The 55773-nt window shown below is 63.0% G+C and carries 56 protein-coding genes (1 of these 56 cut by a window edge); 22 read left to right on the top strand and 34 right to left on the bottom strand.

Features of this window, described 5'->3' with window-relative positions; genetic code table 11:
- Window positions 1–861, top strand: the 3' portion of a protein-coding gene (puuE, locus tag ACO06J_RS02765) for an allantoinase PuuE (protein WP_421759170.1). The gene continues 558 nt to the left of window position 1, outside the view; only the last 861 of its 1419 coding nucleotides appear in the window; the start codon falls outside the window, past its left edge; the stop codon is at window positions 859–861.
- A gap of 283 nt (window positions 862–1144) precedes the next feature.
- Here the strand turns inward: puuE and ACO06J_RS02760 are convergent, their stop codons facing one another.
- A complete protein-coding gene (locus tag ACO06J_RS02760) occupies window positions 1145–2428 on the bottom strand; it encodes a glycoside hydrolase family 27 protein (protein ID WP_421759169.1) in 1284 nt (427 codons plus the stop codon).
- A 150-nt stretch (window positions 2429–2578) separates the two neighbouring features.
- Here ACO06J_RS02760 and ACO06J_RS02755 point away from each other — a divergent pair, with 150 nt between their 5' ends.
- The 3 genes from ACO06J_RS02755 to ACO06J_RS02745 are packed head-to-tail and all read left to right on the top strand — an operon-like array spanning window position 2579 to window position 3921.
- Window positions 2579–2932: an ArsR/SmtB family transcription factor gene (locus ACO06J_RS02755; RefSeq protein ID WP_421759168.1), complete on the top strand. Its 354-nt coding sequence runs from the start codon at window positions 2579–2581 to the stop codon at window positions 2930–2932.
- A gap of 10 nt (window positions 2933–2942) precedes the next feature.
- A complete protein-coding gene (locus ACO06J_RS02750; protein WP_421759167.1) occupies window positions 2943–3437 on the top strand; it encodes an SRPBCC family protein in 495 nt (164 codons plus the stop codon).
- A 16-nt stretch (window positions 3438–3453) separates the two neighbouring features.
- A complete protein-coding gene (locus tag ACO06J_RS02745) occupies window positions 3454–3921 on the top strand; it encodes a VOC family protein (RefSeq protein WP_421759166.1) in 468 nt (155 codons plus the stop codon).
- A gap of 28 nt (window positions 3922–3949) precedes the next feature.
- Here the strand turns inward: ACO06J_RS02745 and ACO06J_RS02740 are convergent, their stop codons facing one another.
- Window positions 3950–4408 carry an SRPBCC family protein gene (locus tag ACO06J_RS02740; protein ID WP_421759165.1) on the bottom strand — a complete coding sequence of 153 codons (459 nt, stop codon included), beginning with the start codon at window positions 4406–4408 and terminating at the stop codon, window positions 3950–3952.
- Window positions 4409–4468: 60 nt separating this feature from the next.
- Between ACO06J_RS02740 and ACO06J_RS02735 the strand changes: the two genes are divergently transcribed.
- Window positions 4469–4792 (top strand): ArsR/SmtB family transcription factor, encoded by a 324-nt coding sequence (locus ACO06J_RS02735; protein WP_421759164.1) that lies wholly within the window; start codon window positions 4469–4471, stop codon window positions 4790–4792.
- A gap of 12 nt (window positions 4793–4804) precedes the next feature.
- On the opposite strand, the gene ACO06J_RS02730 is transcribed toward ACO06J_RS02735, so the two are convergent.
- Both ACO06J_RS02730 and ACO06J_RS02725 read right to left on the bottom strand, forming a co-directional pair.
- Window positions 4805–4957: a hypothetical protein gene (locus ACO06J_RS02730; protein WP_421759163.1), complete on the bottom strand. Its 153-nt coding sequence runs from the start codon at window positions 4955–4957 to the stop codon at window positions 4805–4807.
- Window positions 4958–5030: 73 nt separating this feature from the next.
- Window positions 5031–5228: a hypothetical protein gene (locus ACO06J_RS02725; RefSeq protein ID WP_421759162.1), complete on the bottom strand. Its 198-nt coding sequence runs from the start codon at window positions 5226–5228 to the stop codon at window positions 5031–5033.
- Between the two features lie 478 nt (window positions 5229–5706).
- Between ACO06J_RS02725 and ACO06J_RS02720 the strand changes: the two genes are divergently transcribed.
- From ACO06J_RS02720 to ACO06J_RS02705, 4 genes are all read left to right on the top strand, one after another.
- Complete coding sequence (locus tag ACO06J_RS02720; RefSeq protein WP_421759161.1) at window positions 5707–6525, top strand: bifunctional allantoicase/(S)-ureidoglycine aminohydrolase; 819 nt, start codon at window positions 5707–5709, stop codon at window positions 6523–6525.
- Between the two features lie 3 nt (window positions 6526–6528).
- The gene (locus ACO06J_RS02715; RefSeq protein WP_421759160.1) at window positions 6529–7029 is read left to right on the top strand and encodes an ureidoglycolate lyase; all 501 of its coding nucleotides are present in this window, start codon (window positions 6529–6531) and stop codon (window positions 7027–7029) included.
- Window positions 7030–7232: 203 nt separating this feature from the next.
- Window positions 7233–8018 carry an META domain-containing protein gene (locus tag ACO06J_RS02710; RefSeq protein WP_421759159.1) on the top strand — a complete coding sequence of 262 codons (786 nt, stop codon included), beginning with the start codon at window positions 7233–7235 and terminating at the stop codon, window positions 8016–8018.
- A 245-nt stretch (window positions 8019–8263) separates the two neighbouring features.
- Window positions 8264–8887 carry a nucleoside deaminase gene (locus ACO06J_RS02705; RefSeq protein WP_421759158.1) on the top strand — a complete coding sequence of 208 codons (624 nt, stop codon included), beginning with the start codon at window positions 8264–8266 and terminating at the stop codon, window positions 8885–8887.
- Between the two features lie 103 nt (window positions 8888–8990).
- On the opposite strand, the gene ACO06J_RS02700 is transcribed toward ACO06J_RS02705, so the two are convergent.
- Window positions 8991–9140, bottom strand: coding sequence for a hypothetical protein (locus tag ACO06J_RS02700; RefSeq protein ID WP_421759157.1), 150 nt, complete (start codon window positions 9138–9140; stop codon window positions 8991–8993).
- Between the two features lie 333 nt (window positions 9141–9473).
- On the opposite strand from ACO06J_RS02700, the gene ACO06J_RS02695 reads away from it, so the two are divergent.
- Complete coding sequence (locus ACO06J_RS02695) at window positions 9474–10325, top strand: intradiol ring-cleavage dioxygenase (protein WP_421759156.1); 852 nt, start codon at window positions 9474–9476, stop codon at window positions 10323–10325.
- 160 nt (window positions 10326–10485) lie between these two features.
- On the opposite strand, the gene ACO06J_RS02690 is transcribed toward ACO06J_RS02695, so the two are convergent.
- The 4 genes from ACO06J_RS02690 to ACO06J_RS02675 form a co-directional block, all read right to left on the bottom strand.
- A complete protein-coding gene (locus ACO06J_RS02690) occupies window positions 10486–11961 on the bottom strand; it encodes a DEAD/DEAH box helicase (protein WP_421759155.1) in 1476 nt (491 codons plus the stop codon).
- Window positions 11962–12288: 327 nt separating this feature from the next.
- Window positions 12289–13086 carry a molybdopterin-dependent oxidoreductase gene (locus ACO06J_RS02685; RefSeq protein ID WP_421759154.1) on the bottom strand — a complete coding sequence of 266 codons (798 nt, stop codon included), beginning with the start codon at window positions 13084–13086 and terminating at the stop codon, window positions 12289–12291.
- A complete protein-coding gene (locus ACO06J_RS02680; protein ID WP_421759153.1) occupies window positions 13079–13960 on the bottom strand; it encodes a cytochrome b/b6 domain-containing protein in 882 nt (293 codons plus the stop codon). The genes ACO06J_RS02685 and ACO06J_RS02680 overlap by 8 nt, the downstream gene beginning before the upstream one ends.
- Window positions 13961–14050: 90 nt before the next feature.
- Window positions 14051–14431 (bottom strand): pentapeptide MXKDX repeat protein, encoded by a 381-nt coding sequence (locus tag ACO06J_RS02675; RefSeq protein WP_421759152.1) that lies wholly within the window; start codon window positions 14429–14431, stop codon window positions 14051–14053.
- 154 nt (window positions 14432–14585) lie between these two features.
- On the opposite strand from ACO06J_RS02675, the gene ACO06J_RS02670 reads away from it, so the two are divergent.
- Both ACO06J_RS02670 and ACO06J_RS02665 read left to right on the top strand, forming a co-directional pair.
- Window positions 14586–15149, top strand: a complete 564-nt coding sequence (locus ACO06J_RS02670) for a sigma-70 family RNA polymerase sigma factor (RefSeq protein ID WP_421759151.1) — start codon at window positions 14586–14588, stop codon at window positions 15147–15149.
- Window positions 15139–15777, top strand: a complete 639-nt coding sequence (locus ACO06J_RS02665; protein WP_421759150.1) for an NrsF family protein — start codon at window positions 15139–15141, stop codon at window positions 15775–15777. Before ACO06J_RS02670 ends, ACO06J_RS02665 begins: the two co-directional genes overlap by 11 nt.
- 155 nt (window positions 15778–15932) lie before the next feature.
- On the opposite strand, the gene ACO06J_RS02660 is transcribed toward ACO06J_RS02665, so the two are convergent.
- The 11 genes from ACO06J_RS02660 to ACO06J_RS02610 form a co-directional block, all read right to left on the bottom strand.
- A complete protein-coding gene (locus ACO06J_RS02660) occupies window positions 15933–16586 on the bottom strand; it encodes a ThuA domain-containing protein (protein WP_421759149.1) in 654 nt (217 codons plus the stop codon).
- A gap of 74 nt (window positions 16587–16660) precedes the next feature.
- Window positions 16661–17101, bottom strand: coding sequence for a GtrA family protein (locus ACO06J_RS02655; RefSeq protein WP_421759148.1), 441 nt, complete (start codon window positions 17099–17101; stop codon window positions 16661–16663).
- A gap of 384 nt (window positions 17102–17485) precedes the next feature.
- Window positions 17486–18004 carry a GNAT family N-acetyltransferase gene (locus ACO06J_RS02650; protein WP_421759147.1) on the bottom strand — a complete coding sequence of 173 codons (519 nt, stop codon included), beginning with the start codon at window positions 18002–18004 and terminating at the stop codon, window positions 17486–17488.
- A gap of 4 nt (window positions 18005–18008) precedes the next feature.
- Window positions 18009–18260, bottom strand: coding sequence for a GlsB/YeaQ/YmgE family stress response membrane protein (locus ACO06J_RS02645; protein ID WP_421759146.1), 252 nt, complete (start codon window positions 18258–18260; stop codon window positions 18009–18011).
- A 69-nt stretch (window positions 18261–18329) separates the two neighbouring features.
- Window positions 18330–19376 carry a Gfo/Idh/MocA family protein gene (locus ACO06J_RS02640; RefSeq protein ID WP_421759145.1) on the bottom strand — a complete coding sequence of 349 codons (1047 nt, stop codon included), beginning with the start codon at window positions 19374–19376 and terminating at the stop codon, window positions 18330–18332.
- A 44-nt stretch (window positions 19377–19420) separates the two neighbouring features.
- The gene (locus tag ACO06J_RS02635; RefSeq protein ID WP_421759144.1) at window positions 19421–20455 is read right to left on the bottom strand and encodes a Gfo/Idh/MocA family protein; all 1035 of its coding nucleotides are present in this window, start codon (window positions 20453–20455) and stop codon (window positions 19421–19423) included.
- Window positions 20456–20597: 142 nt separating this feature from the next.
- Window positions 20598–21368 (bottom strand): ThuA domain-containing protein, encoded by a 771-nt coding sequence (locus ACO06J_RS02630; protein ID WP_421759143.1) that lies wholly within the window; start codon window positions 21366–21368, stop codon window positions 20598–20600.
- A 133-nt stretch (window positions 21369–21501) separates the two neighbouring features.
- Window positions 21502–22512 (bottom strand): ABC transporter ATP-binding protein, encoded by a 1011-nt coding sequence (locus ACO06J_RS02625; protein WP_421759142.1) that lies wholly within the window; start codon window positions 22510–22512, stop codon window positions 21502–21504.
- A gap of 13 nt (window positions 22513–22525) precedes the next feature.
- Window positions 22526–23698, bottom strand: coding sequence for a carbohydrate ABC transporter permease (locus ACO06J_RS02620; protein WP_421762435.1), 1173 nt, complete (start codon window positions 23696–23698; stop codon window positions 22526–22528).
- Between the two features lie 8 nt (window positions 23699–23706).
- Window positions 23707–24720 carry a carbohydrate ABC transporter permease gene (locus ACO06J_RS02615; RefSeq protein ID WP_421759141.1) on the bottom strand — a complete coding sequence of 338 codons (1014 nt, stop codon included), beginning with the start codon at window positions 24718–24720 and terminating at the stop codon, window positions 23707–23709.
- Window positions 24721–24863: 143 nt separating this feature from the next.
- Window positions 24864–26231, bottom strand: coding sequence for an ABC transporter substrate-binding protein (locus ACO06J_RS02610; RefSeq protein WP_421759140.1), 1368 nt, complete (start codon window positions 26229–26231; stop codon window positions 24864–24866).
- Window positions 26232–26681: 450 nt separating this feature from the next.
- Between ACO06J_RS02610 and ACO06J_RS02605 the strand changes: the two genes are divergently transcribed.
- Window positions 26682–27701: a substrate-binding domain-containing protein gene (locus ACO06J_RS02605; RefSeq protein ID WP_421759139.1), complete on the top strand. Its 1020-nt coding sequence runs from the start codon at window positions 26682–26684 to the stop codon at window positions 27699–27701.
- A 125-nt stretch (window positions 27702–27826) separates the two neighbouring features.
- On the opposite strand, the gene ACO06J_RS02600 is transcribed toward ACO06J_RS02605, so the two are convergent.
- From ACO06J_RS02600 to ACO06J_RS02585, 4 genes are all read right to left on the bottom strand, one after another.
- Entirely contained in the window at window positions 27827–28918 is a 1092-nt protein-coding gene (locus tag ACO06J_RS02600; RefSeq protein ID WP_421759138.1) for a DUF1513 domain-containing protein, read from the bottom strand.
- A gap of 2 nt (window positions 28919–28920) precedes the next feature.
- The gene (locus ACO06J_RS02595) at window positions 28921–29991 is read right to left on the bottom strand and encodes an imelysin family protein (protein WP_421759137.1); all 1071 of its coding nucleotides are present in this window, start codon (window positions 29989–29991) and stop codon (window positions 28921–28923) included.
- Entirely contained in the window at window positions 29991–31505 is a 1515-nt protein-coding gene (locus ACO06J_RS02590; RefSeq protein ID WP_421759136.1) for a di-heme oxidoredictase family protein, read from the bottom strand. The genes ACO06J_RS02595 and ACO06J_RS02590 overlap by 1 nt, the downstream gene beginning before the upstream one ends.
- A 99-nt stretch (window positions 31506–31604) precedes the next feature.
- Complete coding sequence (locus ACO06J_RS02585; protein ID WP_421759135.1) at window positions 31605–32861, bottom strand: imelysin family protein; 1257 nt, start codon at window positions 32859–32861, stop codon at window positions 31605–31607.
- Window positions 32862–33244: 383 nt separating this feature from the next.
- Here ACO06J_RS02585 and ACO06J_RS02580 point away from each other — a divergent pair, with 383 nt between their 5' ends.
- Genes ACO06J_RS02580 through sseA form a run of 6 tightly spaced genes read left to right on the top strand, consistent with a single transcriptional unit; the run spans window position 33245 to window position 39528 of the window.
- Entirely contained in the window at window positions 33245–34354 is a 1110-nt protein-coding gene (locus tag ACO06J_RS02580; RefSeq protein WP_421759134.1) for an ABC transporter substrate-binding protein, read from the top strand.
- Window positions 34344–35273, top strand: coding sequence for an ABC transporter permease (locus ACO06J_RS02575; RefSeq protein ID WP_421759133.1), 930 nt, complete (start codon window positions 34344–34346; stop codon window positions 35271–35273). Before ACO06J_RS02580 ends, ACO06J_RS02575 begins: the two co-directional genes overlap by 11 nt.
- Window positions 35270–36055, top strand: a complete 786-nt coding sequence (locus ACO06J_RS02570) for an ABC transporter permease (RefSeq protein ID WP_421759132.1) — start codon at window positions 35270–35272, stop codon at window positions 36053–36055. The genes ACO06J_RS02575 and ACO06J_RS02570 overlap by 4 nt, the downstream gene beginning before the upstream one ends.
- 9 nt (window positions 36056–36064) lie before the next feature.
- A complete protein-coding gene (locus ACO06J_RS02565; protein WP_421759131.1) occupies window positions 36065–37135 on the top strand; it encodes an ABC transporter ATP-binding protein in 1071 nt (356 codons plus the stop codon).
- Window positions 37135–38643: an alkaline phosphatase family protein gene (locus tag ACO06J_RS02560; protein ID WP_421759130.1), complete on the top strand. Its 1509-nt coding sequence runs from the start codon at window positions 37135–37137 to the stop codon at window positions 38641–38643. Before ACO06J_RS02565 ends, ACO06J_RS02560 begins: the two co-directional genes overlap by 1 nt.
- A gap of 48 nt (window positions 38644–38691) precedes the next feature.
- On the top strand, window positions 38692–39528 hold the full coding sequence (sseA, locus tag ACO06J_RS02555) for a 3-mercaptopyruvate sulfurtransferase (RefSeq protein WP_421759129.1): 837 nt from the start codon (window positions 38692–38694) through the stop codon (window positions 39526–39528).
- A 4-nt stretch (window positions 39529–39532) separates the two neighbouring features.
- Here the strand turns inward: sseA and mmsB are convergent, their stop codons facing one another.
- The 3 genes from mmsB to chvE form a co-directional block, all read right to left on the bottom strand.
- Window positions 39533–40798, bottom strand: a complete 1266-nt coding sequence (gene mmsB / locus ACO06J_RS02550; RefSeq protein WP_421759128.1) for a multiple monosaccharide ABC transporter permease — start codon at window positions 40796–40798, stop codon at window positions 39533–39535.
- Window positions 40795–42327: a multiple monosaccharide ABC transporter ATP-binding protein gene (gene mmsA, locus ACO06J_RS02545; protein WP_421759127.1), complete on the bottom strand. Its 1533-nt coding sequence runs from the start codon at window positions 42325–42327 to the stop codon at window positions 40795–40797. Before mmsA ends, mmsB begins: the two co-directional genes overlap by 4 nt.
- Window positions 42328–42440: 113 nt before the next feature.
- On the bottom strand, window positions 42441–43487 hold the full coding sequence (gene chvE / locus ACO06J_RS02540; RefSeq protein WP_421759126.1) for a multiple monosaccharide ABC transporter substrate-binding protein: 1047 nt from the start codon (window positions 43485–43487) through the stop codon (window positions 42441–42443).
- A 427-nt stretch (window positions 43488–43914) separates the two neighbouring features.
- Between chvE and ACO06J_RS02535 the strand changes: the two genes are divergently transcribed.
- A complete protein-coding gene (locus ACO06J_RS02535) occupies window positions 43915–44685 on the top strand; it encodes a FadR/GntR family transcriptional regulator (protein WP_421759125.1) in 771 nt (256 codons plus the stop codon).
- Between the two features lie 6 nt (window positions 44686–44691).
- Here the strand turns inward: ACO06J_RS02535 and ACO06J_RS02530 are convergent, their stop codons facing one another.
- From ACO06J_RS02530 to ACO06J_RS02505, 6 genes are all read right to left on the bottom strand, one after another.
- Complete coding sequence (locus ACO06J_RS02530; protein WP_421759124.1) at window positions 44692–46119, bottom strand: gamma-aminobutyraldehyde dehydrogenase; 1428 nt, start codon at window positions 46117–46119, stop codon at window positions 44692–44694.
- A gap of 30 nt (window positions 46120–46149) precedes the next feature.
- Entirely contained in the window at window positions 46150–46965 is an 816-nt protein-coding gene (locus ACO06J_RS02525) for an ABC transporter permease (protein WP_421759123.1), read from the bottom strand.
- The gene (locus tag ACO06J_RS02520; protein ID WP_421762434.1) at window positions 46955–47899 is read right to left on the bottom strand and encodes an ABC transporter permease; all 945 of its coding nucleotides are present in this window, start codon (window positions 47897–47899) and stop codon (window positions 46955–46957) included. The genes ACO06J_RS02525 and ACO06J_RS02520 overlap by 11 nt, the downstream gene beginning before the upstream one ends.
- Before the next feature lie 5 nt (window positions 47900–47904).
- A complete protein-coding gene (locus ACO06J_RS02515) occupies window positions 47905–48909 on the bottom strand; it encodes an ABC transporter ATP-binding protein (protein WP_421759122.1) in 1005 nt (334 codons plus the stop codon).
- A 60-nt stretch (window positions 48910–48969) separates the two neighbouring features.
- Complete coding sequence (locus tag ACO06J_RS02510) at window positions 48970–50124, bottom strand: ABC transporter substrate-binding protein (protein WP_421759121.1); 1155 nt, start codon at window positions 50122–50124, stop codon at window positions 48970–48972.
- A 118-nt stretch (window positions 50125–50242) separates the two neighbouring features.
- A complete protein-coding gene (locus ACO06J_RS02505) occupies window positions 50243–51160 on the bottom strand; it encodes a LysR substrate-binding domain-containing protein (RefSeq protein WP_421759120.1) in 918 nt (305 codons plus the stop codon).
- A gap of 130 nt (window positions 51161–51290) precedes the next feature.
- Between ACO06J_RS02505 and ACO06J_RS02500 the strand changes: the two genes are divergently transcribed.
- Complete coding sequence (locus tag ACO06J_RS02500; RefSeq protein ID WP_421759119.1) at window positions 51291–51542, top strand: hypothetical protein; 252 nt, start codon at window positions 51291–51293, stop codon at window positions 51540–51542.
- Window position 51543: 1 nt separating this feature from the next.
- On the opposite strand, the gene ACO06J_RS02495 is transcribed toward ACO06J_RS02500, so the two are convergent.
- Window positions 51544–52086 (bottom strand): hypothetical protein, encoded by a 543-nt coding sequence (locus ACO06J_RS02495; protein ID WP_421759118.1) that lies wholly within the window; start codon window positions 52084–52086, stop codon window positions 51544–51546.
- Window positions 52087–52206: 120 nt separating this feature from the next.
- Here ACO06J_RS02495 and ACO06J_RS02490 point away from each other — a divergent pair, with 120 nt between their 5' ends.
- Window positions 52207–55545, top strand: a complete 3339-nt coding sequence (locus ACO06J_RS02490; RefSeq protein WP_421759117.1) for a DUF2126 domain-containing protein — start codon at window positions 52207–52209, stop codon at window positions 55543–55545.
- The last annotated feature ends 228 nt before the right edge of the window (window positions 55546–55773 follow it).

Genomic DNA, 55773 nt, shown 5'->3' with positions numbered 1-55773 from the left:
TATGACGACGACCTGCCCTACTACCGCGAGCACATGGGCGCGCCGCAGCTCATCATCCCCTATTCGCTCGCCTCAAACGACATGCGCTTCACCACCGCCTCGGGTTTCCCCAATGGCGAGGCCTATTTCCAGCTGCTCAAGGATTGGTTCGACACTCTCTATGAAGAGGGCGAGGAAGGCTCGCCCAAGATGATGTCGCTGGGCCTCCACTGCCGCCTCGTCGGCATGCCCGGCCGCTTTGCCGGCCTCAAGCGCTTCGTCGACTATATCCAGAGCAAGGAAAAGGTCTGGATCGCCACCCGCCTCGATATCGCTGAGCACTGGCTGAAGACCCACCCCTACGAAAAGCCCGAGGTCCAGCCCTCGACCCTGCCGCTCGATGACTTCACCGCCCTCTACGGCAATATCTTCGAGCATTCCGAATGGGTTGCCGAGCGCGCCTTCAAGCGCGAGTTGAGCCCCGCGCACGACACCGCCACCGGCCTCCATGCCGTGATGTGCCAGGTCTTCCGCTCCGCCAGCGACGCCGAGCGCCTCGCCGTCCTCAACGCCCACCCCGACCTTGCCGGCAAACTCGCCGCCGCCAAGCGCCTCACCGAATCCTCAAGCGCCGAGCAGGCCTCCGCCGGTCTTGACGCCCTCACCGATGCCGAACGCACCGCCTTCACCGAAATGAACGAGGCCTACGTCAAGAAGTTCGGCTTCCCCTTCATCATCGCCGTCCGCGACCACACCAAAGCCGGCATCCTCGCCGCCTTCAAAACCCGCCTCGCCAACGACCGCCCCACCGAATTCACCACCGCCTGCAAACAGGTCGAACGCATCGCCGAATTGAGGCTCAAGCATATCCTTCCGGGGTAAAGCTGCTAAGCGCGAGCCTGGCAGTCGTCGCCTTCTCCCCTTGTGGGACTTCGAGCCGTCCCGCAGGGCAAAAGGCGCCAGTGGCGCTTTTTGAGGAGAGAAGGCCATGAGAGCTATGCTCGAATGGCTGGTGGCGCGCAGCGCCGGATGAGGGGTCCGCAACACCACAGTGTTGCGCGATCGGAGCGAAGCGACGAGCGGTTGGAGTGCGCGGAGAGAACCCCTCATCCGCCCTTCGGGCACCTTCTCCCACAAGGGGAGAAGGCAAGACCGCTGGTAGGGCCTAAACCCTCACCCGATACAACCCCGACCCATGCGCCGACAGCCGCACCGCCAACGCCTCCCCCACTGCCCCCAGCTCCGCCCCACTCCACAAATCCGTCACCGCCTTGACCCCCGCAATCCCGAGCGCCGCCCAGCGCACGCGCAGGTCCTTCACCTTGCCAGTCGTGTTGAACACCGCGACATACCGATCCCCGCTTCCCTCGTCCCGTGCCGTCCACACCCGCGTCCCGTCTTCGAAAAAATGTGGCCGGTTGTCCGTGCTCGCCTGGTTCACCGCCAGCACCGCGCGGTTCGTCAGCAGCGCCAGCGTCTTGTCGTCGAGATGCCGCAGGTCGCCGCCCATGATCAGCGGCGAACGCGCAATCGCCCACAGCGTCATCACCATCTGCTGCTCGTCTGGGGTAAACCGCGTTTCGCGCTGGCCCAGCGCGAGCCGCCCCAGCGGCAGCATGTCCGCATCCGGCCACGCCCCCGAACTCCGGTAGGGGTTCCAGTTCTCGAGCCGCGTGAACTGCGCCTCGAGCAACGGCCACTCGTCCCAGAAATCGTCGCTGATCCGCCACATCTGCGCATGCTGCGCCACATGCGCCGCCCGCACCACCGGCGTCTCGCCCGGCGACAGCGACAGCATCATTGGCCGCCCGGTCTTGCCGATCGCCGCATGCACCGCCTCGATCTCGGCCGCATGCGCGTCGTAGGGCCGGCTCATGTCGTCCATCTTGATGAAGTCGACACCCCAGCTCGCATAGAGCGCGAAGATGCTGTCGTAATAGGCCTGCGCTCCCGGCCGGCTCATCTCCACGCCGTACATATCGGGGTTCCACGAGCAGACGCTGGAAATGTCCGCGATGTCCCGCGCCCCAACCGCTGTCCCCAGCACCGGCAGGTTCTTTTCCACCGCCAGCCGCGGAATGCCGCGCATGATGTGGATGCCGAACTTCAGCCCCAGCCCATGCACCTTTTCCGCAATCGCGGAAAACCCGACGCCATTGGCCGCTGATGGAAACCGGTTTAGCGCCGGCGTCACCCGTCCATGGCCATCCAGCGTCGGCACCGGCGTCTTGTTGTACTCGTAGCTACTCGCCGCCGGCTCGTACCACTGGATATCGATGGTGAAGACGTCATAGCCGAATGGCAGCAGCTTTTCGGCCATGATGGCCGCCGTCTCCAGCGCCTGCGCCTCGTTGATCGTCGTCGCAAAACTGTTCCAGCTGTTCCACCCCATCGGCGGCGTCGGCGCCAGCACTGCATCCCGAGCTACACTTCCTTTAGTCGTCGGCACCGCAATCTCCCCGCGTTTGTCTCCTCTCCACTACACGCCCTGCGCCCATCCGGCACCTCAACTTCCGCCTATCAGCGCCTGCGAAGAAAGCGCTTGCCGTCGCCGTAGCATTTATATAACGTATTAGTTATAGAACATACGAGTTATGAAATGCAGGCAACATCCCAGCTCGACCTCACCTTCGCCGCCCTCGCCGATCCGACGCGCCGCGCCATCCTCGCCCGGCTTGCCGAGGGCGAAGCGACTGTCAACGAACTGGTCGAGCCCTTCAACATCAGCCAGCCCGCCATCTCCCGACACTTGAAAGTGCTCGAAGCCGCCGGCCTTGTCTCGCGCGGCAAGGACGCGCAGCGCCGGCCCGTCCGCATCGAAGCGCAACCCATGGCCGAGGCGGTAAGTTGGCTCGAAGCCTATCGCAAGTTCTGGGAGCAGAGTTTCGGGCGCCTCGATTCCCTTCTCGCCGAAATCCAGAGCATTACCCCGAAATCCGGCACCAGGAACTGAAGGAGCCCAGATGCCCAAGCCCCTGACAATCACCTTGCCCTCGGAACGCGAGATCGTCGTCACCCGCGAGTTCGACGCCCCGCGCGATCTGGTGTTCGACTGCTGGACCATCCCCGCCCTGATCCGGCGCTGGCTTGGCCCCTCGGACTGGACCATGACCACCTGCGAGTTCGATGCCCGCGTCGGCGGCAAGTGGCGCTTCGTCAGCCGCGGCCCCGATGGCTTCGAAATGGCGCATGGCGGCACCATCACCGAATTCACTCGCCCCGAGTGGATCAAGTCGACCGAACTCTACGACATGGATTGGACCGGCGGCGAAACCATCAACACCAACCGCTTCACCGAACTCGCGCCCGGCCTCACGCTGTCCACGCTCACAGTGCTCTATTCCAGCAAGAAGGCACGAGACGGCGCCCGCGCCACCCCGATGGCCGAAGGCATGGAAATGGGCTTCCAACAGCTCGACGCCCTGCTCGCCACCACACCCGTAACCACAAGAAACTGAACCGAGGAGACCTCAAATGCCCAAGATCATGCCCTGCCTGTGGATCGACGACCGCATCGAAGAAATGGTCAATTTCTACGTCAAGACCTTCAAGGACGCGGAAATCCGCAGCACCACGCCCAACCCGGCCGGCGGCACGCTGGTCATGACCTTCCGCCTCCACGATCAGGAATACATGGCGCTCAACGGCGGCCCGGGCCCGATGTTCAAGTTCAACGAGTCCGTCTCGTTCTCCGTCGACTGCAAGGATCAGGCCGAGATCGACTACTACTGGGACGCACTGACGGCCGATGGCGGCGAGGAATCGATGTGCGGCTGGCTCAAGGACAAATATGGCCTCAGCTGGCAGATCGTCCCTTATAACGCCATGAGCGTCATGTGGGACCCCGCCAACCCCGAAGGCTCTGCCCGCGCCCAGCAAGCCATGTTCAAGATGCGCAAGCTGGTTATCGCCGACCTCGAAGCGGCCGCCCGGGGCAGCTGATCCAGACCCGCGACCGGTCTCCGCGCGGCTACTTGTAAAAGCCCGCGCGGAGGTTGATGCCGTGCTCGAGATAGACCTTCATCGCACACAGCATCCCGGTCCAGCCTTCGTTATTGCCGAACGAGGCCTTCAGCCCCTCCTCTGTCGGCAACCAGCCTTCCTCAAGAATGGTCACTAGCGTGCGTCCATCCTCGAGCTGCTCGAATGTCATGGTGACCGTCGTGTCGCCGCTTGGGTCACTGGCCGTCCCCGGAGCGGCGCCCCAGTGCAGGACGATGCGCTGGTCCTCGATCACCTCTGCGACACGCACCGGAAAGGCGCCCGGAAAGTCCGCAAAGTCCCAGGTGACCACTGCTCCCGGCGCGATCCGGCCTTTCGCCCCGCCGGTGGTGAAAAAGCCTGAAAGCTTGGCCGGATCAGCCACTGCCTCGAACACCTCGTGCACCGGCTTTGCGATCCTGCCGGAAACGCGAACGCGAAACTCCATGCTGTCCTCCGTGGGCCTAAACCCCTTGCCTGCCGCCAATTTATGTTACACAGTTATAACATGTCAACCGAAGACCAGAACGATCGACTTTTTAAGGCCTTGGGGCATCGCCTGCGCCGACAGATTCTCGATCTGTTGAAAGGGGAGCCACGCACCACAGGCGCCCTCTGTGCAGCGTTCCCTGAAGTTGACCGTTGCACCGTGATGCAGCATCTTGGCGTGCTGGAAGAGGCGGGTCTGCTGATCGCCAAGCGGGTCGGGCGCGAGCGCTGGAACCACCTCAACGTCTTGCCGATCTGGGATATTCACGAGCGCTGGATTGGCGCCTATGCCGCATACGCGGCGGACCGCCTGGGCAAACTCAAGCTGGAACTGGATGCCTGAACGGCCGGCAGCTCAGTCCCCGCCACCACCGCCGCCGTCTCCGCCACCGTCGCCATCACCATCGGGCAGAAACCCGCCATCGCCGCCATCGCCCCCCGATGTGCTGCGCTTCCAGCCGTCGAACAGCACGTACCAAACGGCGCCAACGGCTCCGAGCGCCAGCACAGGCCACGCAACACTCAAAAATCGGAAAACCGGTTCACGAAACGACGCCTGGAAGTCCGTGAGCCACTGCATCTCAGCGCAGGGGTCGGCTACCGCTCTGGTCTTCCGGCGGCTCCCCATCTTCCCAGGCGATCGAGGTATCGGTGGATTCGCGCACAACATGCGGCGTGCGCAGCAGGTTCAGCCATTTGCGCAACGTGCGGCCGGCCTCCTCGAACTGTGTGGGATCGAGAAGCGGGCGGCTGTGCTGCTGGTGCGAACGCGTGCTCATGAGGCCAAGCTTGCGCCTCAATTCTAAACTTTTTCTGACCGTCTCGCAGACTGTTAGCTCCACCTATCCCCGCCGCTTGCGGAGGGGTTATGATGCCTCACCTTTCCGATGCGAGGTGCCGACGGGGCATCGCGGAGAGGGATCGGGCTGGGGGCGAGCCGTTGCTCCAAGGGTTTCGGGACTCTGCACGCTTCAGCGGTAACCCCGGGCCAAAAGACCGTTCGCAATGGGCGGGGCGATAGTCCCACCGTATCAAGTTCGCGGGTCTACCCGCACCGGGACGAAGTCCCGCCCATGCCGCTTGGCGGCAAGACTGACCAGAACCCGAAGCCAGATGGCTGTCGGGCGTTTTGCCACGTCTTCCGCAGCCAGGGGTATTCGCCAGCACCGGTTTCAGGTTATCTCAACACCACTCTCGATTTGGTACGCATCGCCAACGCTATCGCCACCGCCTGTCCCGCCCAGCTCTGAGATCCGAATGGCCACCACCTACGCCTCCCCCATTGCCGGCCTTCCGACCCAGATGGCGCTGCAGACCGGCCGCGCCATATTCACCGAGGCCTATGCCCTGATCCCGCATGGGGTGATGCGCGACATCGTGACGAGCTATCTGCCGCACTGGAGCGAGACCCGCGCCTGGGTCATCGCCCGCCCGATGACCGGTTTCTCCGAAACCTTCTCGCAATACATCATGGAAGTGTTTCCCGGCGGCGGCAGCCAGCGCCCCGAAACCAATCCCGAGGCCGAGGGCATCCTCTTCGTGGTTGAAGGTTTTGTGACGCTTGTCGTCGACGGCAAGTCGCACACGCTGCGTCCCGGCGGCTACGCCTACCTGCCGCCCAACAGCGGCTGGACCCTGACCAACAAGGGCGAAATCCCCACCCGGTTCCACTGGGTGCGCAAGCGCTACGAGGTCGTCGAGGGCATCGAAATCCCCGCAGCCTTCGTTGCCAACGAGCAGGACGAGCCCGTCGTCTGGATGCCCGACACCAAGATGACCTGGGGCACCACCCGCTTCGTCGATCCCACCGACCTGCGGCACGACATGCACGTCAACATCGTCACCCTCGAACCCGGCGCTGTCATCCCCTTCGAGGAAACCCACGTCATGGAGCACGGGCTCTACGTGCTCGAGGGCAAAGCCGTCTACCGGCTCAATCGCGATTGGGTCGAGGTGGAGGCCGGCGATTTCATGTGGCTCCGCGCCTTCTGCCCGCAGGCCTGCTACGCCGGTCCGGAGCGCTTCCGCTATCTGCTCTACAAGGACGTCAACCGCCACGCCAAACTGCCATTCTAGCCGATGACCGATCGCACCATCCTCATCGAACCGCTGACGAAGGAGGCCTTCGCCCCCTTCGGCCAGATCATCACCACCGAGGATGCGCACCACTATCCGATCAATTCCGGCATGACCGAGCGCTTCCACGATCTGGCGCGCGTTGAACTCGGCGGAGTCCATGCGCGGCCCCTGATCTCAATCTTCCGCGGCCAGCCCTATGCCCTGCCGCTCACGCTGAGCCTCGTCGAGCGCCACCCGCTCGGCAGCCAGGCCTTCATCCCGCTCTCGCCGCGCCCCTGGCTCTCGATCGTTGCGCCCGATCTCTCGGGCGTCCCCGGCCGCCCCCGCGCCTTCCTCGTGCCGCCCGGCATGGGCATCAATGTCGCGATGAACACCTGGCACGGCGTCCTCACCGCCCTTGAAGCGCAATCGGATTTCCTCGTCGTCGATCGCGGTGGCGACGGCAGCAATCTCGAAGAACATACGTTCGGGACGCCCTATCAGGTGATCCAGCCCGCCTGAATGCCGCGCTGAAGTCATCGGCCGCGCCCCAGCCCAGCAACGGCAGAATCGCCAAAAGTTCACGCCGCCGTGATCGTAACCCTCTCGAAACATCGTCCCAACTCGCCCCGTTCACCAATACCCGCGTTTGCTGTCGCGGCCACGTAGCAATTCCTCCATAACATCGCCGCAAAGGTCCGGTGGACTTGCTCAGGGAGGGTGTGATGCTGCATTTCTTGCGTCTTTTGGTCATGGCGATGGCCTCCACCGTCCTGTTCGTGGCCCCGTCTCTGGCTGCAAAGCTCACCATCACCGGCGATGTCACCTATCGCGAGCGCATCGCGCTACCCGCTGGCGCCACGCTATCGGTGGGCCTCGTCGATCTCGCCAAACCCGATGAGCCGAGGATCGCTGCCGCTGCCGCGCTGGCCAATCCGGGCGAAGTGCCGCTGACCTTCACGCTCAATTTCGACGAGAACATCATCGTCGCGGGCCACACCTATGGCCTCGTTGCAGAAATCATCGCCGACAATGGCGCCGTCTGGTTCCGCAACGCCACCCCCTACACCGTCAGCCTGCCCACGCCGTCAGAGCCGATCGTCATCATCGTCAGCTTCCTCGGCAGCAACGGGACGGCGCCTGCACCTGTCGCCGATGTTCCCACCATCACCCCGCTGCTTGACGTAACCTGGGAGGCCGAGACCATTGCGGGCCAGCCGGTGATCCGTGGCGCAAAATCCAGCCTCTCCATCGCCTCCGACATGCGGGCGGGCGGCCGTGGTGGTTGCAACTCGTGGTTCGCCCAGGCCGAAGTCAACGGTGAAGCTCTCGCCTTCAGCGCAGTTGCCGCCACCCGTATGGCCTGTGCCACGGCCGAGATCACGGCACAGGAACAAGGCTTCTTCGCCGCCATCGCCGCAACCCGCTACTGGCGCCTCCGCGACGACAAACTGGCGCTGGTCGACTCCGCCGGCACCGACCTCGCCACATTCGTCCGATCCCGCTTCTAGACGTCCCCTCACCCGGCGCTGCGCGCCACCCTCTCCCTCAAGGGGAGAGGGAAGAAAGCGAGATGGCGCCACAGCTCCCCTCTCCCCTTGAGGGAGACTTGGGAGCGCCCGGAAATCGCTCCGGTGGAGCGATTTCAGCGGACAAGGCCCGGCAGGGCGGTGCCCGAAGGGCGGGTGAGGGGACGTTTGCCATTGACGCCACCACCCGTCCAAGCCACGCTCCGGGCACTCAACCGGAGCGCTGCATGAATACCCCTGCCCTGCTGTCCCGCCTGCTCGACGTCATCGAACAGGACCTCGTGCCCCTGACCCAGCGCGGCGTCACCGGCGGCAACAAGCTCTTCGGTGCTGCCATCCTCAGAAAATCCGATCTGTCGGTGGTGATCGCCGAAACCAACAACGAGTCCGAAAATCCGCTGTGGCACGGCGAAATCCATGCCATCAAACGCTTTTACGAGCTCCCTGCCGAGAGCCGCCCCGACAGCAAGGATTGCATCTTCCTCGCCACCCACGAGCCCTGCTCGCTCTGCCTCTCAGGCATCACGTGGTCAGGCTTCGACAATTTCTACTATCTGTTCAGCTACGAAGACACGCGCGACAGCTTCGGCATTCCGCACGACATCCGCATCCTGCAGGAAGTCTATGCAGTACCCGATCCCGACCGCGCCGCAGTCGCACCCGGCCGTCCGCTCTACAATCGCAAGAACGTCTTCTTCGAGAGCCACTCGCTGCAGCAGCTGATCGCCACCACTGATCGCTCGACCAAGGAAAGCCTCGTCGCCCGAGTCGACGACCTCAACGGCGTCTACAACGACCTGTCCGCGACCTATCAAAAGGACAAAGGCAGCAAAGGCATCCCGCTCAGCTGAGTTGCAGGTGCCTGAACTCGCGACACTATTCTTCTCCCCGTCGGGGAGAAGGTGCCCGAAGGGCGGATGAGGGGGGCTCTCCCAACGCTCGAGTCGCCCTCGCTTACGGCTGCACCAGCACCACGCTCGCCGCCGCAAACGCCAGCACCGCCAGCGCGGCAACAAACATCACCAGCAGCACGATCTGCATGGTTGGGCTCATCGAGCCCGATCGGGTTGTCTGGGGCGTCTCAGGCTGGTTCTGATCAGCCACGGTCAGCAACGTCCGCTGCGATGGCGGTTTCAACCGGCAGGGCCGATGCGGCGATGGTCAGGGTCGCCATCGTCATCACGAACAGTGCCACGAGTGCGATTTTCAACATTTTTGCCCCACTACGTCTGGCCGTTGACGGCCATGTGATTTGCTTCAGACCCGACAATGCGTGGCTGGCGTTGAACGTTCCCGGAATGCGGCGTTAATCTGGCGTTCATCATGCTTCAGACGCCGCATTGCCGCAATTTAACCGGCCTTGCCGATTTGTAACCGGGCAAACCAGCTCAACGTCCCTAGATAAAGCGCATCGCAACCACTGATGAGGCTCTACCTATGACCACCGCCCCGCTCAATCGCCGCGACGCCCTGCGGCTTGTCGCCGTCACCGCCGCCGGCGGCGCTTTGATGACACAAGCCGCCTTCGCCGCCGAAACCAGCGCCGCCACCACGGGCCTGATGCCTGGCGCCGATGTCTGCGTGCTGATCCCTGAGGTCACCGAGGGCCCCTATTATTTCGACGCCAAGATGGAGCGCGCCGATATTACCGAGGGATTTGAAGGCGTGCCCACCCGGGTGAGGCTGCAGATCGTCGATGGCACCTGCGCGCCAATCTCCGGCGCACGTGTCGATCTCTGGCACTGCAATGCCGCCGGCGTCTATTCGGGCTACCCCAACCAGACCGGCGGCGTCGACACCACCGGCCAGACCTTCCTGCGCGGCACCCAGTTCGCCGATGCCAACGGCTTCGTCGAGTTCACCACCATCTATCCCGGCTGGTACTCAGGCCGCACCACCCACATGCACTTCAAGGTCTTCCTCGATGAAAAGACCGTGCTGACCGGCCAGATCTTCTTCCCCGATGCCCTCAGCCAGTACCTCTACGAGAACATCGAGCCCTATAAGACCCGCGGCTCGGATCGCGACACGCTCAACGCCTCCGACAGCATCGCCGCGCAATCGACCCGCGCCTCCTTCGCCTACGTGAAGGAACTCGAAGAGGCCTACCTCGTCGCCATGATCATCGGCGTTGATCCCAACGCAACATCTGCAACCGGTTTCTCGGGCGTAAACAGCGGCGGCGGCACCCAGCCGCCCAGCGGCTCACCCCCCGACGGCGCCCCCGGCGGCACCGCCCCGGCCTCCGCCACCGCCAGCGGCGTCAGCATGGTACCTGTCGCCAAGTAAGGGCCCCTCGCCCCTCTCAGGCCTCCGGTTTGGCCACAGCTTATTCTTCCCCCCGTCGGGGGGAAGGTGGCGCGCAGCGCCGGATGAGGGGCCTTTTCCTTCGCCAAAACGAAAAGGGCGGCCCATCGGGCCGCCCTTCCTCATTCACTCAAAACGCAGCTTACGCCGCACGGTCGCCATTCGGACGCTTGGCCTTGGCTGCGTCCTTCTGGCCCTTATTCCACCGCTGCTTCGGCGGAGCACTGCCCTCGCCGGTCTTACGCTCCCACCAGGCGGGACCGCCAGCGGCTTCGCCAGCAGCACCCTCAGCACGCGGCGCGCGCGGCGCAGCAGGCGGATTGTTCGGTTTGCGGCCATCCATGATCGCCGCCTTCTTGGCGCCGGAGAAATGCCGGCCGGCATTGGCCTGCGGCCGCTGCTTCGGGCGGTCGCCCTGCGGACGCGGTGCCTGGCGCGGACGAGCCGCACGCAGCTCTGCGCCACCCGGCTGCACGCCGGTCTCGTTGGCAAGGTTCAGATCACCGCTCACCGGCAGCGTACGGCGGATCAACCGCTCGACATCGCGCAGCTTGCTGCGTTCCGTGCCGTCGCACAGCGTGATCGCAAAGCCCGACGCGCCATTACGGGCGGTACGGCCGATACGGTGCACATAATTTTCCGCGTCATCGGGCAGTTCATAATTGATGACGTGGGTGATGCCCGGCACGTCGATGCCGCGCGCCGCAATATCGGTCGCAACGAGGATGCGGTTCTGCCCGGTGGCAAAGCTCTTGAGCGCCGCCTGCCGTGCATTCTGGCTCTTGTTGCCGTGGATCGCAGCGGCAGCGTGTCCGTCGATCGCGAGGTTCTTGGTCACCCGGTCGGCGCCATGCTTGGTGCGCGAAAAGATGATGACGCGAGCGAGCGCCGGGTCAGCCAGCAACTCGTTCAAAACGCCGCGCTTTGCCTTCGACCCCGACATGATGACGCGCTGATCGAGCGTGCCAACCGTGGTCGCCGGCAGTGACGCTTCGACCCGCACCGGATCACTCAGCAGCGACTTCGCCAACTCTGCAATCTCGGGGGCCATGGTGGCCGAAAACAGCGCCGTCTGGCGGCGCGGGCCGATGGCGGCAGCGATCTGCTTGACCGCGCCGATAAAGCCCATGTCGAGCATCCGGTCGGCCTCGTCGAGCACCAGCCAGCGCGTCTCGTTGAGACGGAGCTTCCGGTCGTCGATCAGGTCCTTGAGGCGGCCCGGCGTGGCGACAACCACATCGACGCCCTTGGCGATCTTGTTCACCTGGTTGGCGCGTGACATGCCGCCGAGCACCAGAACGGTGGAGAGCTTGTTGCCCGAGAGCTTGCGCAGCACCTCATCGATCTGCACCGCGAGTTCGCGGGTCGGAGCAAGGATCAGCGCCCGGGTGGTCAGCGGGTTCGCGCGGCCCGAAAGCTCGGCAATCCCGGCAATGATCGGCAGCCCGAAAGCCGCCGTCTTGCCCGAACCGGTCTGGGCGATGCCCATGATATCGCGGCGCGCCAGCTGCGGCGGGATCGCCTTCTGCTGGATCGGAGTGGGGGTATCAAAACCGGCGGCAGTCAACGCGCTGACGAGCTGCGCAGACAGGCCAAGTTCGGAAAATGACTGTGTCAAAAGATAATCTTTCATTGCCGCGCGCCGGGCCAATCGGGGCGCGAAAGCACCAGGCCCTTAGGCTTGGCGCGTGTGATCGATGCAATGGCGACGGGATTGCCGCACGGTTGCGCTGTCTCCCGGAGGTTCCCGTGTGGAACACTTACCCGGGGCACTTCGCCGCTCACCGTATTGGCCGATAAGAAGAGAAGTCCGTCGTCACTATGGGCCCAAACCCTCACTGGGAGGATAAGTTGGCAGGACGACTGAACCCGATATGGGGGAAGTGCCCCCCATATGCAAGGAAATTCGAGGTCTTAGCCCCGCAGGGGAGCCATGCAGGCCGGCCTATATCCCGCCATACCAGTCGTAGCCGTGGTCTTCCCAATACCCGCCCATGCCGCGCCCGAAGCCGTCAATGCGATCCACCACCTCGATGGTGTGCACGTATTTTGGCTGCTTATAGCCCAGCGCCCGCTCATTGCGGAGCCGGAGCGGCGCACCGTTCTCAACTGGCAGGCTCTGCCCGTTCAGCCCGAACGCCGCGATCGCCTGCGGGTGGAACGCATCGATCAGGTCCCAGGACTCGTAGTAGGGCTCCGGCGCCGACAGCCCCCCGCCATAGACATCATAGCAGTGGAACATCACGAACTTCGCCGTCGGCTTGACCTTGGCCTCATCCAGCAGCCGTCCGAGCGGCACGCCGGTCCATTTGGCGATACAGCTCCAGCCCTCGACACAGTCGTGCCGGGTAATCTGGCTACGGCTGGGCATATTGCGCAACTCGGTCAGCGAATAGCTCTTTTCCGTCTCCACCAGCCCGGTGATCCTGAGCCTGTAGGCATCGAAGTTGCCGCTGACGAGGTCGCGGTACTCGGCAATATTCTGCCGCGGGTCGGTCGATCCATTGGCCCGCTGCCCCTGCCGGATCTCGGTCTCCGCATATTCCCGTGCCAGCACCTGGTCACCCACCAGCGCCCGCTGCGCCGCATAGGTCAGGTCATTAGCCCGCTCGAGGAAGTTCCGCACCGGATCGTTCCGATCGGTGAGAAAGTCAAACTGGTTACACCCGGCAAGAAGGAGCGATGCCGAAGACGCCGCACTCAGCCCGAGAAGCCGGCGGCGATTGAGGATCAGGTTAGCCATTGGACTTCTCCCCCTTGGCCGCGTCCGGTTCCGTCCCGGGGCTGGCGCGATAATAGCCGGTGATCATCGAACGCAGTTCATTGAACGGCCCGGCAAGGATCACCATCAGGATGTGCACCACGAAAAACAGCACGAACAGCACCATGGCGCCAAAGTGGATGGTCCGCGCCGTCTGCCGCCCGCCGAACAGATCGAGCAGCCACGGCCATGCCGCATCCATCCCCGGCGACATTGTCAGCCCGGTCAGAATGATCAGCGGGAACAGGATGATGAACACCCCGAAATACGCGATCTTCTGCAGCGGGCTGTAGCTCCGCCCGTGATTGAACTTCAGCACCAGGTGATCAACGATATCCTTGGGCAACTCGCGGAAATCCCGCGGCTTCAAGATGATATCCCGCCACAAATGCCCGCTGGCGAGGCTGGCAATCGCCCACACCGCCAACGCCCCAACAAGGACCCAGGCAAAGAAGAAATGCACCACACGGCCCGTCGCCAAATCGCGCGTCGATGGGATCGTCACCCAGCCCGGAAAGCCGATAAAGCTCGGCCGGCCATTGACCTCGCTCATACCGAGCACACCGGTCGTATCGAACTTCTGCCCGAACACCGTGGTGAACCCGCGCGGCCCTGCATCGGTATTCTCCGCCCCGATCTCGAGGATCGAGTTGTCGAACTCGAAGCCCGATTGCTGGCCGATATATAGCGCCGGATGCGCGTTCCAGATCTGCAGCCCTGTGAGCAGCAGGAAGAACATCGCTATCGCCCAGACCCAGTGCGTCACGCGCGTGAAGATCGATTGCCGGAAAATCAGCGGCCCCTTGGCATGCGCCGGTTTTTCCGCCTCCACTCTGTCTATAGCCTGGTCTGTCATCTGATCCCCCTTGCACCCACTCTGGGTACTCCCCGCGCACCGTTGTAGGAACGGCAGCGCGGGAAGTATTCGTCGCCGATCACGGAGTGTTTATTTAGCCGGCGCCATCGCGTCAGTCGCCATCGCATCATTGGCCATCGGAGTGGCCATCGCGTCGGGCGCCATCGCGTCTGTGGCCATCGCATCACCACCCATGGCCGCCGTGTGCGCTGTGTGGCAGACCTTGGTCGCGTCATCCTTCTTCATCGCATCGGCTTCCATCCCGGCCTTCTCAAGGCAGGCAGCCAGAATCTGGTCCGGCGTCATGGTCGCCATCGCGTCCGGAGCCATGGCATCAGGCGCCATCGCGTCGGTTGCCATCGCATCGGTCGCCACCGGCGTTGCCATTGCGTCTTCGGCAGAGGCCACACCGCCAAAGCTGATGGCAAGGGCGAACACGGGCAGCGCGAGCAGGGAAAGGGCGAGCTTCATTTTCAGTCTCCTGTTTGTGCCGCTCCAGTGCGGCCTCTGAGACGGAATTCGGCGGGTGCGCTCAAAAGGTTACCGTGATCACGGCAACGTTATCGGCGGACAAAATCGTCCGCACCGTGTAACTTCGCGCCGGCATCGACCGAATAGAGGATGAATGAGCGAACCATCAGACCTTGAAGCGCGGCTACGCGCCCTGATGCTCGCTTCGCTCGCCGGCGATGCGGCAGCCTATCGGACCTTGCTGTCCGAACTCTCCCAGCATCTGCGGCGTTACTATGCGCGGCGCCTCGACAGCGCCCTCGCCGCCAGCGGCGAAGATCTGGTGCAGGAGACTCTGATGGCCGTCCATACCCGACGCCTGACCTATGATCCCACCCAGCGGTTCACCGCCTGGGTGTTTGCCCTTGCGCGGTACAAGATGATCGACCTGTTCCGCCGCCAGCGCCTCCGCATAACAGTGCCGCTGGAAGACGACGCCGCGATCTTTGCCCGCGACGAAGCCGAAGACACCTCGGCCCGCATGGACCTCAAGACCGTGCTCGACACTATCCCCGAGCGCCCGCGCGAACTCATCCGGCAGGTAAAAATCGAAGGCGCCTCGATCGCCGAGGCCGCCGCCCGTGTCGGCATGACCGAAACCGCCGCCAAGGTCTCCATCCACCGCGGCCTAAAGGCCCTCGCGGCCCGATTCTCGGGAGGTGCGGACAATGACCGATGACCTGATCGCTGAGCTCTCCACCGATCTGCGCCCTGTGCCCGCCACCCGCCTGCGCTCGTGGCTGTTGTACGCCACAGCCGCCGGCGCCATACTGGCCTTCGTCGTCATGGTACTGTCGATCGGCCTCCGGTCAGATTATCCGGGCGCCTTCGCCGATCCGATCTTTTGGGCCAAGTTCCTTTATACGCTGGCCTTCCTGGGCTTTGGCCTCTGGTCGGCCGAGCGGCTCTCCCGCCCCGGCGGCAATATGCGCGCGCCCGTGCTCGGCGCCGTCGCCCTCGTCGCACTGACTGCTGTGGCCGGCATAGTCCAGCTCGTGACCGCCAGCCCAGAGCAGCTGTCGGGCCTCATCATCGGCCACACCGCCCTGGTATGCCCGTTCTATATCCTCGCGCTATCCGTGCCTCTGTTCGTCGCCATCACTCTGGTGATGCGGAGGCTGGCACCAACCAACCTGACCCTCGCCGGCTTTGCCTCGGGCCTCGCCGCCGGTGCAGCCAGTTGCTGGGTCTACGCCTTCCACTGCGGCGAAAACGGCCTGCCGTTCATCACCCTCTGGTACACGGCAGGCATCCTGGTCGTCGCACTGATCGGCGCAGCGATGGGCCGCTATCTCCTGCGCTGGTGAGTAGCTGAACAACTGAACGTCCCCTCACCCGCCCTTCGGGCACCCTCTCCCTCAAGGGGAGAGGGGAAACTGCGGCACGATCTCCCCTCTTTCTTCCCTCTCCCCTTGAGGGAGAGGGTGGCGCGCAGCGCCGGGTGAGGGGCAGTCACTAACCTTCACCCCTCCGCCCGCGCGGCCCAATTAATCCCGCGACGCAAGATCGTCGCCATCTGCGGCACGTCGAATTCCTTGACGCTGTGGCCCAGCGTCGAGTGGAACACCCGCCCTGCCCCATACTGCCGCTTCCACACGACCGGCATCACCACGCCCTTGGTCCAGGCCGCATGCTCGCCCGAGAACGTCGTCGTCGCCAGCACCTCAACCGAGGGGTCCATGTGCATGTAGTACTGCTCGGACGTGTAGGGGAACGACGGACCGATGCCGTGCATGATCGGGTCATCCGGCTTGGTCACGTCCACGGTGTAGTCGATGATATTGCCCGGATGCGCCACCCACTGGCCACCCACCATGAACTGGTAGTCGACCGCCTCGCGGAACGCATCGCTCATTCCGCCATGGTGGCCAGCGAGCCCAACGCCGCCCTCGATCGCTTTGACCAGGTTGGCCAGCGGCTCTTTCTCGATCTTGCTCATCGTGTAGATCGGAACGATCAGGCTCAGTTCATGGATCGCCGGGTCGGCGAGCACTGCAAGATCGGTTTCAACACGAACCGAGAACCCGTCTTCATGCAGCCAGCGCCGGTAGACCGCCGCGCATTCCTCGGGATCGTGCCCGTTCCAACCACCCCAGACGATCAGTGCACTGCGCATCAAAACTCTCCGCAAAAACCGGGCGGAGAGTACCCAATCAGGGAGTCGATGCCAGCAAAATATCTTTCATCGGGCTAACGCGTAGCGGCAAATGCCCATAGTTTGAGCACCACGAAGTTCACCCCGGACGTGAGCGCAATCACCATGAACGCGGCAAACCAGCTCTCCATTCCGAGCATCCGGTAGCAGACGAACGAAAACAGCGCCGTCAGCACCACGGCACCCGCCTGCACCGCCACATAGCGCGGCAGCGCCACGCCGTGCCGCGCCTGAGATCGGAACGAAAACCGCCGGTGCAGCAGGTAGACGGGCACGATCAGCGCCATGTAGCAAACCGCGTTCAGCGCCCATTCGGGCCCTGCTGGCACCAGAAGCATCAGCAGGGACGACAGCGCCACAAACGCCAGCACACCCGAGCCACCCACGGCGATAAACGCCAGCAAACCTTCGCTCAGCGGCTCCGGCCGGCTGTCGATCATCGTCCCGCGCATCAGGCTTTCAAGAGAGGCACTCATCCGTCATCTCCGCGGCTTGTCCCTCTGACTGCCGTGTTCGATCCGGATCGTTACCCCCCAACCCTTGCCAAACCCTCGCAGCCCAAGGGCTTCCATGTCCCATGGTTGCAAAACAATGAACTCGGCCTCCTTTGGAAAAAGGCCCCCCTCATCCGGCCCTTCGGGCCGTAGCCCGCAGGCGTAGCCTGACGGGCGTTCTTCGCTGCAAAGCTCCACTGGAGCTTTGCAAGAGCACTCTGAACTCTCCCCGACGGGGAGAAGTATTCCGAAGCGTCGGTGATCACCACTATTCCTCTCCCCGTCGGGGAGAGGGTGGATCGGCCGAAGGCCGAGACGGGTGAGGGGTCTTTGTGAGGGAGCCTTTCGACCCGAGGACCGACGCCCCTAAGCCGTCCGCTCAAACAGCACGATCGGACTGCCCTTATATTGCACCCGCTGCTGCTCCACGAACCCCAGCCGTCCCGCCACCCGCAGCGAGGGCAGATTGTCCGGGTTGATGATGCACGTCATGCGGTGCTTCGGAAACGCCGAGTCTGCCCAACCCATCGCGGCGGTCATCGCTTCGGTGGCGTAACCCCAACCCTGCCCGCTCGACATCAGTGCCCAGCCGGCCTCGAGCGTCCCCTCGATCGACGGGTCCATCGCGCGGCGCAGATCATGGAACCCCGCCTCGCCGATGAACAGTCCGGTAGACTTCTCCTCGATCGCGAAAAACCCAAAGCCCAGATGCTGCCAGACCCCGGCATGCCGCAGGAACCGCGACCAGCTGTCTTCGCGGGTGAACGGAGACCCACCAATGAACCGCACCACCTCGGGTTCGGTCCACATCTCAGCATAGCGGTCAAAATCCGCCGTCTTGTGCGCCCTCAGGATCAGGCGCTCGGTCTCAAGTACAGGGATCATGAAACTACCGCGGACGGGCCAGTTGACGCCAGATCAGCAGCACGATGATGGCGCCGACCAGGGCTCCGAAGAAACCGGCGTTCTCGCCGGACTGGTACCAGCCGATCTGCTGGCCAATCCAGGTCGCCAGCAGCGCGCCGACGATCCCCAGCACCGTCGTCAGGATAAAGCCGCGCGGCTTCGGGTCACCGGGCGTGATCAACTTGGCGATCACCCCAACAATAAACCCGATGACGATAGCCCCAAGAATGCCCATTGCCAGTCTCCGCCTAAATGCCCTCGCAAGATGGCCACGGCCATGGAAACTTGCAAGGGCACGAGTGACTTAGCGTGCCGCCAGTTCCCTGAGCTCGGCATCGGAAACCGTCGCGAGGTCCAGCACCTTTTGCAGGTTCGCCGCATGGCGGAACGACGGCTCGAGATTGTGTCCCGTCTTCACTGCGGTCGCAAAACGCTGGTAGTTGGTCTCGACCGGCTCCACCTCAAGTGTTTTCCACGTGGCCGTTTCGATGTCTTCACCGAGGCAAACCAGGAGTTCCGAGCCACTGTGCCGATGCCGCACTTCGACGGAGCCCTTGTCGCCATAGCAGCGCAGGCGCAACTCGTTGAGGTGCCCCGTCGCCCAGCGGCTCGCATGGATCACGCCCAGCGCCCCGTTGGTGAAATCCACCGCCATCGTGAAGCTGTCATTGGCGTCGAGCGTATATTCGCCGATCTTGTTGTCCGGCGCCTTGTCGAAGGTCTTGAGCCGCGCGAACACGTGGTCGATATCGAGCCCCGCCCCATACGAGGCAAAGTCGAGGATGTGGACGCCGATATCGCCCAAAACGCCATTCGAGCCATGGCTCTTCGACAGCCGCCACAGCCACTGGCTCTCGGTGCGCCAATCGCCCCAGGCCTTCGACACCAGCCAGCTCTGCAGATAGCTCGCCTCGACGTGCTTCACCGAGCCAATCTGGCCCGAGAGCACGATCTCGCGCGCCTTCTGCAACTGCGCCACATTGCGATAGGTGAGGTTCACCATGTTGATGAGCCCGGCCTTCTCGGCCACATCCACCATCTCGAAGGCCTTCGTCGCATCTGTCGCCAGCGGCTTTTCGCAGAAGACGTGCTTGCCCGCCTGCAGCGCCGCAATCGAGGTCTCGTGGTGAATGCGATCCGGCGTTACGTTGGCAATGGCATCGAACTCGCCCCAGGCAATCGCTTCCTGCAGCGAGGCAAAGCCGTTGGGAATACCATGCGTGGCGTTGAACTTTGCGAGCCGCGCCGGGTCGACGTCGACGCCGCCCACCAGCGTAACGCCCTCAATGGCGGCAAAGTGCTTGGCATGCTGCGCGGCCATGCCGCCAGTACCCAGAATAAGGAGACGCATCGTCAGATTTCCCTGTCAGTGGACGGGCGCTCGCCCGTCCGGATTCAAATCGTGTGTTCCTGGTGGTCGCGCCCCGCGACCAGCGCCAGATCGAGGAGGCGCTGCAGCCCTGCCGCGTGCCGGAACGACGGCTCTGCCGTCACCCCCGTCCGCACCGCTTCAGCAAAGCGCTGATAGTTGGTGTGCACTGGCTCGGCCTTGACCTCGCGCCAGGTTCCCGTCGGCACATCCTCGCCGACGCAAAGCCGCAACAATGTGCCCCAGTGCCCGTGGCTCAGCTCGAGCCCACCCTTGTCGCCATAGATCCGCAGCCGCTGGTCATTGGCGTAGCCCGAGGCCCAGCGCGACGAGTGGATCGTCCCGATCGCGCCATTGGCAAACTCGGCGCTGATGATGAAACTGTCATTGGCATCAAGCACATACTCGCCAATCCGGTCCCCCGGCACCTTCGCGAACGTCTGCAGCCGGCAATTCATCGACACAATGTCCTGCCCGGCGGCGAACGTCGTGAAATCGAGAATATGGATGCCGATATCGCCCAGCGTCCCGTTCGATCCGTGCCCGGTGGAAAGCCGCCACAGCCACGGCCCCGGATCGTTGAAATCGCGCAACGCCACCCAGTGCTGCAGGTACGACGCCTCGATATGCTTGACCGCGCCGATCGTCCCCGCAGCCACGATCTCCCGCGCCTTATGCAGTTCGGCGACGTTCCGGTAGGTCAGGTTCACCATATTGACGAGCCCGGCCCGCTCCGCCGCCTCGACCATCTCCATAGCCTTGTCGGCATTCGTCGCCAGCGGTTTTTCGCAGAACACGTGCTTGCCTGCCGCCAGCGCCAGCATCGTCGTCGGATGATGCACCGCGTCCGGCGTCACATTGTCCACCGCGTCGAAATCGCCCCACGCCAGCGCCGCCTCAAGCGTCACAAACCGGCGTTCAATGCCAAACGCGTTGCAGAACGCGTCGAGATTTTCAGCCGACGTATCGACCGCTCCAACCATCTCGACGCCCGCAATTGCGGCGAACGCCTTGGCGTGATTGTGAGCCATCCGGCCCGTTCCGAGGATCAAAAGGCGCATTCAGGATACCGGGAGATAGACGATTGAGGCCGGGCGCGATCTCGCCTGATCCTCCCCCGCCAAGCGGGGGAGGGGGACCAGCCGAGCTGGTGCAGAGGGCCGCAACACGCACCGGCAGTCATCTGGAACCCCTACCCTCAGATCACTTGGGGTGGTGGGTCAGCTTGGCGCCGCGCTCGACGATGTGTTCGATCGCCTTTTCCACCGGCGTATTCGGCGCCTTCAAGAGATGCGCATGGTTCTCTGGGTTGTACGCCCAGTTCACGGCATTGCGCAGCACCTGCCCCACGGTCTTGTCGTGATAGGTCGGGTACGTCTCATGCCCGGGACGGAAGTAGAAGATATTGCCCGCGCCGCGCCGATAGGTCAGCCCCGAGCGGAACACTTCGCCGCCCTGGAACCACGAGACGAACACCGTCTCAAGCGGCTCCGGCACCGAGAACGGCTCACCATACATCTCTTCGGTTTCGAGTTCGAAATAGGGCGGAAGCCCCTTGGCGATCGGGTGCCCCGGGTTCACCACCCAGATGCGCTCACGCTCCCCGGCTTCGCGCCAGTGAAGGTTCGCGGGCGTCCCCATCAGGCGCTTGAACACCTTCGAGTGGTGGCCCGAGTGGAGCACGATCAGCCCCATGCCTTCCCATACCCGCTGCACGACGCGCTCGACGATCTCGTCCTTCACCTCGCCATGCGCGGCGTGCCCCCACCACACCAGCACATCGGTCGCGGCCAACTTTTCGACCGTCAGCCCGTGCTCTGCGTCCTGCAGCGTCACAGTGGTCGGCACGAGGTTCTTGTCCTCACCGATCAGCGCGGCGATCTGCCCATGCATCCCCTTGGGATAGTTATCGGCCACGGCCTTGTTCTTCTGCTCGTGGACGTTCTCACCCCAGACGGTGACTCTGATGGACATGGCGGCCTCCTTGGCAATTGCACGATGCGGGACCGGCCTCGGCGGGTCCCGCGAAAATCTGCGCTGACTCATTCCCACGCACCCCTCGGAGGTCAAGCGCGAACGGTCAAACGGGTCTTATCTGTTCGTCGTATCAGGCGCGTGAAATCGGCTTTCCAGCATTGTCGAACCGATAGAGCTTGCCCGCCTGTGCGGATACCGAAACCTGCGCCCCGGTCTTGTGCGACGCCGTCCCATCGACCCGAACCACCAGCGGCTCGTTGGCCCCGATATCGACATACACAAACGTGTCTGAACCGAGGTTCTCCTCGTGAATGACCGCCCCAGTCCAGGTGCCGCCGCTCTCGACGAGGTTAAGGTGCTCCGGCCGCACGCCAACCGTATGCGCCCCAAGCGCGTCCGCGACCTTGCCGGTCATCAGGTTCATCTTCGGCGACCCAATGAACCCGGCGACAAACAGCGACTGCGGGTTCTCGTAGAGCTCCAGCGGCGTGCCCACCTGCTCGATCATCCCGTCACGCAGCACGCAGATCCGGTCCGCCAGCGTCATCGCCTCGACCTGGTCATGCGTCACATAGATCATCGTCACGTGTTCCATCGTGCGATGGAGGTTGGCGATTTCGATGCGCGTCTGCACGCGCAGCGCCGCGTCGAGGTTCGAGAGCGGCTCGTCGAACAGGAACACCTTGGGGTCGCGCACAATCGCCCGGCCAATCGCCACGCGCTGCCGCTGCCCGCCCGAGAGTTGCTTGGGCAGCCGGTCGAGATACTTGGTCAGCTGCAGCTTTTCCGCCGCCGCCGTTACCTTCTGCTTGATCTCGTCCTTGCTGGCGTTCTGGATTTTGAGCGCATAGGCCATGTTGTCGTAAACGTTCATATGCGGGTAGAGCGCATAGGATTGGAACACCATGGCGATCCCGCGCCGCGACGGTGCGCGTTCATTGACCACTTCGCCATCGATCGACAGCGTCCCCGCTGTGATGTTCTCGAGCCCGGCAATACACCTAAGCAGGGTGGACTTGCCGCACCCCGACGGGCCGACAAACACCATGAACTCGCCCGACTTGATGTCGAGGTTGATGTCCTTGAGGATCTCGACACTGCCGTAGCGCTTGAAGAGATGATTGATCTGAAGCTGTGACAAGGTATGTCCTCCCCTACTTGACCGAGCCGGCCAACAGACCCCGGACGAAGTAGCGCTGCAGTGCGAAGAACACGATCAGCGGTACGACGATGGAGATGAAAGCCCCTGCCGTCAGCAATTCCCAATTATCGCCCTGCGTGCCGAGCAGGTTGACCAACCTGCCCGTCAGCACGACCTTGTCGTCCTGTGCCCCGAGGAACACCAGCGCCACCAGGAGGTCATTCCAGATCCACAGGAACTGGAAGATCGCAAACGAGGCGAGCGCCGGAAAGCTCAGCGGCAACACCATGCCGGTGAAAATCTTGAAGTGCGACGCGCCATCGATGCGCGCCGATTCCATGATTTCGCGCGGCAGCCCGCTCATGTAGTTGCGCAAGAGGTAGATCGCGAGTGGCAGGCCGAACGCCGTATGCGCCAGCCACACCCCCACATAGCCCTTGCTGTCCGTGCCGAAGATATTGGCAAAGCCATTATACATCCGCAGCAGCGGGATCAGCGACATCTGCAGCGGCACGACCAGCAGCCCGACCACCACCGCGACGATCAGCCCACGGCCCGGAAAACTCATCCAAGACAAGGCATAGGCCGCGAATGCAGCAATCAGGATCGGCACCACAGTCGACGGAATAGCCACCGTGATCGAGTTGATGAACGACTGCGAAATCCCCTGCGCCGACAGCACCGCCACGTAGTTGTCGAGCGTGAACCGCGGCGGACTGCCACCTGAGAAATAGATGCGCGGGGCGCCCGTATGAGTGAACTCGGTCGGCGACGACCAGACATAGTCGCCATTGGCCTGGATGGTGATCTCACCGCCATCCCGCATTTTGGCGGTCCCGCCGGCGGGCGTGCCGCCAAGATCGGCATTGGTGATGCCGAATGACTTGACCGACTGGCCCTTGCCATCCGCGCCGAGGATGTTGCCCTTGATGACGTAGAGATCGCCTTCCTTGACCTGGTCCTTGGCCGTCCCGACGCGCACCGCGTTCTGCCGTGTCGAATCGGTCAGCGCTGTCCACCAGCCGGAAACCGCCAGCTGGTCCTTGTCGCGCACCGAGCTGACCAGCAGGCCCACGGTCGGAAACGTCCATAGCGCAACAAAAAACAGCAGTGCCAGATGGGCGGCGAGCTTGCCGAAATTGATCTTCACCGGCGGCTTGCGCACTATTCCGGCGTCAGTTGCCATCGTGCTCATCAGCGTGTCCCCTGCTCGGCATTGGCCCGGCGGATGTTCCAGACCATGATCGGAACAACGGCCAGCATGATGATCACCGCAATGGTCGAGCCGCGCCCATAGTCACCGGAAATGAACATCCAGCGATACATGAGGTTGGCCAGCACCTGCGTCTGAAACTCGCCATTGGTCATGGCGTAAACGATATCGAACACCTTCAGCACCGTGATCGTGATCGTCGTCCACACCACCACCAGCGTTCCCCAGATCTGCGGGATCATGATGTCGAAAAAGATCCGGAAGTCATTGGCGCCATCGATGCGAGCCGCTTCCAGCGTCTCTTCGGGAATGCCGCGCAGCGCCGCCGAAAGGATCACCATCGCGAACCCGGTCTGGATCCAGATCAGGATGATCATCAGGAGCACCGAGTTCAGCACTGGTATGGTGATCCATGCCTGCGGCGGAAACCCCATGCCGGTGACCATGGCGTTCAACACGCCGATCTGCTCGATGCCGGGACCACGATAGGTGTAGACGAACTTCCAGATCACCGACGCGCCGACAAACGAGATCGCCATCGGCATGAAGATCAGCGACTTGGCGATATTGCCCCACCACAGCCGGTCCGCGAGCACCGCGATCACCAGCCCGATGGCCGTCGCAAAGAACGGCACCACGATCAGCCAGCCGAGGTTGTTCAGCGCCGACTGCCAGAAGATATTGTCCGTCAGGGCCCAGGCATAATTGTCGAACCCGATGAAGTTCTGGCCGAACTTGTCGTAAAACGACAGCCGCAGCGTCTCGAAGACCGGGTAGATCAGGTAAAGCGTGAGGAACAGCAGGGCCGGCGCCACGAACAGCCAGGGCCGGATCTGCGAGCGGCGTTTGTCGCGGCTCGTCACCTCTTCGCTGCTCAGCTTGCCATCCGGCGAGAGCAGCCTGTCGAGAAGCCAGTTGGTGCCCCAGAAATAGGCCACGCAGGCTGTCAGTGCGATCAGCACGGCAATAACCGCGCCCAGAATTTGCTGAAGCATTCCGCCCTCCCCCCGGCGTCACCCGCCCGTCACCCGCCGGATTTCCGCCGCCAGCGGTCTAGAAACCGGACGTTGCCGGTCGGAAACTTGGACTCGGCACCCCAGGGGCGCCAAGTCCGAATGCGTGCACTATGCCTTAAGGCTTAGAGCTTGTCCCACGCGGCCTGGATCTGGTCCGCAACTTCCTGAGCGGACTTGCCGTTCACGAAATCGACCATGCCAGTCCAGAACGCGCCGGCACCGATCGGGCCGGGCATCAGGTCCGAGCCGTCGAAGCGGAACGTGGTGGCGTTCAGCAGGATCTGGCCCAGGTCCTTGTTGGCCTGGCTGTTGTAGACTTCGGTGTTCACGTTCTTGTTGGCCGAAAGGAAGCTGCCATTGGGCTGGGCCATCCAGATTTCGTGCGCGATCGGGGTCTTCAGGAAGTCGATGAACGCGCGTGCAGCCGGGGTGTCCTTGGTGATGGCGGCGAGGTTACCCGAGCCGAGAACCGGCTTGCCGAGATCCTTGCTGGCATAAGCAGGGAAGTAGAAGAAGTTGTAGTCCTGACCGGCAACCGAACCTTCAGGGAAGAAGGACGGAATGAACGAAGCCTGGCGGTGCAGGTAGCACTGGGGCGGCACAGTGAAGAGGCCCTTCGGGCTGTCACCGAACGAGGTCGTCGCAATGGCCTTCACACCACCGGCAACGTTCGCGTCCACCTTGGCAATGGCGCCAAACGCATCGATCGCGGCAACGATACGCGGATCGTTGAACTTGATCGTGTTCTTCACCCAGCCGTCATAGACGTCGGGGGTCTGGGTGCGCAGCAGGATGTCTTCGATCCAGTCGGTTGCGGCCCAGCCGGTGGCACCACCGGATTCAAGACCGATACACCACGGCGTGCCGCCGTCTGCCTTGATCTTTTCCTGCAGCGCCATCAGGTCTTCAAAGGTCTCGGGGACCTTGTAGCCCTTTTCGGCGAAGTTGTCGGGCGAGTACCAGACCAGCGACTTCACTTCCTGCTTGTAGGGGAAAGCGTACTGGTGAACGGCGCCGTCCTTGCCTTCATACTGGCCCAGCGCTGCCCACGAAGAGCCGGCGCTGTAGTTGTCGGTGAGCCACTTGGTGGTGTCTTCGCCGAGGTCGGCGAGCGCGCCCTGCTTGGCAAAGTCACCAAGGAGGCCCGGCTGCGGCAGGATCGTGATATTGGCCGGGCTGCCGGCAGCAATATCGATACGGGCCTGCTCTTCGTAGTTCTTGGACGAGCCGTTCTGGACTTCGATGCCGGTTGCGTCGGTGAAGTAAGCCAGCACGGCTTCCCACTGCGCCTTGTCGCCGGGCTCGGCCCATGCGTCCCAGATCGACAGCTTCTGGCCTTCAAGCCCAGTATGAGCCGCCTTGAATTCGTCGAGCGACTTCCAGGTGAACGCACCCTCACCCTTGGGGAACATCAGGTCCGCAGCCTGGGCCGAGATGGCACCAAGCGACGCGGCGGCCAGAAGACCCGCGAGCATGTGTTTGAATTTCATAGATTTTTCCTCCCAAAGGATAGGTTGATTGGGAGCGCACGCAAACCGGATCGACGCCAAGTAGCGCGACAACCAGATGAGCGATCCTCCCAAAAGCTACCTTGGATGAGGGACATTTGGGTCCCAAACCTCCACGCATCCAAAGCGCTTTGAACTATAGCGTAGCCAGTCGGAGGAAACTCTGTCAAGCCAGATTCAATGAAATCGATTACATGCCCCTGCCGAACGAGCCCCTCGGTGTCTTCACAGTAGATTTCACCACTGCATCCAGTAAATTCGGCTTCCATCCCCCTGCCTTACGTGCCTCTTGCAACCGGCTTCCAAATCGCTTTGAATGGCGGCTCGAGGAGGATAGTGCCCGCACGGTCGTTTGGTCCGCCAGCGAGCGACGCAGCAAATGCGCGCTCGCCGAGGCTGGACACGACACGCTTGCAGGGCATGGTTTATGTCATGAAACTGAAGGACTTGGCTGCAGAACTAGGGCTGTCGCAAACCACCGTGAGTCGGGCCCTGAACGGCTATCCGGAGGTCAACGAGAGCACACGCCAGCGCGTCAACGAGGCAGCGCAGCGCTTTGGCTACAGCGCCAACGCCAGCGCCCGCCGGCTTGCCACTGGCCGGTCCGGAGCCATCGGGGTCGCCCTCCCCCTGCAGCGTTCGTTACATTTCGGCCCGCATGTATCTGAATTTCTTTCAGGAATTAGTGAACGGCTAGCCCAGAAAGAGATCGATTTGCTTGTCGCGCCCATCGATAGCGACGATGAAATGCCAGTATTCAGGCGCCTGGCTGAAAGTAGACGTGTCGATGCTGTCATCATCTCTGCACCCACGCCGCACGATCCGCGCATCAAGGCGCTCTCGGAGCTTGGCCTGCCGTTCATCCTCCACGGCCGCTGCGAAATCGCCGTCCCCCATGCCTGGCTCGATATCGACAATGAAGGTGCCTTCCAGCGCGCCACCAGTCACCTCATCGATCTTGGACATCGGCACATTGGACTGATCAACGGTCCTGAAGACCAGACCTTTGCCATCCACAGGCTGCGCGGCTACCGCAATGCATTGCTCTCACGCGGCCTGACTTACGATCCGCAATTGGTCGGCGGCGGGCGGTTCACCGACGAAAACGGCTTCCGCCTCGCTCAGGCCTTTTTCGAACGCCGCCCCCGCCCCACCGCTTTCCTCGCCGGCTCGATGATGACGGCGCTGGGTGTCTTTCGCGCCATCCGCCTCGCCGGTCTGACCCTCGGCAAGGACGTCTCGATGATCGCCCACGACGACGTCTTCCCCTACCTCAACGCCGACAACATGGTCCCGTCCATGTCCACCACCCGCTCCTCCATCCGCGCCGCCGGCCTCCGCATTGCCGACCTGCTGCTGCAAATGATCGAAGGCAAGCCGCCCGAGACCATCAACGAGCTTTGGCCGGTAGAGCTGGTGCTTCGAGAGTCCACAGGCCCTGCCCCCCGCTAGTGCAGTGATCGGAATTTGCACTCCCTCCCACTTGCGGGGAGGGTAGCGCAGCTAGGGCCGCGAGACCCTAGCGAAGCTGGGGTGGGGGGTGCGAAGCCCCAATCAGGCAAGTCGCGAACCGTCTCTTACCCCACCGGCGTCAGGTGATTATCAAACCCAAAATCAAACGCCCGCTCCACCGCCATCGACCCGGCAAACCCCATCAAGGCGCCCTTGCCGCTCGACACCACGAGACCAGCCCGGTCAGCAGCAACGCCGCAAACACTGGCCAGCGACATCTCACTCACCACCTCGGCGCGGGCCGCGTCGATGGCAAGAATCGTGCTCCCCTCCGGCGACGACACCCCAACAATCCCGCCATCCGCCGAAGCGGCGACCGAGCCCACATAGTTGCGGAGACTCCCCAGCACCGTTTCCGGCAGCTCGATCAACCTGATGCTCCCATCGCGCGTCGCATAGCCAACCAGTTGCGGACGGCCATCTGCCTCGCCGCGAAACTGGCACCCGAACCACACCCGCCCCAGCGCGTCGAACGCCATGTGCCGGATCGAGAGCTGGTGCAACCCCGCCTCGAGCCGCAACTGCCCGATCAGCGAACCGCTCTTGCGATCAATGAACACCACCGACGGGTCCATCGTGTCGATGTTGAGCTCCGCCCTGCCAAAGTCCGGATGCGTCTCGATCCCGCCATTGGCGACGACGAAAGTCTCACCATCAGGCGTCAGCAGCATCTCGTGCGGGCCAATCCCATGGGTGTCGAACTCGCCGATCCGCACATACCCACCAGCCACGTCATAGATCCCGATCACGCCCCGCGCGTTCTCGAAATCGTTCTCCGTCGCGTAGAGCAGCTTCCCATCCGGCGAGAATGCGCCATGCCCGAAGAAATGCCGCCCCTCGATGCTGGTGATGGTCCGCGGCGCCATCTCACCCTTGGGGTCGAACACCACTGCAAACGTTCCCGGCTGGCGCGCGAACACCACGCCCTGCCCCGTCACCGGCGAGAAGCTGAGATCGTGTCCCCGGTCCGGCAAAGTCACTGACTTGATCAGCGTCCCTGCCTCATCCACCAGCGCCGCCGCGAAACCGCCCCCCGCCATCTGGATCGATGACGCAAAGACCAAGTCCGCCCGCTCCAGCGCCTCAGCCGCCCTCGGCACCAGCGACGCCGCAAACCCTGCCCCAGCCGCCTTGAGGAACGCCCGGCGCTGCCACATCGTCAGTCTCCGTCCAGCGACGAGAACCCCACCGACAACCCGAGCGCCGCCGGCAGTTCCTCGCCAAGGAGCTTCCCCAGCGTCTGGCTCGAGGCCACAATCTCGCCAATCGCCAGTTTCTGCTTTGGGTCCGCCAACGCCGCCTCCACCGGATCGACAACGCCCGCTGCACTGGCCTTGATACCCGCAAACGCCGCCATCGCCTCCTCCCCAATCCGAAAGTCTTCCGTCGGCGTGTAAGCCCCCACCTCCGATTTCTCGAACAGTGTCTCCAGCCCCTCGAAATTCGCGACGATCGCCGGCAGCGTCATCCCCGACCGCCAGAACAGCGCCGATTTCGGCTTCGCTGCCTCACCCTCACGTCCCAGGAACGGCAAGATCCGCTGGTCCCGGATCGTCTCGATCCCATGCGCCAGCAGCCCCACCAGCGCCTGCTTGACCTCGTCTTCGCTTCTGAACTCGGCGTCCGTAGCCTCCGGACTGATCAGCCGCGCCGAAATCCCATCCGCATCATCCCACTCCGCCTTCATCTCTGCCGCGGTGCCTTTCAGCAGTGTCGATATCGCCAGCGCGTAGTTGCAGCGGAAATCCGATTCAATCGTCGCCAGCCGGTCCGAGCCGGTGCCGAACAGCACAAACTCAAGCGCCCCCAGCCCCTGTACCGCGACGCTCTTGGCCTTCAGCGTTTCCGCATCGAACGCGTCCCAGTCCGGCCCTGCGAGGATCGCCTGCACCTGCTTTAACGCAATGCCCTTGCGGTCCGGCCAGAACAGGATCTTCTCGCTGCGATTGGCCTCGGTCAGCGGCCCGATCTGATAAAGCTCGATCCGCGACCACGACAGCACCACGGCCTTGAACTGCGCCCGTATCGCCTCAAGCCCCGCCTCATCGATGCCGCATCGCGTCGCCACCACGTCCTGCAGCGCCGCCGTCTCGTCGGCATAGGCGGCAAACCCCGGCCGGATCGCCGCCTCAACCGCCTGCGTCACCACCGCCCGCCCTGTCGGATGCAACGGCAAGGCCAGCGCCGGGCCGCACATCACAACCAGCGCTGCTGCCAACCAAAACCGCATCACAGTGACCCCAGAAACGCCAGCAGGTCGTCGCGCGTCGCCTTCGGCATCTGGGCAAACCGGTCGCGCGCCGCCTGCGCCTCACCGCCGTGCCACAGGATCGCCTCGGTCAGGTTCCGCGCCCGTCCGTCATGCAGAAACTGCGTGTGCCCCGAAACTGTCTCGGTCAACCCGATTCCCCACAGCGGCGCCGTCCGCCACTCATACCCATCCGCATCGCCTTCAGGCCGATTATCGGCCAGCCCCTCGCCCATGTCATGCAGCAACAGGTCGGTATAGGGCCAGATCAGCTGGAACTGCAGCGCCTTGGTCACACCGCTGCGCGACGTCACAAATTTCGGCGTATGGCACGCCGTGCACTGCGCCTCGTAGAACGCCTGCTTGCCGCGCAGCACCTGCGGATCATCGACATTCCGCCGCTGCGGCACGCCCAAATTCTGCGAGTAGAACGTCACCAGCTCCAGCACCGGGTCCGGCGCCTCCGAATCCCCCAGCCGCGCCTGCACCCCGGTCGGCGCCGCCATGCAGTCTACCTCCGCCGCCGTGCAATCCCCGTGCGGCGTCATCTCGAGCGGCGTCGAAATCCCGATATCGCCGGCAAACGCCCCGGCCGATTGCGCCTTAATCGTCGCCTGCCCCGCCTTCCACCCGAACCGGCCCAGCGCCACCGCCCCCGTCTCCGGATCGCGCACCATGTTCGGCTTGCCCGAAATCCCGTCCCCATCGGCATCGTCGATGTCGACATGCGCGAGGATATCCTCCGTCGGCACCTGCTCGAGCAGCCCCAGCCCGATCATCTGTGGCGCCACACGCGGGCTCAGCATCACATCCTCGGCCATCGGCCCGTAGGCGAGGCCCGCAACTGAATAAGTCGGCTCACGCAGCGTCACCACCGTGCCATCGCCCAGCGTCACCGGCAGATCGGCATAGCTGATCACCATCTGCCCCTCGCCCTTCAGCCCCGGAACGCCGAAATCCTGCAATTGCCCGCCATAGGTCGGCTCCGGGATCACCGTCTGCGCCTTGCTCGCCAGCAGCGCCTTCTCTGCCTCGGTCTTTGCCGGCACCGAGAGCCTGAGGAACATCGACACCCCGCTATCGAGCCCGCTGCCCGATGGCGTATGCCCGCGACCATCCTTGAGGTGACAGTTCTGGCAGCCCCGCGCATTAAACAGCGGGCCCAGCCCGTCCGACGCCTCGGTCGAGGCCGGCGATGACACCCAAAGCTTCCTGAACAGCGCATTGCCGAGCTTGAACGTCTCTTCCTGCTCAAAGCTCAGGTTGGCCGACGAAAACGAGAAGCTGTCCTGGTTGACCCGCTTCTTGACCGTCGCGCCGCCGCCCTGCGACTGCTCGAAATTCTCGGCATGGTCAAACTGCGTCGTCGGTGCCGTCACCGCGCGAACGCGCGCCAGATCCTTGGCATCCAGATCAGTTCGGGCCCCGCCTTCGTTTCCGATGGCGAGACCCGACAGAAGAATTATGGCGAGGATTGCAGTCAAGCGCATGTGCATGTCAGCACTCTCAGGCACGCCCGGCCATGCCGGGGATAAAAGACGGCGTCGCAGATTCTCACAACCCGCGACTGAAGAATATCTTTGGAAAACACCAGACTACTGGAACACGGCATCCGGGTTGGTCAGGCTGTCCGACTGTTCAATGGTCACTGCCCCATCGAGCTGCAGCAGTGCAACGGCCCGCTCCACGCCCCGCGTCTGTGCAATTAGCGCGTCGATTGCGGCCTGCACTACGGCGTTGCCCTCGGTATTCCCCTCGGCGATCATCTGGTCATACTTTTCCACCGTATCGCCGCGGGTTTTCATGATTTCCATTTTGGCGACGGTGTCGGCCAGGAGCGCCCTGATCTCGGCATCGAGCGAGGCATCCTTGGCAGCAACGATCTCCGAAATCGACGGTCCCTCGACCACCGATCCATCAACTCGCACATACTTGCCCAGGTAAACGTTCTGGATCCCGATCGCGTCATTCAGATGCGAGATATAGGTGTTGTCCGAAAAGCAGTCATGCTCCTCCTCGGGGTCATGCAGCAAGAGGCCAAGCTTCATCCGCTCCCCGGCCAACTCGCCAAACGACAGCGAACCCATGCCGGTAAAGATAGTCGGCAATCCGCTTTCCGCCAGCGCCGCGCGAGCCGGCCCGCCCTCCTGCCAGTCGGTCACCATCTCCGCGAGGTCACTCACCAGGAGGTCCGTCGCCGCATCGAGATACTGCCCCCGGCGGTCAGCGTGCTCGGCAGTGGAATAGTCGGTGAACGAACGCTCGCCGGCGCCCGGTCCGGTGCCGTGCAGGTCCTGCCCCCAGAGCAGGAACTCAATCGCGTGGTAACCTGTCGCCACGTTGCTCTCGATCCCACCAGCCTCCTGCAGCGAGTCCCGCAGGAACGCCGGGGTGATCTGGGAGGCGTCGACTTCCGCCCCATCAATCACGATCTTTGAATTGGCGATCACATTGGCCGTGTAGAGCCCGTTCTCGTCGCTCTCGGTGCCGTAGGATGCCGCATCCACATAGTCGATCAGCCCCTCATCCAGGGGCCAGGCGTTCACCTTGCCTTCCCAGGCATCGACAATCGCGTTGCCAAAGCGGAAGGCCTCGGTCTGCTGATACGAGGGACGCGCCGCTTTCCACGCGGCCCGCGCCGCCTCCAGCGTCGCTTCGCTCGGCGTCGCGATCAGCGCGTCGGTTGCCACGTCCAGCGCCTTGGCGGTCGCCAGCGCATCCTCGTAACCGGCCAGCGCGATGTCCGCGTAAGTCTTCAGCACGGCGTCCGCCGTCGGCTCGGCAGCCAGCGCGGCCGTGCTCATCATCAGGCCCATACTCATCGGCAGAGCGGTCGTGAGAAATTTCGACATCGGAAACAGGTCTCCAAAAGGCGCAAAACATGGTGGCGGTGGAGGCCGAGTATCAAAGTGGATTGAGCAGATCAAGAAATATCGCCGTAGCTTGGAACCGCTCTAAACTGTTGGTCCTGCTCTCTTCATCACCGCCGATTGCGCGCATCTCGACTCCGCCCGCCAAAACGGGCACTGTCACAATTGTCACAATTGACGCGTGGGGGGATCCGCATCACGGCCGTGTAGTTGCCACCGGATATCCGGGGGGCCGGCATTTTGGGGCTTTTGCGGGCGCAAACGCGTCTGTCATGCAGCTGTCATATGCCGCAACTAGTTCAAGCGCGGCTTTCTCGGCTCCTCCCGAGTCACGACAACAAGCCAAAATTCCAGGGAGACGCAAAATGAATCTCAAGAACGCGTTTGCCGCCTCGGTTTCGGTCACTGCCCTTCTGGCATCGACCTTTGCCGCTTCGGCGCAAACCGACCTGACGGCGCTGTTCGATGCCGCCAAGGCCGAAGGCCAGCTGACCGTTATCGCCCTTCCGCACGACTGGTGCGGCTATGGCGCCGTGATCGATGGCTTCAAGGCCAAGTATCCGGGCATCACCGTCAACGAACTGAACCCCGATGCGGGCTCGGGCGACGAAATCGAAGCCATCAAGGCCAACAAGGGCAACACCGGCCCGCAGGCTCCCGACGTCATCGACGTTGGTCTCAGCTTCGGCCCGTCCTCCAAGGCCGATGGCCTGATCCAGCCGTACAAGGTCTCGACCTGGGACTCGATCCCGGATTCGGCCAAGGACGCTGAAGGCTACTGGTATGGCGACTATTACGGCGTGCTCTCGTTCATCGTGAACAAGGACCTCGTCGCGACTTCGCCCGCCACCTGGGCCGATCTGCAGAAGCCCGAATATGCCAACCAGTTCGCACTGGCCGGTGATCCGCGCGCTGCCAACCAGGCCATTTCTGCCGTCCATGCTGCTGGTCTGTCGACCGGTGCCAAGGCCGGTGCCGATGCCGGCGCTGCTGGCCTCAAGTTCTTCGCCGACCTCAACAAGGCTGGTAACTTCGTGCCCGTGATCGGCAAGGCCGCTCCGCTGGCGCAGGGCACCACCCCGATCGTCGCCGCCTGGGACTACAACGCTCTCGCCTGGAAAGACGGCTTTGCCGGCAATCCGAACGCTGAAGTCGTTGTCCCGAGCGACGCCGTCGTAGCTGGCGTCTACATCCAGGCCATCTCGGCCTTCGCTCCGCATCCCAATGCGGCCAAGCTCTGGATGGAATATCTCTACTCCGACGAAGGTCAGATCGGCTGGCTGGCTGGCTATTGCCACCCGATCCGCTTCAACGACCTCGCTGCCAAGAACGCCATCCCGGCCGATCTCCTCGCCAAGCTGCCTGACCCGGCGCTCTACGCGAAGGCCGTGTTCCCCACGCTCGATGAGCAGGCTGCCGCCAAGGAAGCCATCACCACGCAGTGGGACGCCGTCGTTGGGGCCAATGTCCAGTAATTCGGACACCCTTTCTGCAAAATCCGCTACCCCGGCTTCGGCTGGGGTAGCGCCCTCACGTCCCGGCTTTCTCGCCGGCTTCCGCTGGGGAGATTATCTCGGTGTGGCGCCGTTCCTGCTCTTCGCCGCACTATTCCTGATCGCCCCTACACTCTATCTCGTGGTCGGCGCCTTCCTCGACCGCAACGGCGCGTTCACGTTCCAGAACATCCTCGATCTCGGCACCCCGCAGATCGCCAGTTCTTTCTGGATTTCGATCCGCATCTCAGCCGCCTCAGCGCTGCTCGGCTCCTTCTTCGGCCTGCTCATTGCCCTCGCCGTCATCCGTGGCAAGCTGCCCTCGGCCATCCGCTCGACCGTGATGACTTTTTCAGGCGTCGCATCCCAATTCGCGGGCATCCCGCTTGCCTTCGCTTTCCTTTCGGCCCTCGGGCGCCTCGGTCTTGTGACCGTCATCCTGAAGTTCCTGGGCTTTGACCTTTACAAGTCCGGCTTCAACCTCCTCAGCTTCTGGGGCCTCACCCTCACCTACTGCTACTTCCAGATCCCGCTGATGATCCTGATCATCGCCCCCGCCATCGACGGGCTGAAAAAAGAATGGAACGAGGCGGCTGCAACGCTAGGTGCGACGCCCTTCCAGTTCTGGCGTTATGTCGGCCTGCCGGTACTCTGGCCCAATCTTCTCGGCACGGTCTCTCTGCTGTTCGCCAATGCCTTCGGCGCCATCGCCACCGCCTATGCACTGACCGGCTCGTCGCTCAACATCGTCCCCATCCTGCTGTTCGCGCAGATCCGCGGTGACGTGCTGAACAACCCCGGCCTTGGCGCCGCCCTTGCCCTCGGCATGATCGTCATCACCGCCGTCGCCAATGTCGTCTACCTCGTCATCCGCAGCCGCGCGGAACGGTGGCTCAAATGAAAAAGAACAATCTCTGGGCCTGGATCATCTTCGTCCTCGGCGCCGCCTACTTCCTCATACCGCTGCTCGCGACGGTGCAGTTCTCGCTCTCCATCCGCCGCGGCACGCTGAGCCTCGACGCCTATACCAACGTCATCCAGACTCCGGCTTTCCAGAACACTTTCAGCTACTCGCTCATCGTCGGTGTCGCGACAATCGTGGTTGGACTTCTGATCGTCGTGCCCGCTGCGTATTTCGTGCGCCTCCGGGCGCCGCACCTGCGCCCGATCATCGAGTTCGTCACGCTGCTGCCGCTGGTCATCCCGCCGATCATTCTCGTGTTCGGCTATATCCGGATGTACAATTCCAGCTCCTGGCTGCCGCTCACGAATACCGATGTCGGCACCAATACTCTGCTGACCCTCGCCTACGTGGCGCTCGCCCTGCCCTATATGTACCGCGCCGTCGATACGGGGCTCCGCACTATCGACGTGCAGACGCTCACCGAGGCCGCCAACATCCTCGGCGCCAACACCGTCACCATCCTGCTGAAGGTGATTTTCCCCAACATCCTCGTCGCCGTGCTGTCGGGCGCGTTCCTCACCCTCGCCATCGTCGTCGGCGAGTTCACCATCGCCAGCCTCCTCAACCGTCCTGCCTTTGGTGTCTACATGCAGAACGTTGGCGCCAACCGCGCCTATGAGCCGGCCGCGCTGGCGGTGATTTCCTTCGTCATTACCTGGGGCGCGATGGGCATGATCCAGCTGCTCGCCCGCTTCGCCCCCCGCACTGTCTCACGCTAGGACCTGACCATGGCCGAAGAATTCCTCCGCATCGAAAACCTGGTCAAAACCTTCGGCACCAACACCGTCGTCAAGGGCGCCAACCTCAGCTTTTCGAAGGGCGAGTTCATCTCGCTGCTCGGCCCCTCCGGCTGCGGCAAGACCACGATCCTGCGCATGGTGGCCGGCTTCGAAAAGCCCACCTCCGGCTCCATCCGCGTCGACGGCCAGGACATTTCTCACCTGCCGCCAAACCAGCGCAAAATCGGCATGGTGTTTCAGGCCTACGCGCTGTTCCCAAACATGAACGTCGAAGACAATGTCGGCTTCGGGTTGAAGATCGCCGGCGTCGGCAACGAGGAGCGCAAGGCCCGCGTCGAGGAGATGCTCAAGCTCATCGGCCTCTCGGGCTTCGGCAAGCGTTTCCCGTTCGAAATGTCCGGCGGCCAGCAGCAGCGCGTTGCGCTCGCCCGCGCCCTCGCCCCCAAGCCGCGCATGCTGCTGCTCGATGAGCCGCTCTCGGCGCTCGACGCCAAGATCCGCGTCAGCCTCCGCCAGGAAATTCGCGCCATCCAGCGTGAGCTCGGCATCACCACCATGTTCGTGACTCACGACCAGGAAGAAGCCCTCTCCATTTCCGACCGCATCGTCGTGATGAGCGCCGGCAATGTCGAGCAGATCGGCTCGCCCTTCGAAGTCTATAACAAGCCCGCCACCAAGTTCGTCGCCACCTTCGTCGGCCAGCTCAACACCCTCAAGGCGACGGTCGCCGATCCGGTCGCAAAGACCGTCACGATCAACGGCCAGACCGCCCATGTCCCCAGCCTCTCTGGCAACGCCAAGGCCGGCGACGCCATCTCGATCACCATGCGTCCCGAAGCGGTTGCCCTCGCCAACGGCCATGATCGCGATATCGTCCTCGACGGCCGCGTCTCGGCAGTGAACTTCCTCGGCTCGGTGATCCGGCTCAAGGTGGCACTCGGCGGCGACAACGCCATCGAGCTCGACACTTTCAACGACCAGCGCACCCCGCCCCCGGCCCATGACGCGCCGGTTCGCGTCACCCTCTCCGGAAGTGATATTCTCGTCCTCGGCGACTGATGAACATCCTCTTCATCACCGCCGACCAATGGCGCGGCGACTGCACCGGCTACGCCGGCCACCCCATCGCTCGCACGCCGGCGCTGAATGCACTGGCCGCTGAAGGCACGGCGTTCCTCAACCACTACGCCCAGGCGGCCCCCTGCTCGCCCGCCCGCGCCGGCCTCTACACCGGCCTCTACCAGATGAACAACAGGGTCTGCCGCAACGGCTCGCCGCTGGCCGACCGCTTCGACAACATCGCCCGCGCCGCCCGCCGTGCCGGGTACGATCCGACGCTGTTCGGCTATACCGACGTCGCGCTCGACCCCACCGGCAAGGCACCCCACGATCCCGACAACACCACCTACGAGGGCGTCCTCCCCGGCTTCACCACTCGCGCCAAACTCCCCGAGCACGAACGCCCCTGGCTCTCATGGCTGCGCCAGCAGGGTCTCGAACTCCACGACCACGATCGTGCCCACCTGCCCCTTGACGTTACTCCAGGCGAAGTCACCGACGCACCACCCGCCTACAGCAAAGACCAGACCCAGACCGCCTACCTCACCGGCGAGTTCATCCGCTGGCTCGGCGAGCAGACCGACCGGCCATGGTTCGCCCACGTCTCGTTCATCCGGCCCCATCCTCCGTTCATCGCCGTGGCGCCGTACAACACAATGTACGCCCCCGGCGATGTCGGCGGGTTCACCCGCGCCGCCTCCGCCGACGCCGAAGCCGCAGCCCATCCGCTCATGGACTACGCCCTCCGCTTCACCGAAGCCGATCACTACGCCCCCACCGCCACCGGCCTCGTCCGTGACCTCACCGACGCTCAGCTACGTCAGATCAAGGCCACCTATTACGGCATGATCTCCGAAGTGGACGCCCAGCTCGGCCGCCTCTTCGATGCCATCAAGGCGCGAGGACAGTGGGACGACACGCTGATCATCTTCACCTCCGATCACGCCGAAATGCTCGGCGACCATTACAGCCTGGGCAAGGGCGGCTATTTCGACCAGAGCCAGCACATTCCCCTCGTCATCCGCAATCCTCGAACAGACTTCGGACAGACGTTCACAGCTTTTACGCAGTCGATCGACGTTTTTCCGACCCTCCTCGACCTCATCGGCACCACCCCAACCCACCGCCCCGATGGCCGCTCCCTCGTACCATTTCTCACCGGCTCACCCCCTACAGAGTGGCGCGACGCGGTGCACTGGGAGTTCGACTTTCGCGACGTCGCCGGCCAGACCACCGAACGCTGGTTCGGCCGCACTTCAACGCAACTGAACCTTGCAGTAATCCGCACAGAGCGTTGGAAGTACGTGCATTTTGCCACCCTCCCACCACTGCTCTTCGACCTCGAAAACGACCCGGGAAACCTCAACAACCTCGCCAACGACCCGACCTTTGCATCCATCCGCCTCGAAATGGCCGAACGCCTGCTCCGCTGGCGCGCCGAGCATCTCGACCAGACCCTGGCGCTCACCGAACTCACCGGCACCGGCGTCGTGACATCCCCCTTGTGAGCACCTGACCAAAGGCGCTATCCCCTTGGATAGTCTGGAGGAAAGCCCATGTCCCACCCGCTCGTCACCACCGCCTGGCTCGCCGATCACCTCGCCGACCCCAATCTCGTGCTCGTCGACGCCAGCTGGTACCTCCCGGCCATGGGCCGCAAAGGCTACCCCGAGTATCTCAGCAGCCACCTGCCCGGCGCCGTGTTCTTCGGCATCGATGAGATCGCCGACAAGACCACCTCCCTGCCCCATATGCTGCCGACACCCGCAGAGTTCGCTGCTGCAGTGGGCAAGCTCGGCATCGCCGCCACCGATACCATCGTGGTCTACGATGAAGCCGGGATCTTCTCGGCTCCCCGCGTCTGGTGGACCTTCAAGACCATGGGCGCTGAGAACGTTTTCGTGCTCGATGGCGGTGGCCCTAAGTGGCGCGCGGAGGGCCGTCCGGTCGAAGTAGGAGCGGTCGCCAAGACCCCGCGAACCTTTACCCCCAACTTCCGCCCGGCAGCAGTCGCCGACTTCGGCAATATGCTTGAGCTGACCAAAACGCGCGAGAAGGCCATCCTAGATGCCCGCCCGGCAGACCGCTTCCGGGGCGAAGTCCCTGAGCCGCGGCCGGGTCTGGCGTCGGGCCACATGCCCGGCAGCACCAGCGTGCCGGCCAGCACTGTGGTCGCAAACGGTCAGATGAAGCCTGCGGCAGAACTCGCCACGCTGTTCCAGTCGGCCGGCGTGGACCTGAGCAAGCCGATTGTCACATCATGCGGCTCGGGCGTCACGGCCTCAACCGTGGCGCTTGCCCTTGCGATTGCCGGCGCGGGCGACGTCGCCGTCTATGACGGCTCGTGGGCCGAGTGGGGCAGCCGCCTCGATGCGCCGGTGGAAAAGGGCTGAGAAATCAGCCCTTGTTCTTGTTGTAGACGTCGAACACCACGGCCGCGAGCAGCACCAGGCCCTTGATCACCTGCTGCCAGTCGATGTTGACCCCCAGGATCGACATGCCGTTGTTCATCACCCCCATGATGAAAGCACCAATCACCGCGCCCGCCACCTGGCCAACGCCACCCATGGCCGACGCGCCACCGATGAACACGGCCGCAATCACGTCAAGCTCGAAGCCCTGCCCGGCCTTTGGGGTCGCCGTATTGAGGCGCGCCGCAAAGATCAGGCCAGCGAGCGCTGAAAGCACGCCCATGATCACAAACACATAGAACGTCAGCCGCTCGGTCTTGATGCCCGAGAGCGCTGCCGCCTTTAGGTTACCGCCCATCGCATAGATGCGGCGCCCGAGCGTGGTCTTCATGGTGAGGAAGACGAACAGCGCGATCAGCACGCTCATCACCACCAGCACGTTCGGCAGGCCCTTGTAGGACGCCATGGTGTAGGTGAGGAACAGCACGAGCCCGGCGATTACGGCCGTCTTGATCGCAAACAGCGGGAACGGCTCAGCACTGTAGCCGTGCGCCTCGCGGTTCCGCCGCGCCTGCACGCCGAAGTAGAGGTAGGCGGCGATGCCAATAAGCCCGATCACGACAGTGGTCGAGTGCAGCACCACGCCGCTGCCAGCCGCGACCTTGCCGGCCGCGTCGACGGTGGGCGCAATCAGCGTCATCGGCCCGATGAAATCGGGAATGAACCCCGCCGACAGCAACTGGAACTCGGCGGGGAACGGACCAACCGATGCACCGCCCAGAACCGCCAGGCTCAGACCCTTGAACACCAGCATGCCGGCGAGGGTCACAATGAAGCTGGGGATCTTGTGATAGGCGATCCAATACCCCTGGGCCGCCCCGATAATCCCCCCCGCCGCGAGGCAGATCACCCCGGTCGAGATCGGATCCATCTTGTAGTTGACCATCATGATGGCCGCTATAGCGCCGATAAAACCGGAGACCGATCCGACCGACAGGTCGATGTGACCCGCGACGATCACCAGCAACATGCCCAGGGCCATGATGATGATGTAGCTGTTCTGCAGCACCACGTTGGTGAGGTTCACCGGCTTGAACAGCACGCCGTTGGTGGCGAACTGGAAGAACACCATGATCGCCAGGAGGGCCAGCACCAGCCCATAGTCGCGGAGGTTGTCCTGCAGCGCCGCCATGATCGGCTGGCGGGTAGAAGCCGGGGGTGCGCTGGTCTGGGGCGCAGTTTCGGTGGTCATGATGCTTTTCCTTCTGCCCGGACGATGGCGCGCATGATCTTTTCCTGGGAGGCGTCGCTTGCCGCCATCTCCCCGACGATCCGGCCCTCGTTCATGACGTAAATGCGATCGGTGATGCCCAGCAGTTCTGGCATTTCCGATGAGATGACGATGATGCCTTTTCCTTCAGCGGCTAGTTGGGCGATGATCGTATAGATCTCGTACTTGGCGCCGACATCGATGCCGCGCGTCGGCTCATCGAGGATCAGGATATCCGGGTTGGCGAACAGCCACTTGCTGAGCACCACCTTCTGCTGGTTGCCGCCAGAGAGGTTGCCCGTCTTCTGGTAGACGCTGGACGACCGGATATTGGTCTTCTTCCGATAGTCGTTGGCAACCGTCAGCTCTTTCATGTCGTCGATCACGCCGAAGCGCGACACCCCGAACAGGTGTGCCAGCGTGGTGTTGTGCTTGATATGATCGATCAGATTGAGCCCGTAGGTCTTCCGGTCCTCGGTGGCGTAGGCGATACCGTTTTCGACCGCCTTGCCGACCGTCGATACGTCCACCTTCTTGCCCTTCAGGATCACCTCACCCGTGATCTTCCGCCCATAGGTACGACCAAACACGCTCATCGCAAACTCGGTGCGCCCCGAGCCCATCAGGCCCGCGATCCCCACCACTTCGCCGCGGCGCACATTGATGTCGATGCCCTTGATCACCTGCCGGTCAGCGTGGAGCGGATGGTAGACGCTCCAGTTCTTCACCTCGAGCAGCATTTCGCCGATCTTGGGCGAACGTGGCGGATAGCGATCCTCGAGCGAGCGTCCCACCATCGAAGTGATGATCCGGTCTTCGGTGATTTCGCCCTTGTTCAGCGTCTCGATGGTCTTGCCGTCGCGGATGATGGTGATGCGATCTGCAACTTTGCTCACTTCGTTGAGCTTGTGCGAAATCAGGATGCAACTGATCCCCTGCGCGCGGAACTCGATCAGGAGGTTCAGCAGCGCGTCACTATCTTTTTCAGACAAGCTCGCCGTCGGCTCGTCGAGGATCAGGAGTTTAACCTCCTTGCTCAGCGCCTTGGCGATTTCCACGAGCTGCTGCTTGCCGGTGCCCAGATGAGTAATCAGCGTCTGCGGGTCCTCGTTGAGGCCCACCTTCTTCAAGAGCTCGCGCGTCCTCTTTTCGTTGGCCGCCCAGTCGATCACGCCGAACTTGGCGCGCTCGTTGCCGAGGAAGATGTTTTCGGTAATCGACAGGAGCGGCACCAGGGCGAGTTCCTGGTGGATGATGACAATGCCGAGCCGCTCGCTGTCATGGATGCCCTTGAACTGGCATTCCTTGCCTTCAAAGAAGATCTGACCGTCGTAGCTGCCGTGCGGATAGACGCCGGACAACACCTTCATCAGCGTCGACTTACCGGCGCCGTTCTCTCCCACGATGGCGTGGATTTCGCTGGCGCGCACGTCCAGGTTGACGTTTTGCAGCGCCTTCACGCCCGGGAAAGTCTTGGTGATGTTGCGCATCTCCAGGATCGTTTCGGTCATGCATGCCCCGGCTTCAAAAGGAGAGCGACAGGCGCTCGATCCTTAAATCTGTAATGGAGGTCGACGAAAGCGCAAAGGGCCTCGCGTTGCCGCGAGGCCCCAAGCAACGAGGCTTACTTCAGGTCATCGGCCTTGATGTAGCCGGACTCGACGACGAGCTTCTCGTAGTTCGAAGCGTCGACTTCATACGGGGTCAGGAGGACCGACGGGACGATCTTCACGCCGTTGTTGTAGGTCTTGGTGTCAAGACCATCCGGAGTGCCGCCCGACACGACCGTGTCGACCAGATCGGCAGTCGTCTTGGCCAGTTCGCGGGTGTCCTTGAACACGGTCGAGTACTGCTCGCCGGCAATGATCGCCTTGACCGACGGAACTTCGGCGTCCTGACCGGAGATGATCGGCCACGCCTGATCAGCAGTGCCATAACCAACGCCGCGCAGCGACGAGATGATGCCACGGCTCAGGCCGTCATAGGGGGCGAGAACCGCGTCAACGCGGCTGCCGTCCGAGTAGAAGGCGGAGAGGATGTTGTCCATGCGGGCCTGCGCAACAGCGCCGTCCCAACGGAGCGTACCAACCTTGTCCATGCCGAACTGGCCGGACTTCACGACCAGGTCACCCTTGTCGATCAGCGGCTGCAGAACGCTCATGGCGCCGTCGTAGAAGAAGAAGGCGTTGTTGTCGTCCGGCGAACCGCCAAACAGCTCGATGTTGAACGGGCCAGCCTTTTCAGGATAACCGAGGCCCTTCAGGATCGAGTTGGCCTGGAGCACGCCGACCTGGAAGTTGTCGAACGTGGTGTAGTAGTCGACATTGGCGCTGTCGCGGATCAGGCGGTCATAGGCGAACACCTTGATTCCGGCATCAGCGGCCTGCTGCAGCACAGCCGACAGCGTGGTGCCGTCGATCGAGGCAACGATCAGGGCCTTTACGCCCTTGGTGACCATGTTTTCGATCTGAGCGAGCTGGTTCGGGATATCGTCTTCTGCGTACTGCAGGTCGACTGTGTAACCCTTGGCCTCAAGCGAGGCCTTCAGCGAGTCGCCATCCGAGATCCAGCGGAGCGACGACTTGGTCGGCATCGCAATACCGATGGCGCCCTTGTCCTGGGCAAATACCGAACCGGTCAGCGCCATGGCGCCAACAGTCACGGCAGTCATAAGAAACTTCAAGGCTTTCACTGGTTTCCTCCCGGGTGAACCTATGTGTGAGATGCCGCAAGCCGAATGAACGATCCGGCATGCGGAGAGGAATTGAAGCTCAGGCGCCGCAGATTTCGTCCGCAACCCAACAGGCATCTGAACCGATGACCGTGCCTCCCGAACAGCTCAGTTCGAGCCATTCACACGTCCTCCAACGCGCGGAGGTTATCTAGAGTAGTCAGATAAACCTGTAAAGGTGGGGCAATGCCTGCTCTCCCGGATTTGCCAACCGAAATTAGCTGCCATCACCGCAGCCGACCCCACAAGCACCCTCTTGCGGGCCTCGTAGCGAACCCGCTAGAAGTCCACTTGGAGGAGTTCGAAGGAAAATCGTGGTGCCAACTCACGAGCCGGAGAACAAAGTTATCAGACATGTCGAGGGGAAATGGCCAGTCAAGAACTCGCGGCCGGACGGGAGGAGACCCAGTCCACGGCGGCGGAGCATGTAGCCGAGGCACTCGCCAATATGGTGCTGGGTCAAATGGCACCGGGGGCGAGTATCCCAAGTGAAGCTGATCTGGCAACGCGATTCGCGGTCAGCCGGCTCACTGTCCGCGAAGCCGTAAAGATGCTAGCGGGCCGTGGCCTGTTGCATCTAGGCCGGGGACGACGTGCGGTGGTGCGTGAACCTAACAGCTCGGCGTTCGCCGACTTTCTCGTTTCCATCATCAACAACGACCCCAAGGGTCTGTTTGACCTGATCGAGCTGCGCATGATGCTGGAAACGCAATCCGCCAGCCTTGCCGCCAAGCGGACCAGCCGCGCCGGACTTCTTGCGATCGAAAGCGCAATGAAGGGCATGCAGGACACTGCACTTGAGATCGAAACGTCCAGCGATCCTGCTTCGGCAGAGTTTCGTTTCCACGACTTTGACGTGCAGTTCCACGAGGCCATCGCTACCGCCAGCGGCAACCGTGTGATTTCCTTCGTCTTTGAGGCCATGGCCAAGCCGCTGCGGGAGAGCTTCTTCATGAGCGGCCACGGCCAGAGACTGCGCGGCAACGATCGCGGCACCACGCTGCGCGCCCATCAGGCGGTGCTGGACGCTATCCGTGCCGGCGACCAGCGCGGGGCGGCCGAGGCGATGAGAAAGCATCTGCGGGAGACCGAAATCGATATCCGGGCCCACATGGCCAACCGCCCCGAGCGGCAGTAGCGCCGATTACCCGTGATTGATCATCACATGGCGCACTGCCGTGTAGTCCTCCAGCGCATAGACGGACATATCCTTGCCATAGCCGGATTGCTTCAATCCGCCATGCGGCATCTCGTTGACCAGCATGAAGTGGGTGTTGATCCAGGTGCAGCCATACTGCAGCTGCGCGGCCGTCTGCATCGCCTTGTCGATGTCCTTGGTCCAGACCGATGAGGCGAGGCCATAATCGCTGTCATTGGCCCAGGCGATGGCATCTTCAGGCTCGGTGAACCGAGTGATCGAAACCACCGGCCCGAACACTTCGCGCCGCACGATTTCGTCGGACTGCAGCGCCCCTGCGATCACCGTCGGCTCGTAGAAGAACCCGCGGTCGCCGGACACATGCCCGCCGGTGGTGATCTTGATATGCGGCAGCTCGGAGGCACGTTCGACAAAGCTCGCAACCCGGTCGCGCTGGCGCTTCGAGATCAGCGGCCCGATCTCATTCTGGCCATCGTCCTGCTGGTTGTAGCGGATCGAGGCGACCGCAGAGGATAGGTCCGCCACCAGCTTGTCGTGGATCTTGGGCCCCGCATAGATGCGACACGCCGCCGTGCAATCCTGCCCGGCATTGTAATAGCCGAAGGCGCGGAGGCCGTTCACCACTGCCTCAAGGTCGGCGTCGTCGTAGACGATCACCGGCGCCTTGCCGCCCAGTTCCAGATGCGTCCGTTTGACCGATTTGACTGCCGCCTGCAGCACCTTCTTGCCGGTCGCCACGTCGCCCGTGATCGAGATCATGTTGACCTTCGGGTGGTTGATCAGCGCGTTCCCAACACTTTCACCGCGACCAAGGACGACGTTGACCACGCCCTCAGGCAGAATGTCCGCCATAACCTTGGCGAGTTTGAGCGCCGTCAGCGGCGTCTGCTCGGACGGCTTGAAGATGACCGTGTTGCCGCCAGCGATGGCGGGGGCCAGTTTCCAGGCCATCATCATCAGCGGGTAGTTCCACGGTGCGATCGAGGCGACGATGCCGATGGGGTCGCGCCGGATCATCGAGGTGTGGCCCGGCAGGTATTCGCCAGCCGCCATCGCGTGCATGTTGCGCACAGCCCCGGCAAAGAAGCGCCAGCAATCGACGATCGCTGGGATTTCATCGTTCAGCGCCGCATTGATCGGCTTGCCGCAGTTCAGCGCTTCGAGCGCCGCGAAGGCCTGGGCGTCGTCCTCAATGGCCTGGGCGATCTTCAGCAGGTAGTTCGAACGCTGTCCCGGTGTCGTCCGCGACCACGTCTTGAACGCCTTCTCAGCGGCCAGCACCGCCGCCTCGACCTGATCCAGCGATGCTTCCGGGATCGATTCGATCAGCGCGCCGGTCCGGGGATTGAGCACCTGCTCTGGAGTCTCAGTACCCGCGACAAAGCGCGAGCCGATCAGCATTTCAGTGTCCATGGCTCTTTCTCCAGACTTCAGAATATCCGTTCATTTCCCCATCCCCGCGACAGACTGTTCGCCGCCGCGGCTGAGATAGAACGCGGCAAGGATGGGGAGGAACGTGACGATGACGACGACCATGGCGACTACATTGGTCACCGGCCGCTGGCGTGGACGGATGAGTTCTTCGAGCATCCACAGCGGCAGGGTCTGCTGCTGCCCGGCGGTGAAGGTTGTGACGATGACCTCGTCAAAGCTCAGCGCAAACGCCAGCATGCCGCCCGCGAGGAGCGCCGTGGCGATATTGGGGAGGATAACGTGCCGGAAGGTCTGGAACCCGTCAGCGCCGAGATCCATCGAGGCCTCGATCAACGAGCCCGACATGCGGCGGAAGCGGGCAACGGCATTGTTGTAGACCACGACGATACAGAAGGTCGCGTGGCCGAGGACGATTGTCCAGAACGAGAACGGGATTTCAGCCAGCGAGAATGCGGCGCGGAGCGAGATACCGGTGATGATGCCAGGCAGCGCGATGGGCAGGATGACCAGCAGCGAGATCGTCTCGCGACCGAAGAACTTCGTCCCCGAGACGGCCGCAGCGCAGAGCGTGCCGAGCACCAGGGCAATGATAGTCGAGACCACCGCAACCTGCACCGACAACGTCAGCGCCTGCCAGACATCGGGCCGGTTCCAGGCGACGGCAAACCATTTGAGCGTCAGCCCCGGTGGTGGCCATTGATAGCTCTTTTCAGCCGTCGAGAAGGCATAGAGAAAGATCAGCGCCAAGGGCAGCAGCAGGAACACCAGCCCTGCCCCGGCAGCAAGTTTGAGCGGCAGTGATGCGCGGGGAGCGTCAGAGCGCATCGAAGGCCCCCATCTTCCGTGCGAGCCACAGATAGACGCCCATGATCAGGATCGGCACGACGGTGAAGGCTGCGGCCAGCGGGATATTGCCGGCGGTGCCCTGATGCACATAGACCGCCTGCCCGATGAACAGCCGGGAGGTGCCGACGATCTGCGGGATGATATAGTCGCCCAGCGTCAGCGAGAACGTGAAGATCGACCCGGCCACAATTCCCGGCAGCGCCAGCGGGAAGATCACCTTCCAGAAGGTCTGGATCGGTGTGGCGCCGAGATCCGAGGCCGCGTCGATCAGGTTGACCGGCACGCGCTCCACCGACGCCTGGATCGGCAGGATCATATAGGGCAGCCAGATATACAAAAAGACCAGCAACGTGCCGGTGAAGCTGACTGAGAGCGAGTTGCCGCCGATCACCGGCAGCGACAGGAACGCATCGAGCAGGAACGTCAAGTGCAACTGCTCGAACACCCAGTTGAGGATGCCTTCCTTGGCGAGGATCAGCTTCCAGGCGTAGACCTTGACCAGATAGCTCGACCACAGCGGCAGCATGATCGCGAGATAGAACAGCGCCTTCCACTTGCCCCGCGCATAGCGGGCCGCCACGTAGGCGATCGGGAAGGCGACGAGCGCCGAGGCAACCGTCACGATCGCCGCCATCGCCACGGTCCGCACGATGATGTCAAAGTTCTGCGGCTTCAGCAGTTCGCCATAGGTCTTGAGCGTGAACTCGTGGACGATCACCCCGGAGAAATCGTCGAGCGAGAAGAAGCTCTGGATCAGGAGTGCGAACAGCGCGCCGAGATAGACGATCCCCAGCCACAGCACCGCCGGCGCTAGCAGCAGGAAAATCATCAACCGCGGCCGCTTCCAGAAATAGTCCGACAGCCCGCCCAGCCAGCCGCGCTGGTTGACGAGGATCGCGCCGCTCTGGGCGATGTCGGTCACGCCGCATCCTCCATCAGGTGCAGCGCGTCCTTGGCGAAACCGATGCTCACCTGCTCGCCCTCAACCGCAACGTCATCGCCAGAGTTGGTCGTCGCGTGGAGCAGCAGATCGCCCATCTGGATGGCGAGCCGGGTCGTGGCGCCGAGATAGCTGCGGGCGATCACCATTCCTGTCAACTGCGCGGCGCCTGCCGTTCCCGACTTCGCCACATGAATCGATTCCGGCCTGAGGCTGGCCCACTTCCGCACGCCCAGCACGCCATCGACGAACTCGGGCGGCAGTACGTTCGAGGAGCCGACGAAATCGGCGACGAACCGCGTATTTGGCCGCCGGTAGATTTCCTCCGGCGTGCCGATCTGCATGACCCTGCCATTGTTGAAGACGGCAACCCGATCCGCCATCGACAGCGCCTCACCCTGGTCATGGGTGACGAAGATGAAGGTAATGCTGAGTTGACGCTGCAGCAGCTTGAGCTCTTCCTGCATGCTCTCGCGCAACTTGAGGTCGAGTGCCCCAAGTGGTTCATCGAGCAGCAGGACTTTCGGTTTGTTGACGATCGCCCGGGCCAGCGCAACGCGCTGTCGTTGTCCACCGGAGAGCTGCCCCGGCCGCCGGTCGCCATAGCCGCCCAGCTTGACCAGCTCAAGCGCGGCCTCAGCCTCGCGAGCCCGTTCGACCTTCCCCACCTTGCGCAGCATGAGAGAGAATTCGACATTTTCCCGGACATTCATATGCGGGAACAGCGCATAGTCCTGAAACACCGTGTTGACGTTGCGCCGATAGGGCGGCACGCCCTGCACCGCCTCCCCGAAAATCCGGATTTCGCCGGAGGTCGGCTGCTCGAACCCGGCAATCAGCCTCAGGCACGTCGTCTTACCCGACCCTGACGGCCCCAGCATGGCGAAGAACTCGCCCGGGGCCACCTCCAGATCGACCGCATCCATGGCCTTGACCGGGCCAAAATGGCGGGAGGCGTTCTGCAGCGAGACGGCAGCTGTCATGTGTGGTGCACCCCCGGATAGAGACGGGGTGAGGCGTGAGCCCCACCCCGCGAGATCAGTTTACTGACCCATCACGCCGATGAAATCGGACGCCCAGCGCGCGTACGGAACGCACTGGTTGTTCTCCGACGCGCATTGGGTGGTCGGCGTCTTCCAGAACGCGATCTTGTCGAAGTTATCGAAGCCGTTGAGAGCGCAGCCCTCGTCGGTCAGCAGCTCATTGCCCTTGCACGCGGCAGGGACCACCGGCACCGAGCCGAACCAGGCCGCAACGTCGCCCTGCACCTTGGGGGCCAGCGAGTGTTCCAGCCACATATAGGCGCAGTTGGGATGCTTGCTGTCGGCGGCGAGCATGGTGGTATCCGCCCAGCCCGTCGCGCCTTCCTTGGGGATCGTAGACGCAATCGGCTGCTCGGCGGCCTGCAGCGTGTTCACCTGATAGGGCCATGAACTCGATGCCACCACGCCTTCCGACGTGAAGTCATCGACCTGCACTGCTGCGTCGTGCCAGTAGCGGCCGACCAGCGCACGCTGGCCCTTCAGCAGTTCAAGGGCAGCAGCGTACTGGGTCTCGTTGAGTTCGTAGGGGTCCTTGATGCCCAGTTCGGGCTTGGCGGTCTTCAGATACAGCGCTGCGTCGGCGATATAGATGGCGCCATCATAGGCCTGGACGCGGCCCTCGTTCGACTTGCCGTCCGGCAGATCCATTTTTTCGAACACGACATTCCAACTGGTCGGCGCTTCCTTGAAGGTCTCGGTGTTGTACATCAACACGTTCGGGCCCCACTGATACGGCACGCCGTAGTGGACGCCGTCGACGGTGTGCCACGCGCCGTCTTTCAGCCGATCATCGAGCGTGCCCCAGCTCGGGACCAGCGCGGTATTGATCGGCTGCACCTTCTTGCCGGCAACGAGCCGGAGCGACGCATCGCCCGAAGCCGTCACAAGATCGAAGCCGCCAGCATTCATCAGCGCGACCATTTCGTCGGAGGTGGCGGCCGTCTTCACAGAGACCTTGCAGCCCGAGGCCTGCTCGAAATCGGTGACCCAGTCCCAGCCCTCGGTATCGCCGCGCTCGATATAGCCCGGCCAGGCAACGATCGACACTTCGCCCTCGCCGGCACCCAGCGATGGCAGCATATCCTGCGCCATCACCTGACCGCCGAATGCGGCAACCATGGTCAAGGCAGTACACGTCTTGAGAATGGACTTCATCGGTAGCTCTCCCTGCTCGGGCCCACGGCGTTCAGCCTGCCCCTAGGTTTGAGCTTATCGGTCAGCTTAACAATCGCAAATTTATTTGAGCGAAGGGTAATATCGGTTTTTCCGATACCTATCCTGTACGGCCACGCGCCGCATGCTGCTGCTGGGCCAGCCCAATGAAGTCGCGCGCCGCCTGCGTCAACTGCGAGCCCTTGCGCCAGACTGTGCCCACCTGCACCACCGGCAGGGCGCCAGAGATATCCCGGCTCTCGATCCGGTCCCCTTCCAGCGACCACGGCCGGTAAACCAGATCGGGCAAGAGCGCGATCCCTGCCCCGGTGGCGACGAGGCTGCGAACGGCTTCGACCGAGCGGGTACGGAACGCCACGTTCGGGCGCGCGCTAAAGGCGGAAAGCAGCTTGCCGGTGTTTTCTTCCGTTTCGTCCACCGTCAACATGATCAGCGGCTCAGGGACGATATCGGCGATCGAGATAATGTCGGCCCCGGCCAATTGGTGCCCGAGCGGCAGCCACAGCCGGTAGGGTGAAGTCTCGAAGATTTCCGCCTGCAGCGCCACCCGGTCGCGCAGGTTGGAAATCACCATCACCGCAACATCGAGTTCGCCCCCGATGAGGAGGTGCTCGAGATAGTCGCCATTGTCCTCGACCGCAGAAACCGTGACGTTGGGGTAAGCTCGGCGATAGCGGGCCAGAAGGTCCGAAAGCACGTACCCAGCGACGAGCGAGGTCACACCCAGATGTAGTGTCCCCGCCGCGGCCGTCGCCGGCTCCTCGCCAAAACTGCGCCGCGCGTCCGAAACGCTGCCGAGTATGCGGGTCGCGTGACGGTAGAACTGGTGGCCCTTGTGGGTGATGGTCAGACCGCGCCGGTGCCGTTCGAACAGCGTCACCCCCAGATCGGTCTCAAGCTCCTTGATCGCGTCGGTTACGGCAGACTGGCTGATCGAAAGCGACTGCGCCGCGCCAGACACGGTGCCCTCTTCGGCAACCGAGATAAAGTACTGCAACTGCCGGAGGGTGAAGGCCATATCTCAGTTAAGCATCCGTCGGTTCTGCGCTCAATCGGACGATTGCCAAGGGATTGCCTCTAGATTGCCCCTTGCCCGATTCTGCCATCGCGCTATTGGAACACGGATCAGACCCCACGGGGATAAGTCGATGACCAGCCGCGCCCATACCCTTATTGCCACCGAACGCCGCGTCCGCCGCCTCGGCCGACCTTTTGGCGTCAGCCTGCTGGTGGCGCAGAAGCGGAACCCCAAGATCGACGCCCATGGCGGCTACATGCTGCGCGACGACGACACCTTTGAGATCGTCTTTGGCAACAAGGGCTACGAATTCAGCGCCAGCCTCGACGAGGTCGAGGAATTCCTGCTCGAGTCCAAAATGGCGGCCAAGGAAAAGAAGTAGGCTAGCGGAGCGACGCCAGCACGCCCTGGAACCAGGTACGCACCGAGCGGATCATCGCCACAGATGCCTTCCAGACTTCCGTGGCTTTCGCCCAGCCCAATGCCTTGTCGCGCAGGCCGATCACCCAGCTCATCAGCCGCTTGAACCAGCCGATGCGCATCAGCGGCTCGTAGCCGACATGGAAGATCCGGTCGCAGGTAAGGATCGAAACGATCTGCGCAATGATCAACAGGATCAGGCACTGGAACGGATGCCCCACCGCACCCCAGTAGAGCGCGAAAACCTTGGCCGGTTCGATGACGATGAACGGCACCGCCAAGAGGACCAGCAGCGCATAGGGCGGTAGCCTCTGGATCAACCGCCCCAGCGCCTGAAACAGCTGTAGCTCGCCAAGCCAGCGGATCGCTGGACGAAACAGCGGGAACAGCAACTCGTCGAGCAGCGTGTAGAACACCACTGCCACGGTGACGACGAACCGCGCAACGGCCCGGATCACCTGCTGCCAGAGCGGTCGCTCGGGCGTATTTCCAGTCGACTCGGCCATGTCCTCACCCCCGGATGCGCAAGCATCGCGGCATTGCGCGCACAAAGGCTAGCCGCGTCAACCATCTGTGCTATCGTTTGGGTGGGAAGTCCTGTGTCTTACGAGTGAGCGCCTGACCGCATGTCGATCAAAGCCGCGATCTACCACCTGACGCATTATAAATATGACCGTCCGGTTGTCCTCCAGCCCCAGATCATCCGGCTGCAACCGGCGCCACAGAGCAAGACCAAGGTGCTGAGCCACTCGCTCAGGGTTTCGCCGTCGAACCATTTCGTCAACGTGCAGCAGGACCCGTACGGCAACTACCTCAGCCGCCACGTCTTCCCCGATCCGGTCATGGAACTGAAGATCGAAGTCGACCTCGTTGCCGACATGACGGTCTACAACCCGTTCGACTTCTTCGTCGAAGAGCGGGCTGAGGTCTGGCCGTTCGAATATCCCGAAGAGCTCCGCGACGACCTCTCTATTTATATGCGGCCGCAGCCGGCGGGGCCGCTGCTCACCGAATTCCTCCGCGGCGTCGACCGCACGCCGATGAACACCGTCAACTTCGTCACGGCTCTCAATGCCCGGGTACAGCGCGAGATTGGATATATTGTCAGGCTCGAAACCGGCGTGTTCGAGCCCGAGGAAACGCTGGGTCGCGCCCAGGGCTCGTGCCGCGATTCGACCTGGCTGATGGTCCAGGCGCTGCGCCACCTGGGCTTTGCCGCCCGCTTCGTCTCCGGTTACCTGATCCAGCTGAAGCCCGATCTCGTCTCGCTCGACGGCCCTGCAGGTACCGACCACGATTTCACCGATCTCCACGCCTGGTGCGAGGTTTACCTCCCCGGCGCCGGTTGGATCGGTCTTGATCCGACCTCCGGCCTCCTCGCTGGCGAGAGCCATGTGCCGCTGGCCGCCACTCCGCATTATCGCAATGCCGCGCCGATTTCGGGCTTCACCAGCTTTGCCAAGGTGGAGTTCGACTTCGCCATGACGGTGAGCCGGGTTGCCGAGCACCCGCGAATCACCATGCCGTTCTCCGACGCCAGTTGGGACCGGCTCAATACTCTGGGCCGCAAGGTCGATGAAGAACTGAAGGCCAACGACGTTCGCCTGACCATGGGCGGTGAACCGACCTTTGTCTCGATCGACGATTTCGAGGCCGGCGAGTGGAACGCCGATGCCGTCGGCCCGACCAAGCGCGCCAAGGCCGATGCCCTGATCCGCCGCCTCCGCGAGCGCTTCGCTCCCGGTGGGTTGCTGCACTACGGCCAGGGCAAATGGTATCCCGGCGAGACCCTGCCGCGCTGGACCTTCTCGCTCTACTGGCGCCGCGACGGCAAGCCGGTGTGGCAGAATGAGAAACTATTCGCCCATGAGGGTGTGCTCACCGAGGCCAAGCCCGGCGACGACAAGCGGCTCCTCGACGAGATCGCCCACAATCTGGGGCTGGGTGGCGACACGATTGACCCGGCCTACGAGGATCCGGGCGACTGGCTGGTGAAGGAAGCGCGGCTGCCGCCCAATGTTGATCCGGCTAACCCTGAGCTTGCCGACCCCGAAGCGCGAGCCCGCATGGCCAAGGTGTTTGACCATGGCCTCAACAATGCCACCGGCTATGTGCTGCCGGTGCAGCGCTGGAACGCCCTGCCCGACAAGTCGCACTGGATCACCGAGAAGTGGAAGACCCGGCGCGGCAAGCTGTTCCTCGCCGCGGGCGACTCGCCTGTCGGCTACCGCCTGCCGCTGAGTTCGCTCAAGCACGTCGAGGCGACTGCCTACCCGCATGTCGTGCCACGCGACCCGTTGGTCGAGGTGGGCAACCTGCCCGAGGTCGAAGAGCTGCTCAGCAAGAAGATCGAGGTGCGGATCGGCCATCACGCCCAGCCCTCGACCTTCACCGCCGACGCCACCGACAACCAGCAGATTGCCGAGCAGGTGCTCGACGAGATCGACAGCGTCGTGCGCACCGCCATTACGGTCGAATTGCGCGAGGGCCGCCTTTGCGTCTTCCTGCCGCCGGTCTCGACGGTCGAGGACTATCTCGAACTGATCGCCGCGGCCGAAGAGGCCGCCAAGACCATCGACCTGCCGATCCATGTCGAGGGCTATGCCCCGCCCTACGATCCGCGGCTCAACGTCATTCGCGTGGCCCCAGATCCAGGCGTCATCGAGGTCAACGTTCACCCCGCCTCGAGTTGGGAAGAGTGCGTTGCGACCACTACCGCCGTCTATGAGGAAGCCCGCCTCAGCCGGCTCGGCGCCGACAAGTTCATGATCGACGGCAAGCACACCGGCACCGGCGGCGGCAACCATGTGGTGGTCGGCGGCGCGACGCCTGGGGATAGTCCGTTCCTCAGACGGCCTGATCTGCTCAAGAGCTTAGTGCTACACTGGCAGCACCACCCATCGCTGTCCTACCTGTTCTCTGGCCTGTTCATCGGGCCGACCTCACAGGCCCCGCGCTTCGACGAGGCCCGGCACGATAGCCTCTATGAACTCGAAATCGCCATCAAACAGGTGCCCAAGCCCGGCGAGGGCACGCCGCCCCTGCCGTGGGCGGTCGACCGCCTGTTCCGCAACCTGCTGGTTGACGTCACCGGCAATACGCATCGTTCCGAAATCTGCATCGACAAGCTCTATTCCCCCGATGGGCCGACCGGCCGACTCGGGCTGGTCGAGTTCCGCGGCTTCGAGATGCCGCCGAACGCGCGGATGAACCTTGCCCAGCAGTTGCTGGTGCGGGCGCTGATTGCGCGGTTCTGGAAATCACCGATCGATGGCCGCTTCATCCGCTGGGGTACGACGCTGCATGACCGGTTCATGCTGCCGCAGTTTGTGTGGGCCGATTTCCTCGATGTGCTGGCCGACCTGAAGCAGCACGGCTTCGATCTCGAGCCGGAATGGTTCGCGGCGCAGCTCGAATTCCGCTTCCCGTTCTGCGGCGAAGTCGAAGTCGAGGGCATGAAACTGACGCTGAACCAGGCGCTCGAGCCCTGGCACGTCATGGGCGAACAGGGCGCCATCGGTGGCACCGTGCGCTTTGTTGATTCATCGGTTGAACGACTTCAAGTAAAACTCGAAGGCGTCAATCCTGATCGCTATCAGGTGACCTGCAACGGCCGCGCTGTGCCGCTGACGGCGACCGGCGCCGCCGGGGTTGCGGTGGCGGGCGTGCGCTATAAGGCCTGGCAACCGTCCTCGGGCATGCACCCAATGCTGCCTGTTAACGCCCCGCTGCACTTCGATATCTACGACACCTGGTCCGGTCGATCGATCGGCGGCTGCACCTACCACACTGCGCATCCTGGTGGCCGCAACTACGAGACCTTCCCAGTTAACGGCAACGAAGCCGAGGCGCGGCGGCTGGCGCGTTTCGTGCCCAATGGCCACACGCCGGGCCCGTTCACGCCACCCAACGAAGCGCGAGCTGAGCTGTTCCCGTTGACGCTGGACCTGCGCATGCCCGTCTGAGTCGTGCGGAAACGCCCGACAGCCACGTGGCTTCGGGTTTCTGATCAGTTTGCCGCCCTTGGGTGCGGCATGGGCGGGACTTCGTCGCGGTGCGGGTAGACCCGCGAATTGGATACGGTGGGACTATCGCCCCGCCCATTGCGAACGGTCTTTTGGCCCGGGGTTACCGCTGAAGCGTGCAGAGTCCCGAAACCCTGGGAGCAACGGCTCGCCCCCAGCCCGATCCCC

It is taken from the genome of Devosia sp. (assembly GCF_965229025.1).
Lineage (GTDB): Bacteria > Pseudomonadota > Alphaproteobacteria > Rhizobiales > Devosiaceae > Devosia_A.
Note: the sequence above shows the minus strand (reverse complement) of the source record. Positions and strands in the feature narration are given on the sequence as shown.

Excerpts from the sequence above, each read along its gene's own strand:
- ACO06J_RS02645 (WP_421759146.1), bottom strand. The coding sequence starts at position 18,260 with ATGGGCATTCTTGGGGCTATCGTCATCGGGTTTATTGTTGGGGTGATC.
- ACO06J_RS02620 (WP_421762435.1), bottom strand. The coding sequence starts at position 23,698 with ATGGCAACTGACGCCGGAATAGTGCGCAAGCCGCCGGTGAAGATCAAT.
- ACO06J_RS02705 (WP_421759158.1), top strand. The coding sequence starts at position 8,264 with ATGAATACCCCTGCCCTGCTGTCCCGCCTGCTCGACGTCATCGAACAG.
- ACO06J_RS02530 (WP_421759124.1), bottom strand. The coding sequence starts at position 46,119 with ATGGACACTGAAATGCTGATCGGCTCGCGCTTTGTCGCGGGTACTGAG.
- ACO06J_RS02490 (WP_421759117.1), top strand. The coding sequence starts at position 52,207 with ATGTCGATCAAAGCCGCGATCTACCACCTGACGCATTATAAATATGAC.
- ACO06J_RS02670 (WP_421759151.1), top strand. The coding sequence starts at position 14,586 with ATGAGCGAACCATCAGACCTTGAAGCGCGGCTACGCGCCCTGATGCTC.
- ACO06J_RS02580 (WP_421759134.1), top strand. The coding sequence starts at position 33,245 with ATGAATCTCAAGAACGCGTTTGCCGCCTCGGTTTCGGTCACTGCCCTT.
- ACO06J_RS02535 (WP_421759125.1), top strand. The coding sequence starts at position 43,915 with ATGGCCAGTCAAGAACTCGCGGCCGGACGGGAGGAGACCCAGTCCACG.
- mmsB (WP_421759128.1), bottom strand. The coding sequence starts at position 40,798 with ATGACCACCGAAACTGCGCCCCAGACCAGCGCACCCCCGGCTTCTACC.
- ACO06J_RS02680 (WP_421759153.1), bottom strand. The coding sequence starts at position 13,960 with ATGACAGACCAGGCTATAGACAGAGTGGAGGCGGAAAAACCGGCGCAT.
- ACO06J_RS02720 (WP_421759161.1), top strand. The coding sequence starts at position 5,707 with ATGGCCACCACCTACGCCTCCCCCATTGCCGGCCTTCCGACCCAGATG.
- ACO06J_RS02575 (WP_421759133.1), top strand. The coding sequence starts at position 34,344 with ATGTCCAGTAATTCGGACACCCTTTCTGCAAAATCCGCTACCCCGGCT.
- ACO06J_RS02725 (WP_421759162.1), bottom strand. The coding sequence starts at position 5,228 with ATGAGCACGCGTTCGCACCAGCAGCACAGCCGCCCGCTTCTCGATCCC.
- ACO06J_RS02500 (WP_421759119.1), top strand. The coding sequence starts at position 51,291 with ATGACCAGCCGCGCCCATACCCTTATTGCCACCGAACGCCGCGTCCGC.
- ACO06J_RS02650 (WP_421759147.1), bottom strand. The coding sequence starts at position 18,004 with ATGATCCCTGTACTTGAGACCGAGCGCCTGATCCTGAGGGCGCACAAG.
- sseA (WP_421759129.1), top strand. The coding sequence starts at position 38,692 with ATGTCCCACCCGCTCGTCACCACCGCCTGGCTCGCCGATCACCTCGCC.
- ACO06J_RS02505 (WP_421759120.1), bottom strand. The coding sequence starts at position 51,160 with ATGGCCTTCACCCTCCGGCAGTTGCAGTACTTTATCTCGGTTGCCGAA.
- mmsA (WP_421759127.1), bottom strand. The coding sequence starts at position 42,327 with ATGACCGAAACGATCCTGGAGATGCGCAACATCACCAAGACTTTCCCG.
- ACO06J_RS02635 (WP_421759144.1), bottom strand. The coding sequence starts at position 20,455 with ATGCGCCTTTTGATCCTCGGAACGGGCCGGATGGCTCACAATCACGCC.
- ACO06J_RS02735 (WP_421759164.1), top strand. The coding sequence starts at position 4,469 with ATGTCAACCGAAGACCAGAACGATCGACTTTTTAAGGCCTTGGGGCAT.
- ACO06J_RS02605 (WP_421759139.1), top strand. The coding sequence starts at position 26,682 with ATGAAACTGAAGGACTTGGCTGCAGAACTAGGGCTGTCGCAAACCACC.
- ACO06J_RS02740 (WP_421759165.1), bottom strand. The coding sequence starts at position 4,408 with ATGGAGTTTCGCGTTCGCGTTTCCGGCAGGATCGCAAAGCCGGTGCAC.
- chvE (WP_421759126.1), bottom strand. The coding sequence starts at position 43,487 with ATGACTGCCGTGACTGTTGGCGCCATGGCGCTGACCGGTTCGGTATTT.
- ACO06J_RS02750 (WP_421759167.1), top strand. The coding sequence starts at position 2,943 with ATGCCCAAGCCCCTGACAATCACCTTGCCCTCGGAACGCGAGATCGTC.
- ACO06J_RS02610 (WP_421759140.1), bottom strand. The coding sequence starts at position 26,231 with ATGAAATTCAAACACATGCTCGCGGGTCTTCTGGCCGCCGCGTCGCTT.
- ACO06J_RS02755 (WP_421759168.1), top strand. The coding sequence starts at position 2,579 with ATGCAGGCAACATCCCAGCTCGACCTCACCTTCGCCGCCCTCGCCGAT.
- ACO06J_RS02615 (WP_421759141.1), bottom strand. The coding sequence starts at position 24,720 with ATGCTTCAGCAAATTCTGGGCGCGGTTATTGCCGTGCTGATCGCACTG.
- ACO06J_RS02515 (WP_421759122.1), bottom strand. The coding sequence starts at position 48,909 with ATGACAGCTGCCGTCTCGCTGCAGAACGCCTCCCGCCATTTTGGCCCG.
- ACO06J_RS02710 (WP_421759159.1), top strand. The coding sequence starts at position 7,233 with ATGCTGCATTTCTTGCGTCTTTTGGTCATGGCGATGGCCTCCACCGTC.
- ACO06J_RS02510 (WP_421759121.1), bottom strand. The coding sequence starts at position 50,124 with ATGAAGTCCATTCTCAAGACGTGTACTGCCTTGACCATGGTTGCCGCA.
- ACO06J_RS02495 (WP_421759118.1), bottom strand. The coding sequence starts at position 52,086 with ATGGCCGAGTCGACTGGAAATACGCCCGAGCGACCGCTCTGGCAGCAG.
- ACO06J_RS02685 (WP_421759154.1), bottom strand. The coding sequence starts at position 13,086 with ATGGCTAACCTGATCCTCAATCGCCGCCGGCTTCTCGGGCTGAGTGCG.
- ACO06J_RS02595 (WP_421759137.1), bottom strand. The coding sequence starts at position 29,991 with ATGCGGTTTTGGTTGGCAGCAGCGCTGGTTGTGATGTGCGGCCCGGCG.
- ACO06J_RS02640 (WP_421759145.1), bottom strand. The coding sequence starts at position 19,376 with ATGCGTCTCCTTATTCTGGGTACTGGCGGCATGGCCGCGCAGCATGCC.
- ACO06J_RS02525 (WP_421759123.1), bottom strand. The coding sequence starts at position 46,965 with ATGCGCTCTGACGCTCCCCGCGCATCACTGCCGCTCAAACTTGCTGCC.
- ACO06J_RS02600 (WP_421759138.1), bottom strand. The coding sequence starts at position 28,918 with ATGTGGCAGCGCCGGGCGTTCCTCAAGGCGGCTGGGGCAGGGTTTGCG.
- ACO06J_RS02715 (WP_421759160.1), top strand. The coding sequence starts at position 6,529 with ATGACCGATCGCACCATCCTCATCGAACCGCTGACGAAGGAGGCCTTC.
- ACO06J_RS02660 (WP_421759149.1), bottom strand. The coding sequence starts at position 16,586 with ATGCGCAGTGCACTGATCGTCTGGGGTGGTTGGAACGGGCACGATCCC.
- ACO06J_RS02590 (WP_421759136.1), bottom strand. The coding sequence starts at position 31,505 with ATGCACATGCGCTTGACTGCAATCCTCGCCATAATTCTTCTGTCGGGT.
- ACO06J_RS02570 (WP_421759132.1), top strand. The coding sequence starts at position 35,270 with ATGAAAAAGAACAATCTCTGGGCCTGGATCATCTTCGTCCTCGGCGCC.
- ACO06J_RS02665 (WP_421759150.1), top strand. The coding sequence starts at position 15,139 with ATGACCGATGACCTGATCGCTGAGCTCTCCACCGATCTGCGCCCTGTG.
- ACO06J_RS02675 (WP_421759152.1), bottom strand. The coding sequence starts at position 14,431 with ATGAAGCTCGCCCTTTCCCTGCTCGCGCTGCCCGTGTTCGCCCTTGCC.
- ACO06J_RS02630 (WP_421759143.1), bottom strand. The coding sequence starts at position 21,368 with ATGTCCATCAGAGTCACCGTCTGGGGTGAGAACGTCCACGAGCAGAAG.
- ACO06J_RS02745 (WP_421759166.1), top strand. The coding sequence starts at position 3,454 with ATGCCCAAGATCATGCCCTGCCTGTGGATCGACGACCGCATCGAAGAA.
- ACO06J_RS02560 (WP_421759130.1), top strand. The coding sequence starts at position 37,135 with ATGAACATCCTCTTCATCACCGCCGACCAATGGCGCGGCGACTGCACC.
- ACO06J_RS02655 (WP_421759148.1), bottom strand. The coding sequence starts at position 17,101 with ATGAGTGCCTCTCTTGAAAGCCTGATGCGCGGGACGATGATCGACAGC.
- ACO06J_RS02585 (WP_421759135.1), bottom strand. The coding sequence starts at position 32,861 with ATGTCGAAATTTCTCACGACCGCTCTGCCGATGAGTATGGGCCTGATG.
- ACO06J_RS02695 (WP_421759156.1), top strand. The coding sequence starts at position 9,474 with ATGACCACCGCCCCGCTCAATCGCCGCGACGCCCTGCGGCTTGTCGCC.
- ACO06J_RS02565 (WP_421759131.1), top strand. The coding sequence starts at position 36,065 with ATGGCCGAAGAATTCCTCCGCATCGAAAACCTGGTCAAAACCTTCGGC.